Origin of the sequence: Paenibacillus sp. 2TAB23 (genome assembly GCF_052115165.1) — a bacterium.
Classification (GTDB): Bacteria; Bacillota; Bacilli; order Paenibacillales; family Paenibacillaceae; genus Pristimantibacillus.
In genome coordinates, this window is the sequence record NZ_JBFRGD010000006.1 from 1 (window position 1) to 57,671 (window position 57,671).

General features: G+C 46.9%; 51 protein-coding genes and 1 riboswitch (1 of these 52 running past the window's edge). Of the genes, 8 read left to right on the plus strand and 43 right to left on the minus strand.

Annotation, left to right across the window (positions count from 1 at the left end; translation table 11 throughout):
- The first annotated feature begins 539 nt into the window (after positions 1-539).
- Both AB4Z29_RS10935 and AB4Z29_RS10940 read left to right on the plus strand, forming a co-directional pair.
- A complete protein-coding gene (locus AB4Z29_RS10935; RefSeq protein WP_441943087.1) occupies positions 540-875 on the plus strand; it encodes a DUF1801 domain-containing protein in 336 nt (111 codons plus the stop codon).
- A gap of 141 nt (positions 876-1,016) precedes the next feature.
- Positions 1,017-1,517 carry an SRPBCC family protein gene (locus AB4Z29_RS10940; protein WP_441943088.1) on the plus strand — a complete coding sequence of 167 codons (501 nt, stop codon included), beginning with the start codon at positions 1,017-1,019 and terminating at the stop codon, positions 1,515-1,517.
- Between the two features lie 162 nt (positions 1,518-1,679).
- On the opposite strand, the gene AB4Z29_RS10945 is transcribed toward AB4Z29_RS10940, so the two are convergent.
- From AB4Z29_RS10945 to AB4Z29_RS11005, 13 genes are all read right to left on the minus strand, one after another.
- Complete coding sequence (locus AB4Z29_RS10945; protein WP_441943089.1) at positions 1,680-2,063, minus strand: hypothetical protein; 384 nt, start codon at positions 2,061-2,063, stop codon at positions 1,680-1,682.
- A 22-nt stretch (positions 2,064-2,085) separates the two neighbouring features.
- Entirely contained in the window at positions 2,086-2,853 is a 768-nt protein-coding gene (locus AB4Z29_RS10950) for an ABC transporter permease (protein WP_441943090.1), read from the minus strand.
- Complete coding sequence (locus tag AB4Z29_RS10955) at positions 2,854-3,612, minus strand: ABC transporter ATP-binding protein (RefSeq protein WP_441943091.1); 759 nt, start codon at positions 3,610-3,612, stop codon at positions 2,854-2,856.
- A 15-nt stretch (positions 3,613-3,627) separates the two neighbouring features.
- Complete coding sequence (locus tag AB4Z29_RS10960) at positions 3,628-3,978, minus strand: DUF1048 domain-containing protein (RefSeq protein ID WP_441943092.1); 351 nt, start codon at positions 3,976-3,978, stop codon at positions 3,628-3,630.
- Positions 3,979-3,987: 9 nt separating this feature from the next.
- Entirely contained in the window at positions 3,988-4,335 is a 348-nt protein-coding gene (locus AB4Z29_RS10965; RefSeq protein ID WP_441943290.1) for a DUF1048 domain-containing protein, read from the minus strand.
- Positions 4,335-4,658, minus strand: a complete 324-nt coding sequence (locus AB4Z29_RS10970) for a PadR family transcriptional regulator (protein WP_441943291.1) — start codon at positions 4,656-4,658, stop codon at positions 4,335-4,337. The genes AB4Z29_RS10965 and AB4Z29_RS10970 overlap by 1 nt, the downstream gene beginning before the upstream one ends.
- Before the next feature lie 698 nt (positions 4,659-5,356).
- The gene (locus AB4Z29_RS10975) at positions 5,357-5,800 is read right to left on the minus strand and encodes a cell wall hydrolase (RefSeq protein WP_441943093.1); all 444 of its coding nucleotides are present in this window, start codon (positions 5,798-5,800) and stop codon (positions 5,357-5,359) included.
- 316 nt (positions 5,801-6,116) lie between these two features.
- Positions 6,117-6,773 carry a DUF4085 family protein gene (locus tag AB4Z29_RS10980; RefSeq protein ID WP_441943094.1) on the minus strand — a complete coding sequence of 219 codons (657 nt, stop codon included), beginning with the start codon at positions 6,771-6,773 and terminating at the stop codon, positions 6,117-6,119.
- Between the two features lie 156 nt (positions 6,774-6,929).
- A complete protein-coding gene (locus AB4Z29_RS10985) occupies positions 6,930-7,088 on the minus strand; it encodes a GrpB family protein (protein WP_441943095.1) in 159 nt (52 codons plus the stop codon).
- A 173-nt stretch (positions 7,089-7,261) separates the two neighbouring features.
- Positions 7,262-7,819, minus strand: a complete 558-nt coding sequence (locus AB4Z29_RS10990; RefSeq protein ID WP_441943096.1) for a hypothetical protein — start codon at positions 7,817-7,819, stop codon at positions 7,262-7,264.
- A 196-nt stretch (positions 7,820-8,015) separates the two neighbouring features.
- A complete protein-coding gene (locus AB4Z29_RS10995; RefSeq protein WP_441943097.1) occupies positions 8,016-8,864 on the minus strand; it encodes a bifunctional 5,10-methylenetetrahydrofolate dehydrogenase/5,10-methenyltetrahydrofolate cyclohydrolase in 849 nt (282 codons plus the stop codon).
- Positions 8,865-8,919: 55 nt separating this feature from the next.
- Positions 8,920-8,998, minus strand: a riboswitch (ZMP/ZTP riboswitch).
- 163 nt (positions 8,999-9,161) lie between these two features.
- On the minus strand, positions 9,162-10,100 hold the full coding sequence (locus AB4Z29_RS11000; protein WP_441943098.1) for a VanZ family protein: 939 nt from the start codon (positions 10,098-10,100) through the stop codon (positions 9,162-9,164).
- A 182-nt stretch (positions 10,101-10,282) separates the two neighbouring features.
- A complete protein-coding gene (locus tag AB4Z29_RS11005; protein WP_441943099.1) occupies positions 10,283-10,873 on the minus strand; it encodes a TetR/AcrR family transcriptional regulator in 591 nt (196 codons plus the stop codon).
- Between the two features lie 161 nt (positions 10,874-11,034).
- Here AB4Z29_RS11005 and AB4Z29_RS11010 point away from each other — a divergent pair, with 161 nt between their 5' ends.
- Entirely contained in the window at positions 11,035-11,949 is a 915-nt protein-coding gene (locus AB4Z29_RS11010) for a ketopantoate reductase family protein (RefSeq protein ID WP_441943100.1), read from the plus strand.
- A gap of 503 nt (positions 11,950-12,452) precedes the next feature.
- On the opposite strand, the gene AB4Z29_RS11015 is transcribed toward AB4Z29_RS11010, so the two are convergent.
- Positions 12,453-13,289 carry a phytanoyl-CoA dioxygenase family protein gene (locus AB4Z29_RS11015; protein ID WP_441943101.1) on the minus strand — a complete coding sequence of 279 codons (837 nt, stop codon included), beginning with the start codon at positions 13,287-13,289 and terminating at the stop codon, positions 12,453-12,455.
- A gap of 129 nt (positions 13,290-13,418) precedes the next feature.
- Here AB4Z29_RS11015 and AB4Z29_RS11020 point away from each other — a divergent pair, with 129 nt between their 5' ends.
- On the plus strand, positions 13,419-14,330 hold the full coding sequence (locus tag AB4Z29_RS11020) for an AraC family transcriptional regulator (RefSeq protein WP_441943102.1): 912 nt from the start codon (positions 13,419-13,421) through the stop codon (positions 14,328-14,330).
- Positions 14,331-14,563: 233 nt separating this feature from the next.
- On the opposite strand, the gene AB4Z29_RS11025 is transcribed toward AB4Z29_RS11020, so the two are convergent.
- The 23 genes from AB4Z29_RS11025 to AB4Z29_RS11135 all read right to left on the minus strand — a co-directional run bounded on the left by AB4Z29_RS11025 (position 14,564) and on the right by AB4Z29_RS11135 (position 47,989).
- A complete protein-coding gene (locus AB4Z29_RS11025; RefSeq protein ID WP_441943103.1) occupies positions 14,564-15,367 on the minus strand; it encodes an ABC transporter ATP-binding protein in 804 nt (267 codons plus the stop codon).
- The gene (locus AB4Z29_RS11030; protein WP_441943104.1) at positions 15,367-16,398 is read right to left on the minus strand and encodes a FecCD family ABC transporter permease; all 1,032 of its coding nucleotides are present in this window, start codon (positions 16,396-16,398) and stop codon (positions 15,367-15,369) included. The genes AB4Z29_RS11025 and AB4Z29_RS11030 overlap by 1 nt, the downstream gene beginning before the upstream one ends.
- Positions 16,395-17,435 carry a FecCD family ABC transporter permease gene (locus AB4Z29_RS11035; protein WP_441943105.1) on the minus strand — a complete coding sequence of 347 codons (1,041 nt, stop codon included), beginning with the start codon at positions 17,433-17,435 and terminating at the stop codon, positions 16,395-16,397. Before AB4Z29_RS11035 ends, AB4Z29_RS11030 begins: the two co-directional genes overlap by 4 nt.
- Positions 17,428-18,504 carry an iron-siderophore ABC transporter substrate-binding protein gene (locus tag AB4Z29_RS11040; RefSeq protein ID WP_441943106.1) on the minus strand — a complete coding sequence of 359 codons (1,077 nt, stop codon included), beginning with the start codon at positions 18,502-18,504 and terminating at the stop codon, positions 17,428-17,430. The genes AB4Z29_RS11035 and AB4Z29_RS11040 overlap by 8 nt, the downstream gene beginning before the upstream one ends.
- Positions 18,505-18,819: 315 nt before the next feature.
- The gene (locus AB4Z29_RS11045) at positions 18,820-19,650 is read right to left on the minus strand and encodes a carbohydrate ABC transporter permease (protein ID WP_441943107.1); all 831 of its coding nucleotides are present in this window, start codon (positions 19,648-19,650) and stop codon (positions 18,820-18,822) included.
- A complete protein-coding gene (locus AB4Z29_RS11050; RefSeq protein ID WP_441943108.1) occupies positions 19,647-20,513 on the minus strand; it encodes a carbohydrate ABC transporter permease in 867 nt (288 codons plus the stop codon). Before AB4Z29_RS11050 ends, AB4Z29_RS11045 begins: the two co-directional genes overlap by 4 nt.
- 84 nt (positions 20,514-20,597) lie before the next feature.
- Positions 20,598-21,956, minus strand: a complete 1,359-nt coding sequence (locus AB4Z29_RS11055; RefSeq protein WP_441943109.1) for an ABC transporter substrate-binding protein — start codon at positions 21,954-21,956, stop codon at positions 20,598-20,600.
- 150 nt (positions 21,957-22,106) lie between these two features.
- Positions 22,107-23,615 (minus strand): response regulator, encoded by a 1,509-nt coding sequence (locus tag AB4Z29_RS11060; RefSeq protein ID WP_441943110.1) that lies wholly within the window; start codon positions 23,613-23,615, stop codon positions 22,107-22,109.
- Positions 23,608-25,377 carry a histidine kinase gene (locus AB4Z29_RS11065; protein WP_441943111.1) on the minus strand — a complete coding sequence of 590 codons (1,770 nt, stop codon included), beginning with the start codon at positions 25,375-25,377 and terminating at the stop codon, positions 23,608-23,610. Before AB4Z29_RS11065 ends, AB4Z29_RS11060 begins: the two co-directional genes overlap by 8 nt.
- Before the next feature lie 328 nt (positions 25,378-25,705).
- Positions 25,706-26,746 (minus strand): S-layer homology domain-containing protein, encoded by a 1,041-nt coding sequence (locus AB4Z29_RS11070; protein ID WP_441943112.1) that lies wholly within the window; start codon positions 26,744-26,746, stop codon positions 25,706-25,708.
- Complete coding sequence (locus tag AB4Z29_RS11075; RefSeq protein ID WP_441943113.1) at positions 26,743-31,869, minus strand: glycosyl hydrolase; 5,127 nt, start codon at positions 31,867-31,869, stop codon at positions 26,743-26,745. Before AB4Z29_RS11075 ends, AB4Z29_RS11070 begins: the two co-directional genes overlap by 4 nt.
- Before the next feature lie 347 nt (positions 31,870-32,216).
- Complete coding sequence (locus AB4Z29_RS11080; protein ID WP_441943114.1) at positions 32,217-33,485, minus strand: NAD(P)/FAD-dependent oxidoreductase; 1,269 nt, start codon at positions 33,483-33,485, stop codon at positions 32,217-32,219.
- Positions 33,486-33,570: 85 nt separating this feature from the next.
- Positions 33,571-36,231 carry a LuxR C-terminal-related transcriptional regulator gene (locus tag AB4Z29_RS11085; protein ID WP_441943115.1) on the minus strand — a complete coding sequence of 887 codons (2,661 nt, stop codon included), beginning with the start codon at positions 36,229-36,231 and terminating at the stop codon, positions 33,571-33,573.
- Between the two features lie 72 nt (positions 36,232-36,303).
- On the minus strand, positions 36,304-37,197 hold the full coding sequence (locus AB4Z29_RS11090) for a nicotianamine synthase family protein (protein ID WP_441943116.1): 894 nt from the start codon (positions 37,195-37,197) through the stop codon (positions 36,304-36,306).
- Positions 37,198-37,406: 209 nt separating this feature from the next.
- Positions 37,407-38,486, minus strand: a complete 1,080-nt coding sequence (locus tag AB4Z29_RS11095; protein ID WP_441943117.1) for a glycoside hydrolase family 172 protein — start codon at positions 38,484-38,486, stop codon at positions 37,407-37,409.
- Positions 38,487-39,127: 641 nt separating this feature from the next.
- Entirely contained in the window at positions 39,128-39,631 is a 504-nt protein-coding gene (locus AB4Z29_RS11100) for an MgtC/SapB family protein (RefSeq protein ID WP_441943118.1), read from the minus strand.
- A gap of 13 nt (positions 39,632-39,644) precedes the next feature.
- On the minus strand, positions 39,645-40,697 hold the full coding sequence (locus tag AB4Z29_RS11105) for a LacI family DNA-binding transcriptional regulator (RefSeq protein WP_441943119.1): 1,053 nt from the start codon (positions 40,695-40,697) through the stop codon (positions 39,645-39,647).
- Between the two features lie 57 nt (positions 40,698-40,754).
- Entirely contained in the window at positions 40,755-41,792 is a 1,038-nt protein-coding gene (locus AB4Z29_RS11110; protein WP_441943120.1) for an ABC transporter ATP-binding protein, read from the minus strand.
- Positions 41,789-42,832, minus strand: coding sequence for an ABC transporter ATP-binding protein (locus tag AB4Z29_RS11115; protein WP_441943121.1), 1,044 nt, complete (start codon positions 42,830-42,832; stop codon positions 41,789-41,791). Before AB4Z29_RS11115 ends, AB4Z29_RS11110 begins: the two co-directional genes overlap by 4 nt.
- A gap of 32 nt (positions 42,833-42,864) precedes the next feature.
- Positions 42,865-44,010, minus strand: coding sequence for an ABC transporter permease (locus AB4Z29_RS11120; RefSeq protein ID WP_441943122.1), 1,146 nt, complete (start codon positions 44,008-44,010; stop codon positions 42,865-42,867).
- A gap of 4 nt (positions 44,011-44,014) precedes the next feature.
- A complete protein-coding gene (locus AB4Z29_RS11125; RefSeq protein WP_441943123.1) occupies positions 44,015-45,013 on the minus strand; it encodes an ABC transporter permease in 999 nt (332 codons plus the stop codon).
- A 93-nt stretch (positions 45,014-45,106) separates the two neighbouring features.
- Entirely contained in the window at positions 45,107-47,074 is a 1,968-nt protein-coding gene (locus AB4Z29_RS11130) for an ABC transporter substrate-binding protein (protein ID WP_441943124.1), read from the minus strand.
- 387 nt (positions 47,075-47,461) lie between these two features.
- A complete protein-coding gene (locus AB4Z29_RS11135) occupies positions 47,462-47,989 on the minus strand; it encodes an HAD family hydrolase (protein WP_441943125.1) in 528 nt (175 codons plus the stop codon).
- A 293-nt stretch (positions 47,990-48,282) separates the two neighbouring features.
- On the opposite strand from AB4Z29_RS11135, the gene AB4Z29_RS11140 reads away from it, so the two are divergent.
- A complete protein-coding gene (locus tag AB4Z29_RS11140) occupies positions 48,283-48,951 on the plus strand; it encodes a hypothetical protein (protein WP_441943126.1) in 669 nt (222 codons plus the stop codon).
- Between the two features lie 126 nt (positions 48,952-49,077).
- Here the strand turns inward: AB4Z29_RS11140 and AB4Z29_RS11145 are convergent, their stop codons facing one another.
- The 5 genes from AB4Z29_RS11145 to AB4Z29_RS11165 form a co-directional block, all read right to left on the minus strand.
- On the minus strand, positions 49,078-51,192 hold the full coding sequence (locus AB4Z29_RS11145; RefSeq protein WP_441943127.1) for a DUF5054 domain-containing protein: 2,115 nt from the start codon (positions 51,190-51,192) through the stop codon (positions 49,078-49,080).
- Positions 51,193-51,589: 397 nt separating this feature from the next.
- Positions 51,590-52,651: a metallophosphoesterase family protein gene (locus tag AB4Z29_RS11150; protein ID WP_441943128.1), complete on the minus strand. Its 1,062-nt coding sequence runs from the start codon at positions 52,649-52,651 to the stop codon at positions 51,590-51,592.
- A gap of 17 nt (positions 52,652-52,668) precedes the next feature.
- Positions 52,669-53,418, minus strand: a complete 750-nt coding sequence (locus AB4Z29_RS11155) for a glycerophosphodiester phosphodiesterase (protein WP_441943129.1) — start codon at positions 53,416-53,418, stop codon at positions 52,669-52,671.
- 369 nt (positions 53,419-53,787) lie between these two features.
- Positions 53,788-53,973, minus strand: a complete 186-nt coding sequence (locus AB4Z29_RS11160) for a hypothetical protein (protein WP_441943130.1) — start codon at positions 53,971-53,973, stop codon at positions 53,788-53,790.
- 103 nt (positions 53,974-54,076) lie between these two features.
- Positions 54,077-55,129 (minus strand): glycoside hydrolase family 88/105 protein, encoded by a 1,053-nt coding sequence (locus AB4Z29_RS11165; protein ID WP_441943131.1) that lies wholly within the window; start codon positions 55,127-55,129, stop codon positions 54,077-54,079.
- Between the two features lie 134 nt (positions 55,130-55,263).
- Here AB4Z29_RS11165 and AB4Z29_RS11170 point away from each other — a divergent pair, with 134 nt between their 5' ends.
- The 3 genes from AB4Z29_RS11170 to AB4Z29_RS11180 all read left to right on the plus strand — a co-directional run bounded on the left by AB4Z29_RS11170 (position 55,264) and on the right by AB4Z29_RS11180 (position 57,205).
- Positions 55,264-56,103 carry an AraC family transcriptional regulator gene (locus AB4Z29_RS11170; protein ID WP_441943132.1) on the plus strand — a complete coding sequence of 280 codons (840 nt, stop codon included), beginning with the start codon at positions 55,264-55,266 and terminating at the stop codon, positions 56,101-56,103.
- A 183-nt stretch (positions 56,104-56,286) separates the two neighbouring features.
- Entirely contained in the window at positions 56,287-56,649 is a 363-nt protein-coding gene (locus AB4Z29_RS11175) for a hypothetical protein (protein WP_441943133.1), read from the plus strand.
- 70 nt (positions 56,650-56,719) lie between these two features.
- A complete protein-coding gene (locus tag AB4Z29_RS11180) occupies positions 56,720-57,205 on the plus strand; it encodes a nitroreductase family protein (RefSeq protein ID WP_441943134.1) in 486 nt (161 codons plus the stop codon).
- A gap of 67 nt (positions 57,206-57,272) precedes the next feature.
- On the opposite strand, the gene AB4Z29_RS11185 is transcribed toward AB4Z29_RS11180, so the two are convergent.
- Positions 57,273-57,671, minus strand: partial view of an aldo/keto reductase gene (locus AB4Z29_RS11185; protein WP_441943135.1) — the end only. It continues 588 nt past the right edge of the window; only the last 399 of its 987 coding nucleotides appear in the window; its start codon lies off the right edge, out of view; the stop codon is at positions 57,273-57,275.

Consider the following 57,671-nt stretch of genomic DNA (forward strand, 5'->3'; position numbering starts at 1 on the left):
CCCCCCCTAGGTTATACAGCATACTACGCATTCGAATGTTCTTCCGATCGCCATTGCTCGGGGATTCCTCTGATTCAACGAGCTATGGTAGGAATCCCCTCACAAAAGCGAACGCTGACGCTTCTCCAGAATCATTCGAATTGCTCCGCCTCCCTTTAACCTTTCTTTTCAATACAACAAAACACAAATAATAAAAAGCCTATCCTTATTAAAATAGAGGTACCAGCTAACCATTTTAAATAAAGAGAGGCTTCTTATCTACAAACACGGTGCTGGAAGTCAGCAGAAAATAAAAATGTTCCCCTGTTATTCCCGTGCACTTTTACGTTACCAAAGTCTAACACGTCGTTTCTCATCTTGTCTTTCACCCCTCACCATCAGATTGAAATCCTTCGAATAAGCGAACAAGTGAGAAGTCATATCGGACCAAGAAATTTGCATGCACGATTCCCTCTAAAATATGCATTGACAGGAATATTCTTCTACGGGTATATTGTGTATATGAGTAAAAAATATTCCAACTGGAGGGAAATGAAAGAATGAATCAGGAAGTTACAGCCTATATTGAAAATTTGCCGAAATGGCAGTCCGACATCAGCTCCACACTACGCAATCTAGTTCATGAGACAATACCGGCGGCAGAAGAACGAATTCAGTATAAGAAGCCACATTTTCTGAAAAATGGACATTATGCTGCCGTTATTTCGCCTTCTAAAGATGCGATTGCATTTATGATTATGAATGCAAACGGCATAGAATTTCCAAAAACATTCGATGGTCCGGCCGAACGAAAGTGGATCAAATTACGGGAAGGCGATTCTGCGGATCTTCCAATGTTGTCGGAGCTTCTGAAACAAGCTTCCGACACGCTGTAAAAGCCATAATCGGGAGGGAACTATGAATACGACAACCTTGAACGCACTTGAGGAACCCACCCGATTGAAGATCGTTGATCTTTTAGGTAACGATCCCCAGCAGAAATCAAAGACAATACTTAGATCTAAGGAGGAGTAAGAATGAGCAGCCCAAAGGGAGTTTTTCTGAAACGTGAATTTAACGCTCCGCGCGAGCTAGTGTACAAAGTGTGGACCGAGCCTGATCACTTCGGCAACTGGTGGGGCCCCCAGGGATTCACCCTTGAAGTCGTTAAGATGGAAGTGCGCCCAGGTGGAATGTTTTTCGGATGTCAGAAGTCGCCGGACGGACAGCATGTCATGTGGGGCAAGTTTGTTTACCAAGAGGTTCAGCCGCCTGAGAAGCTGATATGGGTTCAATCTTTTTCTGACGAAAATGGCAATACCATCCGCGCTCCGTTTAACCCGCTATGGCCTCTTGAAATATTGAACATCCTGACGCTTGAAGAAGTTGAAGGTAAAACGATCCTGACGCTTGAAGGCGGACCACTAAATGCATCCGATGAGGAACAGGCCGCATACGATGCGATGGCTCCGATGGCCGCACAAGGTATGGAAGGAACGTTCGTGCAGCTGGCCAATTATCTGACCACACAATTATAAAAAATGATATGATCTAAACTCTCCGCGTGCCAATCATGGTACGCGTTTTTTTTGCGAGACTGCTATTCTGCTCGCGATAGCTTAACGACATAGGGAGCAACTGCCGATGTAACTGCTCCATGGTGCGTTGAACTAACATTTTCCGTTCGTTCAACAAGTGTTTCAGTTCTCACGTCTACATTGTGCACTGATTTCTTTTCCAGAAATACCTTTTTGGATGATAACCTTATTTATTTTCACACCATTTTCTGGAGTGTCAGTTAACGTAATATGAATTCTATCATAAGGTACTTCACCATGATGTGAACCATAATTTAACGCACTTGCATGTACGACATGTCTTCTTGTATCGCCATTTTCCCTTTCGATTTTATCTATTTTTGGACACATGATAAAGTCTGAGTAAGTTTTGTCGAGAAAGGAAAAATATCTGGTAAATAAATTGATGTGTTTATCCATTTGACATTCTATGTTGCAACTAACCTGCCTATATAGCTTAATAAAAAATAGAGCAACTGCCGGTTCGCAAGCTGCTCCTTGTTTCATTTAGCTATAATACCTGCATTTTTCAAGCTTTCTTTTTATATACCTTCATTGCAAAGAAATAGGCTACGATCAAAATCCCGACGCACCACGCAAGAGCGACCCATATATCATTGCCCACGGGCTGTTCCGACAGTAAGGCACGGATGGCGTTCACGATCGAGGTCACCGGCTGGTTTTCGGCAAAGACGCGAACGATCGACGGCATCGACTCGGTCGGCACAAACGCCGAACTGATAAAAGGCAGGAAAATTAGTGGATAGGAAAACGCGCTTGCTCCTTCCATCGTTTTTGCGGACAGTCCGGAAATCGCCGCTACCCAAGTTAAGGCCAGCGTAAACAACATGAGTATACCGGCTACAGCAAGCCATGGCAGTATTCCCGCGGACGAACGAAAACCCATAACGAGCGCTACGAGAATGATAACGATCACCGAAATGGCATTGGACACCAGAGAGGTCAGCACATGCCCCCAGAGCAAGGAGGAACGTGAAATCGGCATGGTGTGAAACCGCTCGAATATGCCCCGCTGCTTATCCATAAACAGGCGGTAAGCCGTATAGGCTATTCCGCTTGCGATCGCCATAAGCAGAATCCCTGGCAACAGGTAATTCACATAGTTATCCGTTCCGGTTTGAATGGCACCGCCTAACACATAAACGAACAGCAGCATCATCGCAATCGGAGTGATGCAGACCGTGACGATGGTGTCCATACTTCGAAAAATATGGCGCATGGAACGTCCAAGCATAACGCTAATATCGGTGAAGAAATGTTTCTTTGCCGTCTCCATTTAATTTGCCTCCTTTTTGCCGACGATGGAGAGGAATATCTCTTCTAATGTCGGTTGTTTCTCAACATACTCCACCTTTGCGGATGGGAACAGCTTTTTTAGATCCGAGAGCGTGCCGCTGGCAATAATTCTACCCTCATGCAGAATGGCAATTCGGTCGGCAAGCTGTTCAGCCTCCTCCAAATACTGCGTGGTTAGGAGTATCGTCGTGCCGCCGTCCGACAGCTCCTTGACAATCTTCCAAACCTCAATGCGCGCCTCGGGGTCAAGCCCAGTAGTCGGCTCGTCGAGGAAAATGATCTGCGGTTTTCCTACAAGGCTCAAGGCGATGTCAAGCCTGCGGCGCATACCACCCGAATAAGTAGACGCCCTGCGGTCAGCAGCGTCTGTCAAGCCAAAACGCTTAAGCAAGTCTTCCGCAACCTGACTCGGATTTTTGAGGTATCTTAGCTTTGCAATCATGATCAGATTTTCCCTTCCGGTCAAAATTTCGTCTACGGCGGCAAATTGCCCGGTCAGACTGATCGCTTGCCGCACATGGTCGGGCTTTGACGCAACATCGAATCCGTTGACTGTTGCGGTGCCGCCGTCTTGTTTGAGCAGCGTGGTGAGGATTTTGACAACGGTTGTTTTGCCTGCTCCGTTGGAGCCTAGCAGGGCGAAGATACTGCCCTTTTCCACCTCAAAATTCACACCCTTCAACACTTGAAGCTGTTTGTAGGACTTTTGCAGTCCTTTTACTTTAATTGCTTTTTCCATCCCGATATCCCCCTTTTACTTTTTTTTATCCGTAACCTTTTTCTGGGCCTTGTTAGCTTTAAGATCAACAGATTCTTGATAGATGTCAGCGTAAGTTTTTGAATCTTTGATTAGATCATCGCAGAAAGCCGCTACGTCACTGCCCGTCACTTCGAGCACGCCTTTCCCCAAGGCCGCGCCCTCTTCAAAAAGATCGATAATCCCTGAGAGTAAACCCGTCCCGTTGGTTAGCTCAACAGGGCCGACCTTAAAGAGGTATTTTTGAATCTCACTATAAACAATCTGAAAATCTTGCRGGAGCGCCTTGACACGCGCCACATGCGCACGCCACTCTTTTTTGCCTTCGATGATATCTCGTATTCTCATTTTGTCCTCCTATTTACCTAATTTTTTTGCGATATTATTGTTGAGTTGCTTGCGCCACTTGTCGCGATAAGACTTTGCCCCTTCTTCACCAGCCAGCGCTGAACAGAAGCCTTTGATATCGTCTCCCAAAACCTCTTGGACACGTTGACCATCTGCTGCTGTTTCTTCGAGCAGGCCAAGTACACCGTCAAGAATTGGCATGAGGTTGCGACCGGAGAAATCTGAATACGACCAAAGATTAGTATTAATCTTTTCCCATGCCACTTGATAATCAGTCGGCAGCTTTTTGGCTCGCGACTCAAAGTTTTTCATTTCTTTAGTCATGTCACTGCCAGTGATTTTTTCCCAAAAATTCATCATTTGTTCTCCTTTAACTCATTAATTTTTGATGATACGAACTCCCATTTTTCCCAAAACTTCCGTAGTTCCTTGCGCCCCGCGTCGTTGATCGAGAAAAACTTTCGCGGTGGTCCCATGTCGGAGGGCTTCTTGGTAATCTCCACCAACTTGTTTTTTTCAAGTCGGATCAGTATGGTGTACACCGTTCCCTCCACTACATCTGTGAAGCCGAGAGCGTTCAGCCGCCGCGTGATATCGTATCCGTAGGTTTCTTTGCGGCTTATAATTTCAAGGACACAGCCCTCAAGCGCCCCTTTGAGCATTTCCGTGAGGTTTTCCAGCACAATCACTCCTTGCTATTCTGTATGACTGGTATGAAGTGTTACTGACTACTGCTATAAAGTAACACGTAGTAGTTTTTTTGTCAATAGGTTTTGCTTTGACTTTTTCAACTATTCTACCTGATCCAATTATGAGATCAACCAGTTCTTTCGGATTGATCCTTTTTTCATTTGCATGAAGGATAAAGATAGCATGGTCAAACGTAGCTGAACGTGGGATTCGATCCACAACAAAATAGCATTTCGTCCAACATAAAGAGTATCACTGGCATAACCTTTCAATAATACCGCAGTAAACTGCTCTTAGATTATTGAACTATCGGTTCCCGTCAGTTCAATACTTCCTTTGTTATACTCTTTCCTCCTTCACTACGAACCAAAATCCAACCGTCGTCACTACGATTGTAAACCCAATATGTATCTGATTTCGGTTTTTGAAATCGTATAGTAAACCCTTCAGAAAAGAATCTTGACTACATTATTTTCCCAAAGTCAAAATGATTACTTACGTATTCTGTTCTTCTTTCTCCGTATCCTTCCCTTTTGCATAATGAAAAAATAGAGCAGTTGCCGATGCAACTACTCCATTTTGCGTTGACTTGTTTTTGACATTAACGAATGACATAAACTTGATCTGATAATAAATAAAGCCGCAATTCAGGTTAAGAGATCCTAATGAGCTCTTTTCGTTTATTAAATTAAAACGTATTGTATACATTTTCACATTCTTTCGCGGTCGGTTCATAAAAACAGTGCTTCTTCCATCGGCCTACGAACGGCTGATTATACCAAGTTGGCGGACATGGTCCGGGATTTTCGAACGATCCTGGACGGAAATACCATAGAGAGAATTTTGCTGGCCAATTCCGCTCCCCATTCACAGCCCGCTGCGCCAGACGGCGTTCCCTCTCTCTTGCGTTTTGATAATACATACTATGTTGCAACGCTTCGAACGCATGCGGCTGGTTGATCATTTGGGGAATTGTGCGGATATCTTTAAAATCGGAGCAATTCCCTCTTATTCGGTTAATGCCAACATTTCCAACAAGGAGCATGCCCATTTCACCTTCGGTCTCGGCTTCAGCTCGAAGCAACCTTGCCAACATATCAATATCCTGTTTCCTGGCTTTTACTACTGCCATTGGCTCACCTCTTTAGATTTCTAGACTCATCATATTGTAGGTGAAGCGGATGTGTTACTCTGACCTTGTATAGAAGCAAAACAAATATGAAACAATAATGCTCAAACACTCCAAAAATCTTTTTCCATCTTTATGAAGCTCTGCAAATCCTGATGCCAACATATATATTGCTAAAAACAACTTCAAAAATGGCATCATTTCAAACTTCTTAGACAGCAGGCTATAACTTGAAAGTCCGATAACGATTTTCGCTAAAATGATTCTTCTTTTCTTTATCATGTATTGAACTAACGTTCGAAGATAGTTGAACCATGAATTACGATATAATCTCGATACTAACGTTTTCCGCTGAGATGGTGAATTCCATTAATGGCCCATCTAATAACACATGAAGCTCAAAACCGGTTTCTGTAAGGTATACTTCATCATAAAGCCAGCAGCTACCTGCGCTTATTTTTGTAGGTTTAATATTCTCTACTCCCGTAAACGTTAGCCTGACATCCGTTAAATAATGATAGCCGCCTCTGCAATTCAAAGTCATGATGAACGTGTCCTTCGAAGGGATCTCAATCAAAGTTACTTGGGCATCATGTAATGACTTTTCAATCAATTGTATAACATATTCAGGTAGTGAGCCTTTTATGGAGTCGTAGTATTTACGGTACGTAACCCCGATTGCTTTCGTTCGCTCATCATACTCCATTTTCCATCGGTCAGCCATTTTTCTAAGTTCATCTGAAGGAAATTGTGAGTTAATCGTTCCGTCTTGTATATAGGAATGAAAGAATTCCGGAAGATATTTCAGCAAGTCTTCTTTCTTATCCTCCAAGTTGCACCTGCAAATTTCTTCGAAGTTCAAATTCTCCGATACATACCAAGCAATGTCGTCTTCCCAATCTTTCTTCGTTTCTGGGAAAATTAAATATCCTCTTATCTGCATTTCTTCGTACAACTCTTTAGTGAAATATTTCATTTTTTCCTCCTAATCTCAATTTTGCCGACAAATTGCATTAACCAAAAAACGATAAATCTTTTATAAACCAAGCGTCTGTGACATTATGCTCTCCTCCCATTAGGCCTATTCAATCTATGTTTGCTTCTAATGGGAGGTTTTAATCGTTTGATTGCACTAGCGCAGCGCTTTTCTTTCAAGCACTTTAACAAACGCATCTTTACCGTACATATAAGCTTTTATGTCCCTATGGAACTGTTTAGCAAAGCTCTCTTTTAAATCTCCATAGCGATTTGCTTCATCGGCATTCTTTCGAAGGTAATTCCTTACCGCCAAATGGCGAGTAATAACGCATCCCCAAAAATATACTTTGATTTTTGAGATTCCTCACTAAACTTCTGTTTCCGATTATCTTTGTATTCTGTAACCACAACGTTCATCTAATTAACCTCCTCAGGGAATTACTCTTTGAGGGTGGTTTAGAAGTATTCTCGAACAATTTGCGGATCTTAACAGTAAACTATCTCTTCTCGGTCAACTGTACGCTCGTATCGTATCCAGCTCATCTCTTCGATACCGAGCAACTCCTTAAACCTCTCTACAGCGGCGAACTCCTCATCATCAAACGCTAGATTACCAGCTAGGAGTTCTTCAATAGATTTTATCTGCTCTTCCTTCAGTCCAAATACCCTAAAAGCCTCGGGACGAGGATTTTGTTTCATATATCCATCCAAAACTGAGGACTCCACTTCCTCATATTCCTCCATTAATTCTTCGACCTCACGATCCATTAACTCGTAAAATACCTGAAGGTTCGAAATGACCTCTCCTTTATGGAAGATTTCAAACCCCCAGCCATGATCCTCCAAGTTGGTAAAGTATAAGATCGGACAATGTGCTGATAATGTCTTAAGTTGCTGCGATGCCACAAATTCCCCGTCTTCTGATGTAAAGAACGCAATCCATTCCTCGCTCAACTTAAGCGTTGGCGTACCTGTAGACAGGTTCTCGACAAGCTTTGGTTTATCAACTGTTCGAATAATATTGCCGTATGTAAATTCACTCATTGCTTGCACCTCTCTCTAAATAATTCAATAACAACATGTTTCCTAAAGGAATACTTCATTAATTCGGGAGGCTCTTGTAAGATTCCTTTAATAACGTAATCTGTCCGTTAGCGTAATGCAAGAATGGAGCAGTTGCCAATGCAACTGCTCCACGGTGCTTTGAGCTAACGTTTTCCGTTAGTTGAACGATATGTTGCTAATTTAATGTTAATTTTTCAGAGGCTTCGACTGTGTGTTTGAGCAATGTTGCTATTGTTACTGGACCGACCCCTGCTGGCACAGGAGTAATCGCCGATGCATTTGTTATACAAGATTCATAGTCAACATCCCCGATGTTACCTACGTTGTAACCAGCATCTAATACAATTGCACCTGGCTTAATCCAGTCACCATGAACAAATTTCGGCTTACCAACCGCCGCTACTACAATATCGCCTAAACGAACCATTTCTTCTAAATTAGTTGTTTTGGAATGACACATCGTTACAGTTGCATTTCTATTTAAAAGCATTAAGGATACAGGTTTTCCAAGGATTGGGCTTCTCCCAATGACAACAGCGTGCTTGCCTTCAATAGAAATTTTGTAATAGTCTAAAATAGCAACAATTGCTGCTGGCGTACAGGAAGGAAAGTCGGCTAAGCCAAAGGCGTTTTGAGCAAATCCAAGTGTTGTTACTCCATCTACATCCTTTTCAATTCTTATTGCTTCAAATGCTGCTCTTTCGTCAATATGTTCTGGTACAGGGTGTTGCAACAATATTCCATGAACATTTGGATCAGCATTAAGTTTGTTTATAGCTTCAATTAATTCATCCGTCGAAGTATTCTTTGGAAGAACAACACGAATAGATTCAATACCGAGTCGCTTGCATGCATTTCCTTTCATACGTACATAGGTAGCTGATGACGGGTCGTCACCGACTAAAATGGTCGCTAAACAGGGTACAATACCTTTTTCAGATAAACGATTGATTCTGCCCAACAATGATTCCTTAATGCTAGCCGCAACAAGATTACCATCCAATATTATTTTTGCTGTTGTCATCTTATCAACCCTTTCTAGTTGGATTAAAGCATAAAGAGGTAAGGGGATTTCCCCTTACCTCTGCCCAGGCGTACGGCTATTTATCCATGTGCTCCCTCATGGTTACCCATGCTCCGCCAGTCACACATAGTCAAGTTATGACTCAATTATATCAACTATATACAAATATTTCATTAATTAATTAGTTATTGAGCACATCTGCCCGTTAGCGTAATGAAGCAGCCGATCATTGTGGTCGGCTGCTTCCGTGTTTTTATTGAACTATCGTTCTCCATTAATTAAATCGTATGTATGGGCTCAATTCCAAAAAAATATCATCTTCCTATACCCGACATCCCATATTTTTTCGTTCCCCTCAATGGTTATCGTGAACTCACTCTCCGCCTCGATAGGAATCTCAAACATCGCCGGAAACAGTTCCGGATAAAGGCGTTGATCCTCTCCAGAGCTGGTCAATACCTCGCGTCCATTGACGGAAACACGGATTCTGCCATCATAATTCATTTGTTCAGGTATCCCATAATTTAAGGAGAAAATAATCTCCTCTTTATTCGTATAAGTGAACGTTTTTAAATTTCCACTTTCGACCTCATACATATTATAGCGGGGGTTTACGTCTTGATCGCTTAATTTAAAGCTATTCGGTTTTATTCCGGTTGATAAGTTTCCAGAGTTGTCCATCAATTCGTTTATCGCTAAAAATGGTCCTTCTTCTTTAGTTAACGCTTTATCCACAATCCCACACAATCCCCATACCCCTACGAAAAGAAGCACAGAGGAAATGGCTGCTATTATAATATTGCTCCAACCATGTTTTGAACGAAAACCCAAATTATACGCTCCAAAACCGACTGCTGCACCTAATGAGTTTAGAATGGCGTCGTTAACATCGAAGCTGCCGAGAAACGTAAGTGCCTGTACGGTTTCCAGTACAATAATTGACAAAAAGAACAATCTAATGAATCGAACAAAAGTGATCCGATATAATAATGGAATCAATATTCCAAAAGGGATAAAGGCTATGATGTTCCCAATCCCTACAAAATCCATGAGGATAGGATGTAGAAGATCAGATATAGTTGGCAACCTAAAGAAACTGTCAGGTAAAAAGATAAAGGTGTAGCCAGCGGTTTGCCCTGCGGCACCTGTTCTATCGAAAGCGAGAAACATAAAATAAAGAATTAAAGCGGTGTATAGTATGGTTATGGTAAAAAAAATCTTACGTTGCTTTGTCATGGTTAACTCCTTTGTCGGGGGGTGCTTCCTGAAAAACTGAACTTGCTGCCTCAACCTATTTTACTATAATCACTAGTAACCTGCCCGTTCGTATTTTTAGGTCACCGACCTTATTCGATTCTAGATAACTAAACAAAAGCTCTATAAAAATGGCAGCGGATTTTCTATTCCACTGCCATTTTTTATTGCGATGAGTCGTTGGGATACAGCTTAAGACCGTTCATAACATAGGGACGAACAATGTTTAAAAGCAAATCGGTCCGATCAATTTTCCCAACTGTTAACCAATGAAGTGTTGCACCATAAATTGCTGAGCCTGTCATGGCTGCAATGATCTCTGTATGGTAACGGTCTGCTCTATAGAAGTTACCCCCTTTCAATAAAATACTTAGGATCGTCTGCTGCAGCATTTTCTTTATTTTTTCATCTACAATCGTAGCCATCGATTTGGAATCCATTCTGCATATCTGATAAAAATCTATGATGTAGAGGTGTGTGAGCAAGATCAGTTGATCACATATTTCATCTGTAAGTTCAAGTGCATCCATCACTTCGTTTGGAATCATCTCGCGAAAAGCCTGTTCTGTGATCTCTTCCAGCAAAGCATACTTATCTTCGTAATGGGCATAGAAGGTAGCTCGGTTAATGGTAGCCCTCTGTGCGATATCGTTTATGGTTATTGAATCAAATCCTTTACTCCGTAGCAATTCTCTGAATGCTTCCCTTATTAACTGCCGTGTACGCAAAACCCTTGGATCTTGCTGATTTACCATATCTTTGCCCCCAGATTAAACATCAATTATCAGAATGTGTTGCCTATGCAACTTTCCAGATAATCTGCCGGTTGAATTCATACGAATGCGGTACTAATATCATATCTAACAGCTGTTGCTTAAGCAATCTGTGATAATTAACCTGAAAGGAAGGATCATCAGTGAACACAAAAAAACAAATTAGACTTTTAATCATTGGCGCGGGTGTGATTGGTAGTGTATATGCGCTCCGATTTGCACAGTACGGACTGGACGTCACTATACTGGCACGAGGAAAGAGACTGGATACGCTGAAAAGGAACGGACTAGTATACAACCATAATGGAACCATAAAAAAAATATCGATAAACACGATCGAAAAGCTCGATAACGACGACATTTATGATTTCATTTTCGTTCCTGTACGATATGATCAGGCCGAATCTGCCCTGTCTACAATTAAAAATAATAAGAGCGAAACCATTGTCACCTTGACTAACACCATCGAATACGACAGCTGGCTTGAAATCGTGGGAGAGCGGTTACTTCCAGGATTCCCGGGTGCAGGTGGAGATATCAAAGAAGGTATTCTGTACGCACAATTCGGTTCCGAGAAACATCAAGGAACCATTTTCGGTGAAATTAATGGACTGAGAACTGAAAGAGTAAAGGAGCTTGCCAAACTATTCGAATTGGTAGATTTGCATTATGAAATACAAAATGACATTCAAGCATTCCATGTTTCGCATGCTGCGTTGGCTATTGTAAACAAGCATTTCTATACAAAAGACGGTATGGTGGATATAGAGACAGCAAGAAGTGAAAGCGTGCTAAGGAAGATAGCCGTAGATATTAAACAAAATATTCGTCTTGTAGAACAATACGGAATTCCAGTAACCCCACCCGAAACGAAGACGCTTGGAGATTTGCCTGACAGCGACATCATTACATGGTACCGACAGATGCTAAGCAATGACTTTATAATTGATGTAAAACTTGGGGATCATGCCGTCAGCCAAAAAACCGAAATTATGTTATTGGATGAGGTGTTTCAAAAAAAGTTTGAAACTGACATCACAATATACCCCTCATCTTAATTTACATTGAGCTAAACCCAATTTATTATATTGTTTTTCTTCAATAAAAACGGCAGCGGATCTCTGATCTGCTGCCGCTTTATTGTTGTAAACTAATGTTCCTCGTTAGCTTAATGAAGCATGGTCAGCCTAAACTTTATTTTCTCCGTCTATATAAGTCGAATAAAGAATGAGCTGTGCGGGCGGAGAGAATAAAGTCGTTCTGGTGAAATGCAATTTTCGCTTTTGCAGACCAAATGGTAACTATATATGAAGTTAACGAATCAGAACCATTTGGCTGCAACCGTGATTGGAAGAATGACTTTGTTCACGCAGCGTTAACGGCATACTCATGTTTAGTTCATCTTATATAGAACTTGTTTTCTTCTGACAGTGAAATCCTTTTGATATGCGAGCTGCTTCTTCAGCGGACCCCACTCCCCCTTTGGAACATCCCTATTCCTTATTTCGTACATGTTAGGGGACTGGCTGACTTTGCCTGGATAAAGCTATTGGGACAGCACCTATCTCTCAAATAGAATCGGAAAGTAGTCGTTCGCAAACGCCTGGCCATCATTGGGCCGAGGCCCAAGCAATCGAATGTTGTCATGTCGTTGTATTCCGGCTCTATAGCTGGTGCCGCCTTTCATCACATGAGCTACAATGGACAATCGCGGATCATTCGTACGATTAGGCCCGGAACCGTGAAAGGTAAGGCCGTGATGGAAGCTTGCTTGGCCTGCCTTCAGAATACATGGCTCCTCTATCCAATCATGTCCTCCCGAATACTTCTCCTTCAACTCCTCCATGTTCTGGTTAAAGAAAGAGTTGCTGTCAGGAATCAGACCCCACTTATGAGAGCCGACAATCGTCATCATTCCACCGTTCGTCAAATCTGTGTCCTGAAGCGCGATCCATACCGTAATCATGTCTTGTGAATCCGAGCATTGCCAGTACCCATAGTCCTGATGCCAGCCTACGTTGCCGGCCCCGGAAAGTTTGTCGCCAATGCCCGGTTTGTAGATGACTTGATCATGCCACAGCCTTATTTCATCCGATTCCAGCAAATCTGCGGACAACTCACCGATAAAAGGATCAGTTACGACCTTTCTCACCTCGTCGTTAATCCACCAGCCATTATCTAATTTCCGCAGCGCGTCTGGATTATCGCTGAGACGAAAACCATTCATCGGTATGCCGTCCCCATCGTAATCACCTGACCAAATTCGCTCATGCGCCTCCCGCAATCTTTCGATCTGCTCATCATCAATTAGCTTTGGGCTAATCCAATAACCGTCTCGGTTAAAATGCTCTTTATCCTTCTGCGTAATCCGATACTGTCGTTCTGTTTTGAATGTCATCGACAAATCCTCCTTTTTTGTAGTTGTCATCATCTTAACCGAAGAATGCGCAGTTTGACGTTCAAGTCATCACGAAGTAGGATTAGAAACATAGATGATAATAGAAACAAACGAGAGGACAATGAATAGATGAAACCCCATGAAGAAGCAACTACAATGCTTGCTCATGAAACTGGGCAAGTCTCTCAATCCCAGCATGCACGTTGGACTTTTAATATTGAAAAAGAGCCGATTATTCACGGTGTATCAGAGCTAGTCATGCTCGGAAGCGATGATTTGCGTAAAGCATCGCCTCTCTTTGAGCATGATCACCCTGGCTGCTATGAATTCGTCCTCATTGAACGGGGAAAGGCGAGATGGGAGCTCGACAGCTGCATCTATGAAACCCATGCGGGCGACTTATTTCATACCCGCCCAGGGGAGAAGCACCGGGGAGGCTTTAATGTCATTGAGCCATGCAAATTTTGGTGGTTAATTGTTAAAGCTCCGCTTATCCGAGATTGGCTAAGTCTGCCACTTGAGGAAATTAGGCAATTAGATCAAGCCATGTTGCAATTGTCACGTGTGAAGAACATTGGTTTAACGCCCATTGAGACTTTCAAAAAATTAAAGACCGCTCTGATGAGTGATTCTCCGCTCAAAAGCACGTTTGTTCGCAGCGCCATTCTCGAGCTGATCATTGCCTTTATTCAGCCAAGCGGCGGCACCTCCGCAATCGCTGCAGATTTGCTTAGCCAATATAGCAAGCTAATTGATAAGATGACGAAAGAACCGGAGTGGCGCCCCACCGTTGATGAATTGGCTGCGTTTGCTGGAGTCAGCGTATCGCATTTCTATCGGACCTTTCAGGATTATACGGGGGAGCCGCCTATCACTTTTGTCGAGCGTCTTCGTATTAGATCCGCCTGCCGCCAGCTTAAGGAATCCCAAGATAAGATAACGGACATTTCTTATCGGTTAGGTTATCAATCCAGCCAGCATTTCGCGACCGTCTTCAAGCGCTTCATGGGCGTAACGCCTTCCGAATGGCGTTGTACTTGAACGTTGACCCACAAGAAAGACCACATAAAAAAATGCCCTCTTGCGGGTCAACGTTCACTCAGCGCATGTGCAAAGCTGCGATCAAAGGTTCCTATAACACTATTATTTTTTATTTTCCTATTATGCAAAACGCCCCAATACCGAATTGGTATTGAGGCGTTTTGTATAAACTAAACGAGCGACTAAAGTACTCTTTGGAAGACAATGATCTGATACTTCTTCAAAAAAGCGTGCTAGACATTAACGTGATAACGTCCTTTCGGCACGACCATGGGCGAACCTGATACTGGGTCATCTATGACGGTGCAGTCCAGCCCGAAAATGTCCTTCACAAGGGTACTTGTCACGACCTCGGACGGCGTTCCTTCAGCGACAAGCCTGCCTTCATGCAGAGCGACAATATGGTCAGCATATCGCGCAGACAAGTTAATGTCATGGAGCACCATGACGATCGTGGTACCGTGTTTGCGGTTCAAGTCGGTGAGCAGATCCAAAATTTCAACCTGATATGTAATATCCAGAAAGGTTGTAGGCTCATCTAGAAATAGAATATCCGTCTCTTGCGCCAGTGCCATGGCAATCCAAACACGCTGCCTTTGGCCGCCTGACAGCTCATCGATATTGTGATTAGCGAATTCAGTGATCTTCATTGTCTCCATCGCCTCAGCTACTGCCGCATAATCCTTGTTCGTCCAGTTGCCGAACAAGGATTGGTGAGGAAACCTTCCTCGTCCAACCAAATCCGTCACGGTAATGCCTTCAGGAACAATGGGAGATTGAGGGAGTAATCCGACAACTCGTGCCAATTGCTTGGGCGAGATCTTGTTTAACGGCTTGCCGTCGAGCGTGATGGTGCCCGATGCGGGCTTGATCAGTCTAGCCAGCGTCTTAAGAAGCGTGGACTTGCCGCACCCGTTGGAGCCGATTATGACGCTTATTTGATGGCTGGGAATGACGATATCAACGCCGTGGATGACGGTTTTGTTCTCATAGCCTGCTACGATCCGTTCGGCTTGGAAGTGATGTGTCGGCTTCATTATAATTCTCCCTTCCTATTCATTCGAATTAACAAGAAGATGAGATACGGCGCTCCGAGCAATCCGGTAATGACGCCAACAGGAAATCTGTACGGGAAAGCGAATTGTCCGATGAGATCCGCCGCCAGCACCAAATTAATACCCACTAGCCCCGCTGGAATGATGTTCGATAAACCGATTCCGACTAACCGAATCGCAATTGGCCCCGCTAAGAATGACACAAAGGCGATTGGCCCCGTTGTGGCGGTTGCGATAGCAATCATGCAGACAGAGCTCACAATCAGTACGATTCGGGTCTTGTCCGTATTTACGCCTAGGGAAGTAGCTGCTTGCTCTCCGAGCTCCAATAGGCTCAGCTGCCTGCCAAGTACGATAATGATAGGCGTGCAGATCACTACGATTATCATTAGTGGTGGCAATCTATCCATCTGTGCGCCATTAAGGCTGCCCGTGAGCCAGCGGATCGCCGCGGGAAGATCTTGTTCCGCGCTGACCAGCATCAAATAGGAGATAACGGAATCGATCATGGCTTGTATGCCGATTCCGACCAGAATGAGCCTGCCTATTGAGAATGACCTGCCTCTGGACAATAGATAGATCAAGATGACTGTGGAGAGTCCCCCAATGATGGATGCGATGGAAATAACGGCTCCGCTAGCTTGCAGAATAATGATGCAAAAAACAGCCGCCACACTGGAGCCTGACGTAATGCCGATCACGTTAGGATTAGCAAGGGGGTTACGCAGCATGGTCTGGAACGTGTACCCGGCAATGCCGAAAGCGAATCCGGCGAACAGTCCCGCAAGCATTCTCGGCAGACGGATCGTATTGACTGCGAAGGATACGCCCTTGAGCTGCTCGCCTGATAATGCCCGAATAACGTCTTGCACAGGATAGATGGTATTGCCAAGCAACAGCATGGTACAGCACAGTATACATGCCAGAACCGCCAGTAAGCTGGTCACGAGTATCCATCGGCGGCGCCTATGCTGCCGGCCTGCCTTTATTCGTTTAATAGTAGAATTGGTCATAATGAACGCACTTTCGATCTCATAGCGACTATGATTAGTATTGGTGCTCCGATAAACGCCGTAACTACACCAACCTCAAGCTCTCCGGGACTGCCGATCAGTCTGCCGCCTACATCCGCTATGGTCAGAATGATTGCTCCTGCAATAGCCGACATGGGGATGACAAACCGTAGGTCGGGTCCAAGGATAAGACGAATGACATGAGTGGATAATAGCCCGATAAATCCAATTGGCCCTGCCAGCGCAGTCGTCGCTCCGCATAACAGCACGCCTGCAAGCGCTGCGATAAAACGCAATTTCCCCGTCCGAACGCCTAACCCGGTCGCTGTATCATCACCCAGCGCCAGCGCATTCAGTGCCGGAGCCACGAGAAATCCGATCAAGAGCCCGACGAGTAAGAAAGGGACGAACGTACCGATTCCGCTCCAGCTAGCTGAACCGACACTGCCAACTTGCCAGAATCGAAATTGATCCATGACGTAAGAGCGTGGAATCATAATGGCAGTAATGAGAGATGCAAGGGCTGCGCTCGTGGCTGCTCCTGCCAGAACAAGCTTAATGGGCGTGGCACCGCCACGCCCCATTGAGCCGATTCCGAACACGAATACAGCAGTAATCGCAGAGCCGGCCAAAGCTAGCCATATATATTGATTCGCAGTACTTATGTTCCAGAATGCGATGCCGCATACCACGAACAATGATGCTCCCATATTGACACCTAGTATGCTAGGATCTGCTATGGGATTCCGAGTGACCGACTGCATTAGCGCTCCGGATACGCCTAACGCTGCTCCGCAGAGTAAGCTGAATACGGTGCGGGAAATCCGTTTGCGAACGATGTTGGCCGTGTAAGAGTCCACGTCCTGACGGAATAATCCGTCCATCAGTTCGTGAAATCTTAAAGGCCGGGAACCGAAAGCCAGCGAAGCGCATACACATAAGGCTAGCAAAACCAGGCAAAGAACCATCACTAAAACGAAACGATTGGGGACATGCGATATCAGCCTGCCCGTATTCGCACCCGATGATTTACTCATTGAGTTTGTCGATTGCTCCGCCGATTAGTGCTAGGTATTCATCAAGGGTAAAAGCAATGGAGAGCGGGTTTGGGTTCCCGGAAGCAGCCAGTGGCGTGCCGTTGCCGATGAACACGACAGAACCTCTTTGAATCGCCGGGATTTTGCCTAGCAGAGAATCTGCCTTCACCGCTTCATACAAGCTCTCGTCGCCATAGCCAATAATGATATCAGCATCGTTCAGTGCTTCGGCATTCTCGGCGCTCAATTGCAAGGAATAGCTGGTTGGATCCGTGATCTGGCTCGTGATGCTCTCCGGATATTCCATACCCAGCTCGATTAAGAATGCGCCGCGCGGGTCAGCAGGCGTATACAAGTGCAGCTTCGACATATCTGTTGCTGAGAAGTTAACCCAAACGACTTTTTTGCCTTGCATTTGAGGATATTTGGCAGCTCCTTCTTTCACAAGAGCTTCCGTATCCTTGATGAGCTGTTCGCCTTCCGCCTTCATGCCCATACCTTCAGCCGAGAAGAGAACTTGCTCGCGCCATGTGGCTGCCCAAGGCTTCGATTGGTAAGCAACGACCGGAGCGATTTGGCTAAGCGTGTCGTAATCTTCCTGCGTGATACCGGAATAAGCGGCAAGAATAACATCCGGATTTGCGTCTGAGATTGCTTCAAAGTCCAAGCCGTCCGTATCTTGGAAAATATTCGGCTCGGCCTCGTTAAGCTCCTTAAGCTTCGCTGCCGTCCATGGAAGAAGCCCGCTGTCGTCTTGAACACCATAGTTCGCTGCCGAGAATCCGACAGGAACAACACCTAGCGCGAGAGCAACGTCATGGTTCGCCCATTGGATGGTGACTACTCGTTCCGGCTTGCTCTCGATAACCGTTTCGCCCAGCGCATGTTTAATTACGATGGGATATTGCGTATCGTCTTGAGAGGCTGGTGCCTCAGTAGTTGGCGCTTCGGCGCTTGCTGTCGGAGACGGAGTAGAATTATTGGACTGGCTGGAGCAGCCAACCAACGCAATGACTAGAATAATTGCAACAAGCAATGTTTGTAATGAGTACTTACTTTTGGTTTTCATGAACATACCTACCTTATCCTGAGTTGTGTTTTCCGTCGATAATGATTATCAACATCAATCACTATAATATTTATCTATCCTATTGTCAACGTAGAAACGATCAAATCTCGTATGGCAAGCAGTCATCTCCTTAGCCTAATCTGTTGTACAGGTTTCCTATATGCCAGAATCTACCCGCAGCTAATGGGCTGTCCTAAGTCTCACTTTGACTCTCTGAACCTACCTGCTAAAAAAACTCCTCCAACTGACGCCGACGCGCCTATTGGAGGAGTTTTTTGCGATTGAACGCCCATTCACAAAAGATTTCGTATTTAATTAGCCTTTGACAGAGCCCGCCGTCATCCCGGCTACAATTTTCTTATTGAAAAAAATAAACAAGAGCAGCGGCGGAATGGTGATGATCAGAATATTCGTAAACAACAAATTCCATTGCGATACGAACTGGCTAGTGAAATTATAGAGCGTTAATTGCACCGTTGCGTTTTTTGATCCAGGGAAGAAATAAAGCGGATTCGTAAAATCATTAAAAATAGCAACCGATGATGTGACAATTACCGTAGCAGTGACTGGCTTAAGCAGCGGGAAAATCATTTGAAAAAACAAACGATAGCCGCCAGCCCCGTCTATGATTGCCGCTTCGTCAATCTCTCTTGGGATACCCGACATAAACCCTCTATAAAGCAATACGCCAAAAGAGAAACCTAGAGCAACCTCAACGAATACGATGCCGGCAAGCGTTTTGTATAATGCGATACCATCCAAAACCCAGATCGTTGGAACGATTGCAGGGGGAATGATCAGTCCGGCAAGAATGAAAAAGCTGATCCAAGGCGTCGCTTTATCCCTTCTGCGCTGCAGCACGAACCCTGTCATCGCACAGACCACAACTAATATTACAATCGATAACACGGTAAGAAGCGTACTATTATAGAATGCACGCATCAGCATATAATCCCGGGCAGAGATGACTTGCGATACATTATCCCAAATATGATTGACGGAAGGCCACGAAAGATTCAGAAGCGAGGCCTCCTTGGCATCCTTCATCGCATTGACAATGATGAAATAGAAGGGGACCCAGAAGATTGCGACTGATAAAATAACGGCGGCCGCTTCAACGCTGAAGCTTCGAAATCTCCGGTTCATAGGTCAACCTCTTTTCGATTTAAAAATGAAGTCAGCGGATATACCAATATGGTTACAACTAGAAATAAGATAACGTTGCCTGCTGTGGCTAGTCCGTAAAAACCGCCTTGATATTGCTTGTAGATGACCGACGCAAGCACATCCGTAGTGAAGCCTGGACCGCCTTTGGTCATCGCCCAGATCAGATCAAACGACCGCAAGCCGCCTATGAATGCCAATATGATGACAGAATTAGTAGCCGGACGGCTAAGCGGGACGATAATATGCCAGAATTTATTAAAAGCGTTGCCTCCATCGATTTGCAGCGCCTCGTAATACTCCTCCGGAATAGACATAATGCCTGCAATATAGATGACCGTTGCGAAGCCTACGCCCTTCCAAACATCCACAAATGCTACCGACAATAACGCCCAGCGCGTATCGCCAAGCCAATCGGGCCCGTTGATGCCAACTGTGCTTAAAGCCGTGTTAATCAGACCCTCTGACGGATGCATCATCATGCTGAATGTAATCCCTATAGCAATCGTACTAACCAGAGTGGGGAAAAAAACAACAGATCGAAGATACGATTTCACTTTCATTTTCGTGGTCAAAAAAACACCGAGCAAGAGTCCCAATGTGACTTTTAGAACACAGGTCACCACCGCATAAACAAAGGTATTCTTAAAGCCAATCGTCAAGGATGGCTCCTCGAAAAAGGTAACAAAATTATCAAAACCGATAAATTCATAATCTAGTAATGTCCATCTCGTCATGCTGAAGAAGAATGACATTATGGTAGGCAGCAAAAAAATAATAAAATAGATGATGGCTCCGGGCAAAAGAAAGGTATATGAATAATTCCTTTTCCACACCTTGTTCATTATGTCTCCTCCTGTTCCTTCCAGTAAATCGGCCCTGTATCATTCACAGGGCCGAATTTGTACAATTATAAAGGAATATTAACGTTACCAGCCTTCAAGTCCAAGCTGCTGTGCTTGCTTCTCAACATCCTTGTCATAGAGCTCCGCGCCTTCTTTGGCTGGTCTAAACCCTGCCCCAACCTCTGTTGTAATTTGCGGCAAGCTTGGTCCTTTAATCGGGGAAACAAATTCTAGAGCTGGAGCCGTTTTGTTATTGTCGAAGTATGGCAGCATATCCTTTACGACTTGTGCCACATTATCTGGAATGGTCGCATTTTTGATTAAATACGGGCCAGTAGGTTTTGATGCCTTCGCCCATTCAACCATACCCTCCGGGGATGCGATAAACTCAACCAGCATCTTCGCTTCTTCCAAGTGCTCGGAGTTTTTATAAATATAAGTTCCCCCGGGCATCCAAATCGTCAAGCCGTTCTCGTCCGCTTTGTCGCCAGGCTGTGCAAAGAAGCCGATATCATCAATGGCATCTGGATAGTTCTGTTCGAATACAGGAACAGCGAATGTCAGCATTGGGTAATGCGCCCCTTTGCCTTCCGCCAGCATCTTAACGCCGGCATCATATGTTGTAGCTTTAAAGTCTTTATTCATATAGCCTTTATCAAACACCTCCTGCAGCTTCTCGAATCCTCTCAAAGCAGCTGGCGTGTTTGCGAATTTTGATTTATTGGCTGTGTAATCGTCTGCGAATGTCGGTGATTGCGCTTGCACGTTATAGTAATCAGCAAGCAGAATCAACTGGCTGGTCCAATCATCCTTGTACGTTCCTATGACTGGCGTGATTCCTGCAGCTTTAATTGTTTCACTGTTTGCCATCAGCTCCGCCCATGTTGTGGGAACGGAAAGACCAAGGTCTGCATACACTTTTTTGTTGTAAAACCAACCTCCGCCCATGGCTGCGCCTGCCGGTGCCCCAAAAATTTTACCATTGGACGACACGGTAGTCTTGAATGAATCAAGCACATTGGCCATGAAAGGCTCATTCGTCAGATCAACTAAATTCTGCTCCGGGTTTAATGCCTGCATGAGCGAGCCGGAATTATAGATGAACACATCGTTCATATCGCCTGTGGACAGTCTTGTTTTTACGAAGCTATCGCCTTCCCCACCGCTTGGGCGTGTCTCATGCTCTACGGTTATGTTAGGATATTTCACTTGGAATGCTTCAATGATTGCTTTTGCCGTATCAACGGCGTCCTGCGTGTTATCTGTGAGAAGCGAGATCGTCACTTTCTTGTCTATGGCTTCATTGGTAGCGCTTGAAGCGTTCTCGTTTGCTGTTGCAGCCGTATTATTGATATCCGTATTCGATTTACCGCATGCGGCCAGCATACTTAAACATAAGACGATGCATGAGAGCATAGCGAGCATTTTTCTTGTTTTCGGCATTTTATTAATCCCCCTGAACATTCATTATGATTGGAGCTGAAGGGCCCGGTCCCCCTGTGCTTTCATTATAAACCGGTAGCGGACACTACTTGCACTGCTTCATTTTATAGTTTCGCGTCCGTTTTTTTTGGATTTCGCGAAAAGAGGGAATCACGGATGATTCCCTTGATTCCCTCTTTCCTCTTTATATTGTCCTGGCGTTAGACCAGTAGACTTTTTGAACACCTCTGAAAAATGCCTATACGTATGATAACCGACCTTATCGCTCACTTCGTTCACTTTCATTCCTCGTAAGAGCCATGTTTTAGCTTTCTCCATCCGGCAACGAGTCAGAAATTTAATATAAGATTCTCCGACTACGTCTTTGAATAGCACACTTAAGTAAGTCGCATTCAATCCTACATAGTCAGCTACCTCTTGCAGAGACAAATCTCTATGCAGATTCTGTTCAATAAAAACGCGAGCCTGATTTACTGTCGAATGTTTTGTTTTCTCGCGTGATTCAATCGAAAGATCAGCAATGGTATGCATTTGATCGCGAAACCATTGCAAGACCTGGCCTCTCACAGCCGCGTGCTGAATTTCCAAATGAGGCATGTAACGGCTTTGAAATTCATCAGCTTTATGGTTCAAGCCCGATTCTTTTGCTGCTTGCAATGCCCTATAAATAAACTTCAGCATTTCTCTTTCCACAATCTCGGGGTCTGGTTTTTCTAGCTGCACCCAACGAATGAATTGCTCAATCTGTTCCATAATTCCAGCCTTATTGCCGGCCCTTATGCTCAGGATCATTGACTCCTCCCACTCCAAGATCCCTTTGGGTACCGTCATCGTCACTCCGAGCTCATCGAACCGTACGATGCCCGTTGTATCAAGCAGAGTTGCCGATCGTAGAGCACGAATGGCTTCCTTGTAGCTGTCAGCTGCTTTCCCTGGTGCCTTGTATGTGCTCCCGATTCCCATAGACGTATGCGTTTGGTCGAATTCATATTCAAGCTTATCCCAGATTTGCCCCGCTGGAGCTCCAAAATGGAATACTACGATCAGCTTTTCTTGTCCATATCGAATGTTGATGGCATCATAATCTTCATGCTTCGACAGCATGAAATGGCCGGAATACGCAATAACGGTCACACCGGTCACTTTCTTTGCATCCTCGCCGTAAAAATCCGCCCACTTAGGCATGGCTTCATCCCCGATAAGCAGCAAATCCAGAATCGATTTTTCAAGCAGCTCAAGCTGGGTGTCATCCCATCTTCGTTTAATCGCAAGCGTTTGCTGCCGTTCGGTAAATTTTTCTTGCACCTTTCGAATCGCTTTCTCAATGCTTGCGATTGTAATCGGTTTATCCAAATAATCAGCAACGCCTAATTGTATGGCACGCCGGACATACTCAAATTCATTAAATCCGCTGAATACGATGCAATAGGTTTCCGGAGCTTCTCTCATCACTGCTTCAATTAACTCAAGGCCGTTCATGCCTGGCATACGGATATCGGTCAAAATAATGTCAGGCCGAACCTTGCGAAACAGCTCAAGCGCTGAAAGACCGTCGCTTGCCGTTCCATTCAGCTCAATCCCGAATAGAGACCAGTTAATCATGGTCTGCAGGCCTTGCAGGACAATATATTCATCATCAAATACAACCGCCTTAAGCATGTACGGGTCCCCCCTCTTTGCGTGGCTTGAATCGGAGCTCGATTCTCGTACCTGCGCCTATCTCACTGGTTATTCCGATTGAGCTTGATGGCCCGTAATACAGCCGCAATCGCTCCTTGACATTAGAGAGTCCATAACCCTGCTCCGTCCTGCCCATATCGGCAATCCCGACGCCGTCATCCTCCACGACGAACAAAATAAACTCGCCTTCAATTCGTCCCGTCAACTGGATTTTACCGCTTCCTACCTTCGGCTCTAATCCATGATAGATAGCGTTTTCAACTAAAGGCTGCAATAATAGCTTCAATATATCCATGCCCATAATCGCGTCTTCGATGTTCTCCACATACACAAACCGATCTTTGTAACGTATATTTTGGATCGTCATGTAGTGCTGGATGTGCATTAATTCTTTGTACACAGAGATTGCTTCTTGGCCTTTGTTCAGGCTCAGCTTGAAGCTTTCGGATAAGGAGACAGCCATCTGCGCGACATCGTGATTCTTTTGAATCGTAGCCATCCAATAGATAGAATCAAGTGTATTATAAAGGAAATGGGGTTTAATTTGCGCCTGCAGCGCGCGCAGCTCCGCATCCCGCTCTTTCAGCTCAGAGAGCAATAGCTTCTCGTTAAGCTCCTCATTCACCGACGCCATGCGTTTAAAAGATTCCCCGATTGCGCCAACTTCGTCATGCTCGAAGGTTTCATCGAAATCTCTAATTCCTTTCGTCCATTTCACCATCATTTTTTTGACCTGCAGCAAAGGTTTTGTGATGCTGCCTGAAATAATAAACGAAATGACAAGCGCTACAAATGAAATAATGGAAGCGATAATTGCCGTTGCCCAGCCGATTTTTGTGGACTCCCTCAGTAAATCCCGCAAGGCTACGACATGGATAAAGATCCAGCCTGTCGTCTCATTTTTGTATTTCACACTAAGAAAGCCTTGCTCTTGAAGTCTGCCGTAAGTAGCAGCTAAGTTATCATTAATGATGTGCTGCATAATGCGTGATTCTTGCGGGTATATGAGCTGTACTTGGGAGTTTGAAGAATCTATAGCCAAAAACTCACCGTTGCTGTTGCTTCCCGTAAATATCGTATCAAAAATAGATTTGGAAATATTAATGATTAATAATCCGATCGGCTTGCCGTCAATAGTGTCCGAATCACGATATAGCTTTGCGGTTGAGAACGTTTTGGACCGATCGCCTAATACATTATGGCCAAAGAAAACGATTGCGCCTTGTCGCTGCAGTGTGGACTTATACCAATTTGCTTCAGTGATCGGCTCCTGCATATCCACGCCTTCATAGATGCCCGTATCGTCGGAGCGCCCCAAACAATAGGCTTCGAAATGCAGATCGAACACGCATATGGAATCAACATACCTGGAGTCTAGAAAATTGTTGTTAATCATTTTTTGGAGCTCGTCTACCGTACGGTCTTTGATTAGGCTTTTTTCTTCTGCCGTTGCGGATATACTCGTCCGCAGGTCGTCCCTAATCCTTTCATTTAGAACGACGGAACGATTTAAGTTAATCACGTTGCGAAACATTAAATCCGCAACCTCGCTGGACGTTCTCAGATGGTCCTTCGTTACCTGTTTGTTCGTTTCCAATAAAGCGTCCTTTGATACGTTAAATGAAATATATCCAACCAGTGCCAACGGTGGGACCGATAACACGATGAGCGCAACAAGAAAGCGACTTCTAATTTTTCGAAAACGGAATTTACGTATCCACTCGAAGAGCCACTTCTTCATCCAATCCCGCCTCTAAATAGTCTGCAATCTAATTATCCATCCATATTACTTCACTCCTTCTACGATGCACAATAGAAGTTTCACCTGAAAGGCGCCGACCTAAATAATCCGGACATGATTCCAAAAAAAACGTACATGTAACCGTCCGATTTAGTCTTTGTTTAGCTTACAACATACAAATAACAAGAAAGCCATCCCTTTCGGATGGCTTTCTTCTTACATATCCATTTGTGGGCGATAAGATGATTTCAACATTTCTCATCCCATAGACGTGTTATTGCTGCGTTAGCTGCAACAATAATTGGGCTACCTACCTGTTCAAGCAGCTTTACAATGTAGAGCTCTTCTGCATAAATGAGAGAATCAAAGCAACCGTCTCCGCTCTGGATGCATGGTGGAGCGGGTCAAACTGACGGCCTCCCTTCCCAACGACAAGCCCCGCTTCAGCCGCGGCCTTAATCGTTCCCTGTGCATAAGCTGGAATGGCGCCTGCATCCACGAAATCTCGGGTTGTAAGCCCGGTAGTCTTCGGCTCCAGCCCGAAAGCCCGGGCAAGCATCATAACCGCTTCAGTCCGCGTCAGGTTCCGATCGCCTCTGAAATTACCATCCTCATAACCAGTCACTATACCCGCAGCGTAAGCGGACTTAACCGCCGGCTTCGCCCAGTCCGGAACTTGGTTAAAGTCAGCTGGCAGCCGCTGATCTTCGCTATTGCTTGGAAGCTTCAAAGACCTAGCGAGCATAACGACGAATTCGGATCGCGTTATTTGCCGATTGGGACGAAATGAGCCATCGGCATAGCCGGATACAAAGCCGAGTTCGACAGCCTTTCGGATCGCAGTTTCAGCCCAGTGACCGGTTATATCGTTCAACGTGGGCTGTCCGATATTTACGGCAATCCTGGTTTTAGGCTTCAGTATGATGACGTTCAAATCCGATTGAACGAGCTTTACATCGTCGAGAGAGATGGACGCCTGACCTCCACTAATGGCTTGGAAACGTATGCTCAGCAACGTTTTTTTGCCGTTCTCGCCAGCTGCCTCTCCTATCTTCGTATGCGCGAATCGCAGCTGACCGGTTGCCGGCGCCTTCGGATTGACACTGAAGCCAGCCAGCTCGGATTTTGTCTCTAGAACGGCAAGACGATTAGCATCATAAGTCAGCCCTATTTCAAAAGCATATACATCCTGAAGATCCATGCCCTCGATTACAACCTGGAACGTTTGGTTGACTCCTCGGCCTCCTTCCACCTGTAGATGGAAGGACGGCTCAGCTGCAGCGCTGGCAATAGCAACAGGCAGCGTCATTGCAGAAAGCATTCCTGCCAATACGAGGAGGCTTGAAATGATAGTCCGAAGTTGATTCATGCGTGCAACCACTCGCTTATGATCATTTTGGCGACTGCCGCTAGAACTTGAATATCAATCTCGCCTTTATTAAACAGATCTGCCGCTTGGACAACCTGCCAATCGGGATCCGATGAACGCACACCGTAATACTTGGCGATGATGGACAGATCATTAATCGTGATGCGAGCAGCCCCTCGCACAAGCGAAACAAGCGTTCCAGCAAAGTTCTGAACGGATGCTTGAAGTCCGTTCACTTCCGCATCTACTTGCGACTGGCTGGCGTAAGGGTTGTTGCGAACGATTTGTGCATGTTGAACCGCTTGCTCCAAGGCTGCTATCGAAGCAGCTGGATATTGACCGATTTTGTCTCCGGGCTTTGCGGCACTGAGACTAAGCTTCGCTTTATCGATTGCTTCGTCTAAAGCGGTTTTGTCCGTTATGACCGGAACGCTTGGATTCACCGAACTCATGAACGCCTGGGTAGCCTCGTTTAGCTTGCTCAGCGCGTCCGCCACCTCTATCTCCGTGGATCCCGCATTTACTTTGACAGATACAGCCTCATTAATAATCACGAACAGCTTGGATTTCGAGCCGATCGGATATTGTCCGGCCTGGCTGCCTTCCACAGCTGCGTCAAGCCTGCTTTGCGCCTCGTCAATTGCAGCCGCCAAAGCCGCTTTATCTGCTATCACAATCGGAAGAACAAGCCTAGAATCAGCAGCGTTTGTTGACAACCCCTCATAGGACAAAACAACATCAGAGAGAGTCAATTGCGTCTCGCCTGCCGAAGCTGTGGTCGCTATTTGCAGATGAAGCGATAATAAATCCCCCCTATTGCCTGTATAACCTCCGTTATCTCGGCTAGCTAAAATGAAAAGAATCTGGCCAGCTTCTTCTTTAACGGCCGTTCCCAAAACCATGAAGTGTTCCGCTGACGGCTGGATAGCGCTTTCCGCAAGAGACAATGAGCCGTCCTCATTCGTAACCGTGTCGAAGCTCAGTGCGGCCGGATCGTATTGCATAACCATCTGCATGGTCGTGAAACGGGTCGGCATTTCGTTAATCCCCAATGCGATTGTCAGCGTTTGGCCAGGATAAACGTAATCGGGACCGCTTATGGTCGAGTCCGGTTTTATGTCAGCTTGACCGCTGATCGACACGATCAGCTCCCCTGTAATGCCCGAACCGTCTTTAGCAGCAGCGACAACCATCACCTGTCCGTCCTTATGGGCAGCAAGCATTCCATCCTCTGAAATCGAGGCCGTCTCAGTCTCCTCGCCTTCCAAGTTAAAAACATGCCACTCGACTGCTTTCTCGTCTGCTTGAGCAGGCCATATTGCAGCTGACATTTGGAGCGTACCATTCTTGACAGCGATAGCCGCCGATTGCCCTTCCCCGTTAACGGAGATAGACTGAACGAGCTGTTTGACCGGACCAAATACGTTGAGCTCATTAATTGACCATCTCCAGAATCCATCATGAGACGTCTGCGTTATTTTGACATATCTGGCCGTTTGAGGCGACCAAGACTGCTTCAGCACCTGCGAGCCTCCTGCTCCTTCGGCAGCTTTCGACCAATTTATTCCGTCTAGAGACAGCTGTATAAGGAATCCTCTAGCGTAGTCGTAAGGCGCGCCTGCTCCAGCATCAAGCTCCAAACCGCTGACGAGCTGCGCATCGCCCAAATCCAATAAAAACCATTCTCCTCCAGTCTGTCCAGCTTCCGTTGACCATTGCCTGCCTGTATCTCCGTCAAAAACGAATTGGGGCAGTGTTCCGAAGGCCGTGGAGGAAGCTGAAGCGCTCCAGCCTGTTCGAACCAGCTTCTCATCCCTCTCTGGATCCGGCACGCTGAATGGATTTTTGAACGCATGCCCGATTGGCGTTAGGGAGTCTTCCATGTCATACAACGTCGTGTAGGCACAGCCTTGATCATGGGCGCAGTTGTCGCCGAACCATGCATAGCGTTCGACAAACGGCAGCCCTTCAAGCATTGGAACAAGCTCCTTTAGGAATTTCACAGCCAATGCTTCTGAGGGTGTTTGGTAAGTCGTCCCAAATGGAATAGCTCCGATTTCGGTAATCCAAATCGGTTTTTCGTATTCGTTGTAAAGGGCCTCGAGCGTACTCTTCAGCTTCGAAACGGCATTCGGGTCTGTGAAATCAGGATAAAAGTGAAGCGTGATAAAGTCGACGGGGTAATGTCTGTCCTCGATCTGCTCCATAAACTGCTTTAGCCAGTCTTTGCCCGCTGCATAGGAATTGTCATACGTATAGGCAACCGCGGGACTGCCCAGTCTAAGTCCCGTCTCCATTAAGCGCGGCCAGTCTTTAATCGTATCGATGACGCTTGTATTCGACTGCTGTACCAATTCTGGCTCGTTGTAGCCAAGCAAGCTGTCGTATCTGCCTTCTGCCTTCCCTTCCTTCAACTTATCAATCGTCTCATCCGTTACGGCACCCGGTCCCCACAGCATGGGAACGTAGTCCATCGCTAATGCGTCCCCCGTATAATCGATGGACCAATTGTATGCCCAGCCTATTCCTAGGTCCGATAGCTTGGAAGGTTCAGCTGATAGGTATTTGATCGCAGCTGCTCCTTTTTTATTGGCAATCGGCTGCGGCAGCTGCTCGCCTTCAGAGACAGTAATCGATGCCTGAGCTGTTTTTTCTCCATCAATCGTTTTAACTGTAATGATAGCGCTTCCTACATTTAGCGCGGTAACCTTCCCTGTAAGGTCAACAGTGGCCACGAATGGGTCGCTCGAACTCCAGCTAACGGATTTATTCGTCGCTTCCGCAGGAGTCACAACTGCCGTCAGCCAAGCCGACTGCCGCTGCTTCAGATTCAACGTCCCTGGCGTGATCGCAACCTTGCTCACTGCTGCAGCAGGCTGTTTGACAGAAACATTTAATTCGTTCAATGACCACCAATTCGAAGCAGCCGTCCCCGTCTGAACGATGCGCAAATATCTAGCAGCCTGTTTCTCAAAGGTTGCTGCGGAAGCAGCCGAACCTGTCCCTGCAGCTACCTCAGTCCAGCTTGTTCCATCGTTAGAAATCAGCACCTGGTAGCTGCGTGCATAATCGCCTCCGGATTCCATTCTGACGGTATCGAAAGCTTCTGTCTTCCCCATATCGACTTGAAACCACTGGCTGCCTGACGGATTCTGCGCTTCTTGATTCGCCCAGCGCGAGCTTGCGTTTCCGTCTATCGCGTTGGCAGGCGCAGCGTCTGAGCCTGTCGCCTTATATGCTGAAGCCGTCCACCCTGACCGGTCAAGCACCACCTCGACCTCGCCAGCTTCCTTGCCGCCGTATTCCGAAACGGTTTGCCGGACACTGCTTAGCGTAGCCGCGGAGCCCGTCTGGTTAATGACATGGGTGATTTCACCGTTTCCGGCCAGGAATATGGAAGTCGCGTGATGAATGTTCACGCCTGGCACATCAGGCACCTCGATTGCGCTATGTGCTTTCACGTTGGCGTCCCTAAAATAAGAATATACGCCTAGCCCCCATGCCTCGTGGGTTTTAACCGAGTCTGCCACCTTGTAGGAGGCGTATCCATTCACAGTTCCCCCCTTACTCATCCAGGATGCCTGATCGGGAACCTCATACGGAATTTCGGACTGATAGAAGTACAATCTGCCGCCTTCACCGTTCCAGATCGTCTGGTATTCATTGTGGTGCTCATTGAACAATCCGTAAATGGTGACGTTATCGCCGTTGACGATTAATCCATTCAACGAATCATTTGTCGCCCAGCCGCCGGCGCTGGCGCCATGATCCGCGCGCCATATCCAAAAGTGATCGCCGATGACATGATTGCTGTTGATTTCGAGATTATTATCCGTCGTCCCCGCATGTGCACCTCCTACGCGGAAGAACAGATCATGAAGCGAAGACGGATTGCTCGAATGATCCAGCTCGCTCCCATTCGGCCCAACTTCAAGCAGAACGGGAGAAACCTTTTCGCCGGCATCGAATAGAAGGCTTGCGATGATGATGCCGGCGGCGTCCGCAGTCGTCATTACCTTCTGTCCATTATCCGGAATCAATGTCGCAAAGCCGAGACCCATCACTACTGTATCAGGCTTCGTGACGTGAATCGTGTCCGACAGATGATAGATTCCAGGCGTGAACAGCACATGCTTCCCTTGCTCCAGCGCTTCATTAATGGTTGCCGCGCTCGCGCTTTCCGGCATGGCAATGTAGAACTGCTCAATCGGAATAGATTTGCCAGGCGTCGGACCGTTCAACCAGCTTATGCCCTTGGCATCCTTCTGCAGCGACGGAACAAATACTTGATAGTTTCCGGCGTTATCGATATAAAGATATGGTTTTTCCCTGATTAGCGGGGATTTTTCAACCACCGTATAGGGAGAAGCAGGGAATTCCCCCGATGGAGGCTGCTGATCGCCTACGAATACCATATTCCATACGCCATTAGACCAGCTGCCGTACTGGTTGTTTCTTGAAAACCATTGCTGCTGGGAAGCTGGGACGATTCCTCCATCCACTTTTGTATCGGCCAGAAATCCGCCGCTAGCATATCCTGCGTTCCACGACGAGTCGAAATCAAACAATTCCAGCTGACCCTTAACATGCACGCGCCGCATGGGAGCAGCTTGTGCGACCGCCCATTGCGCGGATGAGCCAGTTGGCGGAGTCACGCTGAAGTTTTCGGCTGAACGCCAGAAATTGATAAGCGCGTTCCCATTATTCCAATCCGCATTCGTGTTCACGGACCCCCGAATATCAACGTCATCGGGATTTTGCCCCAGACCCGATACTTGCGTATAGAAGCCTACCTTTACATTTACCTGGTCATAGATTCCCGGTTTGAATAAAATAGCATGCCTCTCTGCGCTAAATTCTCCTCTCTCTTGCGCCGTGAATATTGAGTCAGCCACGTTTTGGATTTCAGCTTGTGACATGGAAGGATCCATAATACGAACATTAGGCCCAAATGGATGATTCGCGGTCAAGCTGGTAGAATCAATCGCATTTGCTGGCGCTGCGGCCGCATACGCTGAATTCCGTGCTGGGAGTACAGCGGTAAGAGAGAGAATAAGCAAGAACGATAAAACCAAGTGAATCGCCCTTCGACTTGACATCAACCGATATAAATGATGTAACATGGTTATGCCTCCTTATGAATGATGTTAGTTATAAACGTTGAACTCATGAATGTGAAAAGTAGCTTAATGCCATGCTGCGTTACATTGCCCCCCCAATTGAAATGGATCATGCATTTATAATGTATACGTTTTCATTTTATGGGACAATTGCTTCATTCTTTTGATTGATGTGCTTATTTTTTGGGTTATCCTTCTCTACTGCCTTCCAAAATACATAGAAAATAAATAAAGGAGAATGCTGCCGATCACAAGTGACGGCTGCATTTCTCCTTATTCCGTGCATGCTATTTCATAATCTCCATCATATATTGCAGATTTATATTGGATAATCGCCTCCTGGCTATAGCCTACTCATCGGTTCTTTGTACATTAAATCCTTCCTGAACAGTGGAATTGGACATGATTTCACCAAGCAATCTCCCCAGCTCGCCTGGATCGCTCGCATGATTATACATGCCGAGAAAGGCGCCCGTAGCTTGCGGGTACGTCGCAATCAGGTGATTAACTGCTTGCTGCTCCGGTGTATACGGTACATTGCGAGTCATTTCGCAGGCTAATTGAAACAGAGGCTCAAACTTGTTCGATAGCTCGCTTTCATATTGCGACGCCATCTTTTCCCACAGGACGTCCGCTAACCCATGTTTGTCCAGAATCCCCTTCAGCAGACGGGCGCTATACATGGCATCATGCATGCCCTGCCCGATCGCAGGATCCTTGAAAGAATGAGCATCGCCAATCAACGCCCACCCTTTGCCCATCGCTTCATGCCAATCGTTGTCGTACCCCAGAAGACCACGGATCGGACCAACCGCTTCTGCTTCTTGAAGTCTCGAGGCAAAGGATGATTCTCCTAAGCCGGATTGTATGATCTCCCGAAAGCCTGTCTCTGCATTTACTCTCATTCGGCTCATCAATTCCGCATTAGCGAGCGGAAACATAAGTCCGACAACATGAAGATTGTCGCTCGTCGGGAATACGATTGCAATTAGTTCCCCCAATTTATAAAATTCGGAGCGAGGCTCATCCTCCTGATCGAAACCTTTGAAGTAACCAACATAAGAAGCAAATTCGGTCGGAACAGCGGTCAAGCATTTGCTGCCAGCCAATGACCGAATCGTTGACCTTCTGCCATCCGCCCCAACAACAAGCTTCGCTGTAAACTTCACGGTTTCTCCGCCGGATTGTATCCCTTCTACTCCTTTAACAATATCTTCTTCACGCACTAGTCCGGTCACCCGAAAATGCTGAAGAGCATGGACGCGTTCCAGCGAACAAGCATGCTCAAACAAAATGTGATCCAGATGGGTCCTGCGAATGCAGAGGCACTCGTATTCTCCATTCACCTCAGGAAATTCACCTTCAATGATTGCATCTTCTAATTGTACATAAGCGCGCTTATAAGTCGGTGTTCCCGTGGAGAGCAGCTTCTCCAATACGCCCATCTCTCTCAACATCGCCAGTGAATTATTAAATAAATTATGGGTGGACAGCACGTCACTTGGAAAAGTTCCTTTATCGACAAGCAGCACATCATAACCGGCTCGTCCCAGCTCATAGGCAAGCGTCGCACCTGCTATTCGAGCGCCGACAATAATAACATCGTAGTCCGTTCTCATCGTTTTTTCCTTCTCTCTTTCGTGATACCCCCATATTACCTCATCAGGAAGATGGGCAGCGTCTATCGAAAGATATAGAAGAAGGTTATAACTTTCCTAGCAGTCCGCTGTTTTCCGCAATTCGAATCGCCTGTACACGGCCCTGCGCCTGAAGCTTGCTATATACCCGGTGAAGATGAAGCTTCACGGTACCTTCTGTCAAAAAAAGCTCAGCTGCAATAGCCTTATTCGATAATCCTTGCGCCATAAGAATGAATACCTCCGTCTCTCTTGCAGTCAAGACGTCTATGTTGCTCTGCACAGGGTTTGATAAAACCTGACTATTCCCCGTTACGATATTTTCCGAGTGATGGCCTAACAATTGGATAAATGAAAGCTCCTTCTCGGACCACAAAGAAGAGTGGGATGAAGCCGCCTTGTACTTGCCTAGACGCTCCATAACGGCAGGTCCTATATCTAAGAATGACCGTATGTTGCCATGCTGACAGCCAACTCGTATTGCCGAAAGCAGCAGGCGTCTGCTCTCGATAGAATCGTTCCTGTTCGCATGTATTTCGCTAAGCAAGAGAAGCCCTTGGAGCTCGCTTAAGCCATTTCCACGTAATTGTGCGATTGAAAGTGCATCAATTGCACTTTGGCAGGCCTCTTCCCACTCGCCTACTCCCATTAAAATCTGGATATAGATGAAATCTTCATCGTTCGGGAATAAGTCATCTTGAGAGCTTGTCCGTTCCGCAGCTTTTCGCTCATGCTCATCCACCCACTCGCGTGCAGGTATCGAATTCCCTAATTGCAGCTGGCAGATTACGGTGCTGGCCACAAGCTTGCTGTACCAAGCTGACGTATGCTGATGATGGCTGCGCAAATGACTCATTGCCTCCTCCATGACATCTAACGCTTCGAGGCTTCGTCGTTCTGCGATCAGAATATGGGATAACAGAATGATGGATGGAACGTAAGAACCGATCGTACCGAATTTCCGGCCAAGCCTGATTCCTTCTTCTGCATAGCTTCGAGCGAGGGGCAGGTGGTTGCGCAAATAACAAACCTCTCCCATTGCGATCTGCTGGTAGGAGGTATAAGCGCTCTCATGCAAACCGTTCTTTTCAATAAATTCGCCATATGCGCGGTGGTAGCTCTCAGCATATTCAATCCGGCCATTAAAACCAAAGTTCCCGCGAATAAACGGAACAGTTCCCTCATTAAGCTCTAATCCTAGACTAAGCAGAAGCGGTGTTTCAGGATCAGGCAAGTCTTCTCTTCCCCCATATTCTTGAATAAGCGCAAGAGCATGATCGAAGTTGCCGCTCAACACGGAATGAAAGTTTTCAATAATTCGGACCTCTTCTCGCATACGGAAGAAGCCCGAAGCCTGTGGATCAGCTTTCATGCCCGCAAGCGCTGTATTCAGCTTTCTGAGCAGCACCTCTGCCCTATCTGTATGTCCTTCCATCAGATCAATCCAGAGCAAGAGCAGCAGATTGCCTGTTTCGTTAAGCGTAGGTACAGACAATTGATCAAGCCAACGGCGTAGCAACACCGTCTCTCTAACCTTCAACCAAATATGGGCATGCTGCTGCATCCAGGCTGCTGCCCTGCGCTCGTCGCCAGCAGATAGTGCATGCTCAATGGCTTCCTCTAAGTAGCCGTGGCTCTTGTACCATTCAGCGGCACGACTATGAAGCAGCGCCATTCCTGCTTGTTCCTCATTCCTCAGCTTGACGCGCAAAAAATCCGCAAACAGATGATGATACCGGTACCACTCCCGTTCATCATCAAGTGGAATGAGAAACAATCCTCTGCGCACGAGTTCTTGAATGCTATCGCCTGCATCAGGCTCATTTATAACTGCGCTGCACAAAGATGGACATAATCGATCAAGAATCGAGGTTTTGAGCATGAATCGCTTGGTTTCTTCTGAAATATGATGAAATACCTCTTCCATTAAATAGTCGGCGACATGGCGATTGCGTCCAGTCAGAGGCTTAATAACGCCGCTAATTTGTCCAACTGAATAGGATAGCGCTGACAACTGCAGCATGGCAGCCCATCCTTCCGTATAATGAACCAGATGACGAAGGGTCTTGCTATCTGGCGAAGCTCCCGTCTGTTTGTACCAATAAGAATCTATTTCAGAGTCAGTGAACCGCAGATCGGACAAGCTTAGTTCATTCAGCCTTCCATTTGCCCTCAATGCGCCTAACGGGATCGGAATTTCATGCCGGCTGATTAGTATAAGGTGAACCGACGATGGCAATTTGCCCAACCAGTCATAGAGCGAATCATGTATCGTATCCGTAGCAATCATATGGTAATCATCGAGGACAAGCATGAGAGGCTCCTCCTGCTGCGATGATTCTATTAACGCATGCAGCAGTTGTGCCGATAGCCTTTGGGCGGATTCGAAACCGCCAAGGCCCGATTCCCCAGTCAGCTTTATATGGAGTGCCTGTTCCACCGATCCACGCAAATAACGCCAGAATCGCAGAGGGTCATTTTCTTTGGAATCAAGAGATACCCAGCCATTTTTTAGCCCAGCTTGCCGAATCCAGCTGCTTACAAGCGTCGACTTACCGAATCCAGGTGGGGCGACGACCGTTGTCAGACGAGCACTTAACGTTCGTTCAAGCAGTTGATTGAGCCTGCTGCGCGTCAAATGTGATGGCGTACTTTCAGGCAAATAGAGCTTCGTTTTCAGCAGTTCCTCCACCTGATAAAGCTCTGTCGCTCTATTGGAATCATTCATACTCCTTCACCTTTTCTTATTTTTTCCATTTATTGATATATTCACGGAATGACTATCATATTCCTCCCTGAATTACCCCATCCCGATAGGATTAATATTGCGATCCATAAAAAGAGTGGAATTAATGACTAAATGGCCATCTGGATTAGTTCTTCCCAGAATCCTCCATCCCTGCTTATGCAGCTGAAATTCATCAATCGCTTCATACATAATTTGTCTCATCCCCTCAGCCGTACGAACAGCCACCAGCGGATTAGAGGCTGTTCGAGTAATTTGATCAAGCACCGCTCGTTTATTTCTTACGAGGCTAGCTACAAAAATCCGGCTATACGAACTGTAATCGAACTCGGCTCCGTTCTCCATAATGACACTTACTTTATTCCTTACGCCCATTTTTTCGAGAAAAGAGCTGGATGCATCATAAGCCGCAGGGTCGATATCTAAACAAATGACCTCCACATCATGGAATAGATGGATAATAATTGGACTTAACGGCATCGGCCCGCTGCCAACAAACACAATCGGCGAATTTCCCGTCTGACCGCCTTCCCGGATCAACTGCCTTAGCATAGACAGCTCCTCGCTAACCAAGGCCAAATATATGGACCAATAAGGCAACCGTGTGACAATATCCATAATGGAATCTCCCGCTCTGCAAAGCGATTGAGAGTCAGCCAGCTCTACTTGAAACTCGGCAATTGACAATTTATCCTGCAGCGATCGCTGGTTGAGAACCATATATTCATGGCTTAGAACCGCCTTCACCTCCTCGGGCGAGTAATAGACGCGCAAGTGCTGTGAAAGGCGCCCAATCATGCTCGTCACCCGTTGATTGGCAGGAGAGAGATCCTCTTCCATTTGAAGAAGTTCGTTTAGTTCGCGAATAAACGCTATAAAGTCATCCACGTTTTGCATGCTAGGGGTACTGCCTATTTGTAAAGTATCAGCGATAGGAAACATATCCATTTGCCTACTTCCTCCTTCATTCAACATCCTCGTTCTCTCTTCGAATATATTCGTTTGGTCATTGATCTAGACGAGTCCTGTGACAGGATATCCAGCGAATGATGTTGAGCCAACAAATAGGAAATGCCCACACTGAAAGGTTATACAAGACAATGAAACAGCCGAACACAACAATCGCCCCGCTTCCATGTAAGGAAACGGGGCGATTATTAAATGATTTCGAGCTCATCAATGCCCGGCATGGCCGGATGTGCCGAATGAGGCTCCAGCTGGTACCAGTACGCAACGGATGCAATATCATCCTGAAGCGGTAAATACCGGCCGTGGGAGCGCCAGCCAAGCGCTTGTACCGTTACCTTCAGATCCTCATTGAAACGTATCGGATCCATGACATGGAACCGGTACATCCCGAAGCGTTGATTGGCTTTGTACAGCCCATCGGGCTTAATCGCTTGATGCATGCCAAGAAACGCGGTCGAATACGTCACATATTGTCCGTTCATATCCCAGTTCCAAGCGCCACCGAAATAATCCTCCGTACCTGTTCCGCAGATGGTTGGGTATTCCTTGTCGCCGTCCATGAAAAACTTCAGTTCTCCCTCGCCCCACCAGTTATTGCTGTTTACTTGCCAAGCAAGGTATGTGCCAACATAATGTCCTTTCCCCTTGATGCCGTCAACGATGGTATGAACATCCTTGTACGGAACCGGATTGCTGCGGCGCCACTGTGCGTGGAAATACGCCATGTCGTCGGGCACCTCCGTCAGCGTGTAATTGATTTGGTAATAGAGCTGCGTCGGTTCATGTGAAATATTATCCATGACAATGCGCGCTTTTTTGCGGAACGGCATTTCCCAATAGCTATTGAAGCCGCCTGCTGGATTCACGGCGATCGGAAGTGCGTTTACGAGCGCCCGCTCGCCCCAGCCGTTGCAGAAGAAGTCGCCAACCGGCACGTATACGGAAGGATCCGTTTCATCATCCCAATATATTTTGAAAATAAGAGAGCGAACCGCTTGATCCGAACAGGTCAGCCAAATGTTCTGGATCACGCCTGGACCGTCCATTTCTGCCATTGTAAATTCAGTATTCCCTTCTATTTTTACGGACGGAGAAACCTTCCAGCCCACGCCCAAATCACGAGCTGCAGGAGCACCAGTTCCTTCGGTAGCCATAGCTCCTTTCCCTTTCTCGCCCGTGAAGTTTTCAGGCGAAATCGATCGCGTCAGCGCATTCGATACACGCGCTAAATTGCCAAGCCCCATTCCTAATCCGTTAAATTGATTCATTTTTTTCCTCCTGGCTTGTTTGTTTTTAACACCGGGCATTCACTTGTATTCTCTATTTAGACAACCATGTAAGCGTAACCATAAGTTCAGTTGGATCGTTATATTTCCGTTGGAAGAGCGAACAGCATTTTCTTCGGCATCACCTTCCTTTATGAGCAGGAGTCGCGACATTAACATTAACTTTAAAGTTAACCAAAAAAGAGTTTGCGATTCGATTCATTAAAAATATCCACTTTTCTATGATAAATGATATTGTTATCAGAATGGAAGCCTCTATTAGACTCATATTTTGAATGCTCAGGTTAATGATTGCAATCAAGCATTCTTTCTAGCTCTTTCTGTCTTTGGCAAAAAAAACGCAAAATAGCGCCACCGATGTAATGTCAGTGACGCTATCCGATATTCCATGTTCTTTTAAAAATGAGGAAGCGGTTGTTCTTTCATTCTAAAAGCCCAATTCAGATCAACATACATGATATGTTTTATTAACCCATAAGCGAAAGTTTACGTAACAGCTCCGCGCTTTGAACCGTTTAATATGGAAATCCCGATTACAAAAATGGCGCTCCATGCGCGTATTTTGTAATCGGGATTCATCGGTTCCAAGTAGAACCTTATAACCATTTAATTGAAGCTCCTCTTTATGCAGACAAATCGATATCGTCTTTGGAATGAAGCCGGTCATGCTCTTTCTTCTCGATCCAACCGCCTACACGAATAAAGAAAAAAGCGGTAGCGATCGTGAAAATAACGATACCGTAGAAACCTGCCCCGATGCCGATGCCAACCCCGCCAGCGAATAAAATCATCGCCGCTGAAGTCAGCCCCTTCACTTCGAAGCCTGTTTTCATAATGAGTCCCGCACCTAGAAAACCAAGACCGGAAACGATTTGGGCGGTCAAGCGCATCGGGTCCATCATCGTTCGTTCATGCATATGGCCGTATCTCGCCACGCTCTCAATCGACACGATCGTGATGAGTGCAGATGCGACCGTCACGAACGTATACGTCTTCACGCCCGCAGGCTTGTTCTTGTGCGTACGGTCGAACCCAATCAGCAGCCCTAGGATGGCGCTAATTAGTATGCGGAAATACATTTCAAACTGGGTAAAAAAATCAACAATAAATAAAATAAACTGTGTCATTAACCCGCCTCATTTACTTAGAAACACTCTCGTTTCCACCGATAACCGGCGAACAAGAGCTTCGTTCAATTATTTTGCTGCTTACCGTAACATGGTCCGGATAATCGCCTTCAAGCACGCCGAGCTTATGCATCAGCTGTTTGACCGCCTGCGACCCAAGCTCCGATGGCTGAAGATCCATGCCCGTTAAGGATGGTGTAACTTGGTGCATCATCGACAAATCACCGCAGATGACGAATAGAGAAATATCCTCGGGTACGCTTAAGCCTAGTTCATTGATCGCATTCAAAACACTGAATGCCGTGCGGTCATCATCGGCGATGATAGCCGTAACCTTCTCCTTGCGTTCACCTAGCATGCGGAGGGTCTCATCATAGCCGTAAGTCATGTATTCATCGGAGTGAATGTCTGGCTTATAATGTACCATATGCGGCTGCAGCTCAATCTGATGCTTCTGCATTGCTAGTTCAAACGCTTTTGTTCGCTCAATGGATACCGTCATCTGTTTTCCTGCATTAAGGAACATGAGATTACGATGTCCGAAGCCGGTCAAATAGTCGCAAATATCCAAAATAATCGTGTTGTTATCGTTGTTTACCGTTGTCGCTTCATGCAGGCCGTCGTTGATGATTTGGCCAACCGTGACGAACGGCACCTGATTTTGATGCAGCAGATTGATCCGTTCATCCTGTTCCGTCGGTCCAAGGACGATAGCGCCGTCGATCGGATAGCTTGCTAGCGACGGCGTTTTGACCTCCTCGATCGGAATCATGTCCAATAGGACCCGATAGCCATAGATGGAAGCCTCCAGCACGACGCCATTAATAAATTGGTTATGAAAGACGCTGAAGAAAAAATTTCCGTGTGGTATCGTAAGCCCGATCGCCATCGTTTTTTTGGTGACAAGGCTCCTCGCGATATGGTTTGGAACGTAATTCAATTCCCTGGATACCCGAAGCACCTTTTCAGTAACCGTTTTGCTGGTGCGTCTTTTCTGGCTGAACACATTGGAAACCGTACCTTTTGAGACGCCCGCGAGTCGAGCGACATCATCGATTTTTGCCATTTTTGCCTGAACATCCTCTCACAGCATGCTAAACCTCGTCCCCACAAGCCGTCAGAGTCAAGCCTCGTTTGCAAGCTCGTTGTGAACGCCCTTCAGCTTCAATTCCTCCGCGTAATGACAAGCTGTGAAATGATTATAGCCTACTTCACGCAGCTCGGGAACTTCTTTCACACATTTTTCAGTACGATATGCGCATCTTGGATGGAAATGGCAGCCGCTTGGCGGATTAGCCGGATTCGGGACTTCTCCCTCCAATATGATCCGATTCTTCTTCAGCTCCGGGTCGGGCTGCGGAACGGCTGACATCAGCGCTTCCGTATAAGGATGCCTCGGCTGGCCGAACAGCGATTCGCTGGTGGCTAGCTCTACGATTCTGCCTAAATGCATGACGGCTACCCGGTCGGATATGTTCTGCACGATGGAAAGATCATGCGAGATGAAAATGTACGTAATGCGGAACTGCTCCTGCAGATCCTTGAGCAGATTAATGATTTGCGCTTGAATAGACACGTCCAAGGCGGAAACCGCCTCATCGCATACGATTAGCCTAGGCTGCGTAATAAGCGCTCTTGCGATGGCAATCCGCTGCCTTTGTCCGCCGGAGAACGCATGCGGATAACGTCTTAAATAGCTCACGTTCAAGCCCGTTTTCTCCGCGATTAACGTTACCTTCTCTTCAACCTCCGCTTTGCTCAGCTTGAAATTAGCGATAAGCGGCTCGGATATGATATCGAATACGCTCATTCGCGGACTAAGCGAGGAATAAGGATCTTGGAAAATCATTTGGATTTCTCTTCTATAGGTTTTCGAGCCCTTTCCCTTCAGCTTCAAAAAATCGATTTGCTGCCCGTCCTCCGTATGGTAGATGACTTGGCCAGAGGAGGCGTCCATTCCCCTTACGATGCAGCGGCCAAGCGTAGTCTTGCCGCAGCCGGATTCTCCGACTATGCTAAGCGTCTCTCCTTCGATCAGCTCGAATGAGATCTGATTAAGCACTTGCACAGAGGCTGGCTTTCGAAAAAGCGCCGTTTTGGATTTCACTTGAAAATCCTTATTCATATCGACGACATCTAAAATAGGCTTAGGCTTGGTCATTGCGCTGCTCCTTCTTGACGGTCCGAGTACAGGAAGCATCGGACGGAATGCTGGTCTGTAATCCGGGTTTTCGGCACGGCTTTGCTATTGCAAACGCCTTCAATCCGCTCGCTGCAGCGGTCATAGAACCCGCACATCGGCGGCATATTGATCGGAATCGGAACCGATCCTTCAATGGAATCCAGCCGCTTGGTCTTGTCGCCGCCAAGTCGCGGCATCGACTTCAGCAGCCCTTTCGTATAAGGGTGCTTCGCATTGGCGAAAATTTCTTTTACGGGTGCCTGTTCGACGATTTTCCCCAAATACATGACGGCAACCTCGTCGCACATTTGAGCGATTATGCCCAGATCATGCGTGACGAGCAGAATCGCCATGCCGAACTCGGATTGCAGCTTTTTCATCAGCTCCAGCACCTGTGCCTGTATCGTTACGTCAAGCGCTGTCGTCGGCTCGTCGGCGATCAGAATTTCCGGGTTGCACGATAAGGCCATCGAGATCATCGCCCGCTGGCGCATCCCGCCTGAGAACTCATGCGGATATTGATCGAATCGCTTTTCTTGATCGGATATGCCTACTTTTGCGAGCATTTCCAGCGCGATTTTTTTCGCTTCTTTTTTGTTATTTGTGCGATGGATTCTTATTGCTTCCATCAGCTGGTTCCCGATTGTGTACATCGGCGAGAACGCGGTCATCGGCTCTTGGAAGATCATAGCGATCTTTCGGCCGCGAATCGAACGGATTTGCTTGCCGTTTGGATGAAGCGACAGCAGGTTCAGCCGATTGAGCGAAGCTTCCGACTCCGAATGGTATACGATGTCCCCGGTCGTTTCGCATTCTTTCGGGTTAATACTAATAATCGCGCGGCTCGTAAGGCTTTTCCCGCAGCCAGATTCTCCGACGAGGCCTAAGGTTTTGCCTTTATGAATCTCGAAATCGACCCCGTCTACCGCGTTCATAATCCCATTGTCCATCTTGATTTGAATATTAAGGTTTTGTACGGACAATAAAGGTTGCCCGGTCTGAGCAGCTTGAGCCGTCATGCTATCCCCTCGCTTGCCTTTTATTTAATCGCTTATTTTTTGTAGGGATCTGCGGCATCGCGCAATCCGTCACCAAGGAAATTGTAGGTTAACACCGTTAGAATGACGATTCCCAGCGGAAATAGCTTCCAAGGGTACAATGCGACATTTTCGATCTTCTGAGCTTCTTGCAGCAATACGCCCCAGCTCGTTGCCGGAGAACGGATACCGAGTCCGAGAAAGCTCATGGCCGTTTCTGCCAGGATCATGCCGGGAATGGCAAGAGTCGTCGCCACCACCAGATAGCTGATAAAGCCGGGAAGCAAATGCTTGACGATAATTTTCGTACTGCCAACGCCTGCAATTTTCGCAGCGATAACGTAATCCTCGTTTTTAAGCGAGATAAACTTGCCCCTGACTACCCTTGCCAGATCCGTCCAGCCAATAAAGGCAAAGATAATGACAATGTACAAATACATGGTAACGACAGGTATTCGCGGCGGTATGGCGGCGGATAAAGCCATCCATAGCGGAAGCGTAGGAAAGGATCGAATAATTTCAATCACCCGTTGGATAATTGAATCGAGCCAGCCGCCGAAATAGCCGGAAATGCCGCCGATGATCAAGCCAATCACCAAGCTGATGCCTACGCCAACGAGCGGGATGCTAAGCGAGATTTGGCTTCCTAGAATAATACGGGAAAATAAATCCCTTCCCATGCCGTCCGTGCCTAGCAGGAATACGCGTCCCGGCTCTTTTACACCTAATAAATGGGTCGATGTTTTGAATAATCCTAGAAACTTATATTCCTCTCCCTTGACGAAAAACTGCAGGGAATGCCGCTTTTCCGTATCCGACACAAATATTTTCCGCATCGTTTCCGGGTCGCGCGTCGATTTCAGCTCATAAACGAATGGCTTGATATGAAATTTGCCATCCGCATCTATAAATTTAAAGCCCATCGGAGGCACATTCACATATTTGCTGTCATAGCTTTGCAGACCATACGGTGCGATGAATTGCGCAAACAACGCAACCGTATAAAGTAGAGCCAATATAAACAAGCTGATTTGCGCTAATTTATGCTTTTTAAATCTGAGATACATGAGTCGCCATTGCGAGCTGTAATTGGCATCTGTGTTTTTCTTGGGACGAAGGGTTTCCGGCTTTTGCCTTTTGAACGAAGGTATTGTTTTCATCGTATTAATTACCCCTGAATTCTGTACGAATTTTTGGATCCAGCCATGCGAGTAAAATATCCGAGATTAACGTTCCGAGTACAGTGAGCAGCGCCATGAACAGCAGCCACGAGCCTGCCAGGTACATATCCTGGCCGAGCAAGGCATTGTACATGACCGGCCCTTGAATCGGTAGATTCAACACGATTGCCGTAATGGTGGAGCCCGTAAAAATCGAGGACAACGACCAGCCAATTGTACTTACAATCGGGTTTAATGCGGCGCGTGTCGGATATTTGAGCAAAATCCTTGTTTCGGACAAGCCTTTCGCTCTCGCCGTCACCACGTTTGGCTTGTTCAACTCATCCAGCATTTGTCCCCTCATAACCCGGATCAGGTCAGCAGTGCTCGCCAGTCCGATTACGATGACAGGGATGACCAAATGCTTCATTAAATCGACCGCTTTATCCATCGACCATGGCGCATTCACGTACTCATTCGAGAATAGGCCAAGCAGCGGATCGCCAAACCAGGTGTAGGATAAAAACATTAAAATGATGGCTAACAAAAAGTTAGGCGTGGCCATTCCGATAAAGCTGATGCCGGAGAAAAAATAATCACCCGCCGAATACTGCTTGACTGCCGTATAGATCCCGATCGGAATCGCGACCACATACTGAAAGACCATCGTGACGATCGAAACGACTAACGTCAAACCCATGTATTGCTTCACGACTGCCAGCACCGGCTTGTTGTAGTTGAACGAGAAGCCGAAGTCTCCGTGCAGTACGATTTTTTTCACCCATACCAAATACTGTTCGTATACCGGACGGTCCAAGCCTAGATTCGATCTCATTTCATCCATTTCCACCTGCGTCATCACGTCGCCGGCAGCCGACATTTTTGCGGAATAACTGGAAACATAATCGCCTGGCGGAAGCTGAATGATGTAAAACACGACAAAGGAAATAAACATCACAACGGGTATGACCAACAGAATTCGCCTTATTATATATTGAAGCATCTCATATCCGTCCCTCTCCGCTACAAGCTGAATCTTAGTACGGCAAAGGCAGGGAAGCAGCTTCCCCGCCTTTGCCGCTGACATTGCTGCAACTTATTGTTTAATGAAGAATTGCGATGGATGTCCTTGGCCGAGTGACCGGTATTCGTCTGCCCATACCATATCGGTAGGAATATTGTGAATGTTGTTTGATGCGGCAATTAATGTCGGTGTAGGGCCAGCATAGCCGATAACCCATTGATTTTTCATATGCAGCTTAATAATCTCATTGCTGTATTGATCGATTTCCTCTTGCGTTTTGCTCGCTTTGATTTTTTCCCAATTTTCAAGTATCAAGGCAATGTCGCCTTCCGGTTTCACGCCTTCTTTCCCGCCTGATTGCGTATACAAGCCGTAATGGCCGAACCATGGTGTGATAACGCGAAGCGGTACGATAGCATCCGGACGGAATGCCACGTTAGCAACTGAAATGTTTTCGGTCGTGATCGGAATTTGGTTGGCGTATTTCATATCGAAATGCGTACCGCCATCCACAACCTTCAGGTTCGTTTTCAAGCCCATATCCTCAAAATACTTTTTCAACAGCTCCAGGAATGCAGCCGTATCTGTACTGGATTCTATAACGGTCAACGTCAGTTCGGAGCCATCTGCATTCAGTCGGAAATTGTCCTTATCGCGTTTAGTCAGACCAAGCTCATCCAAAATCTGGTTTGCACGCTCTGGATTGAATTCCGTCCATTGATCTTTCCAGCCCTCCTGATAGCCCATTACGCCTTCCGGTACGGATGCTTGAATCGGCTCGCCTAATCCATTCGTTACGATCTCAGAAATTTCAACGCGGTTAACCCCAATGGATAATGCTTCTCTGAAGCGAATATCCTGGAACAGCTTCCGAAGATTCGGATCCGGCGTCGTTTGGTTTAACTGAATGCCTGCGCTGCTCCATGCCGGCTGCGTCCAAGGTATAATGCGGTAGTCGCCTTTTTTCTCGTTTTCCTTCAGAACCGTGAAGTCATTGGCGCCAAATACAACTAAGTTGTAATCGCCGGCCAATGTTCCGAGCACTTTCTGACTCGGGTCTTGGATTTTGGTCGCCACTAAGCGATCGATATATGGAAGCTGCTTGCCCTCGGAATCCGTCTTCCAGAAGTAAGGGTTGCGCTCCATGACGAACTGATCGCTGTTCGGATCCGTTGTCGGCATCCATGCCCTTAGCGTCGGAATTTCCTTGTGCAGCCAATCATAGTAGCCCGTTTCGACTAGGAATACTTTCGGATCCTCGTAGCCCCATGATTTCGTAATCTCCAGCGTTTTTGCATCGCCAACGAATTCGGGAAGAATCGTTTCGTGGAAATGCTTAGGCGCGAAAAACCACTTGTTATCGATGGCCACACGCTCCAAAAATTGAACGCTTGGATATTTGTGCGTAACGGTGAACGTATAGTCATCGACCTTTTTCACTTCTGCCAAGGCTCTGTCTCCGCTTACCGGATCCACCGAGTAATAAGCGTCATATATTTTTTTGCCGAACGTTTCTTTTTTCAGCATGTGCTCCCAGTAGAAGATGACGTCTTCCACTGTGAATGGCACACCGTCCGACCACTTCATGCCTTCTCTAAGGTGGATCGTAAATTCAGTCGAATCCGCATTCACTTCATAGCTTTTGGCTACGTTTGGCTCCACTTTATTGCCTTCTTTGTTGAAACGGAAGAGCGCCTCCTCCGTCGGCTGGCCTACTCCCCATTTATCGGAGGGACCATTCCAAGGCATCTTCCACTCGCCTCCGTATTGGCCGATTTCGTCAACTACCTCTTCGATTTTGATGTCCGCCGCTACAGGCATACGATCTTCGAGCTTCGGCAATTTGCCGTCTTTGACGAGTGCGGCGAACGCCGGAGCTTCCTTTGCTCCCGCTTGCGCGTTGTCTACTGGCGCTACCGTTTCCGTTGGCTTGTCTTTCGTTTCGTTCGTAGCTTTCGGACCTGAATTGTTGTTTGTGCACCCTGCAGCAATAATCGCGATCATAACGAATAAGATCAACATCATTTTGCTTCGTTTCAAATTAACCCCTCCAAAAATTGATTAGTCATTTTTGAATCTTTGCAACCGCTCTGTTTCTAGTGATAGAGTTAAACCGGTTTAAAAGGGGAATTTGCCGTATCCCTGTTAAGTATGCTGAACATTTCATGGTGATTAAACCGGTTTAATAAAGCGTTTAAAATGTAAGCGCTTAATGTAAACGCTTTAGTTGTATGATACATTGGATAATTTATGTAAGCAAGGGGTAATATTAAGAAATTGTAAATTTTTTTTGATAGCTTGTTTCCGCCAATGCCACATGAAGAACTTCCCCCACTCGCCAACCAGAGATAGAGAAATAGCCCTTCAGGCAGCCTGAAGGGCTTAATGTTTTTCAATTAGAATTAGGGCGATACTTCGCTGAGCGGACTAGGAAAGCTCAGCGTTCAGCCGCTCGATTAGCTCCACCAGCTCAAGCGGTTCGCGTACTGTGTAGCTTGGACGCTCCGACTCATCAGCAGGCAAGTGCGGGTAACGCGTCGTCCAGCTTTGGAAGATGCTCGTAATGCCTAGCGCATTGGCGCCCTTCATATCGCGGCTCAAATTGTTGCCGATCATGACGATGCGCGGGTAATCCGCCTCCGACAAATCCAAGGCGCCGACGGCCGCTTTGAACATACGGGGACTCGGTTTGCTTGCTTTCACCGTTTCGGAGTAAATCATAGTCGTAAAATAATCATAGAGCCCGTGCTGCTTGAATACGTTTTTGAATGATTGTGCATCGCCATCTGCGACCAAGGCAAGCGTATAGCCTTTGTCGTGCAACGTTTTGACCATGATGTCTGCGCCCGGTATTACCTCTGCGCGCAGGACGATTCCCTCTTCGTCCCTTACTTCCGTTGACTCATCGATAATGGTGTCGCCGCTGTCCAAAAATACGATTAGTTTTTTCTCCATTTGTCAACAACCTTCCCCCATATTAATTTGCCTGTGAGCTCGTCGATTCTGTGACGATCAGCTCCGGCTGCATGACGACCCATTGCTTGATCTCGTCCGTATTCTCTACGGTACGGCTCAGCAAATGGAAGGGCAGCTTAACCGTTTAGTCCATCTGCTAGTTAAGCGCTGCTCATATTAACGCTTTCAAAATAACCAAAAATAATCATATAATGATAGGTGAAGCGCTTAATCTATATATTACATAGATGCACAGCGCAAATCAATCCTAATTTAAGGAGGCCTTTTCCAACATGTCTAATTCCGTTCTACAGTCGTACTGGGATACGGTGCTCAAGGTTTCGCCCATTCTATACTTGGATCGTCTTGAGCCGTTTTTGCCCATTCGCGTGGGCGTTACTATATTCGAGGCCCCGGCAACATCCCCCTCATTCGAGCGCTTCATCCAGTTCGATACAACACGCATTCGTACCGTTATTGAATATGCGATCTATTGGGATTACGACATCCAGCATATTTACGATTTGGAGCATGTGTGGGTCTACATCGATCACGAAGGGGCAATTGCCTCCTGCGAAGCCAGCTTCCATGGCCGATATTTCCTTAGCCTGCTTCCGGATCGCAGCAATTTATCGGATGAAAAGCGCGTCAAGCTATTCGTTCAACCTGGAAAACATGCAATGATCCCCATACAGGATGTTTTCCGCCTGCTTCCTAATGTAGATAGCTGCTGCCAATCTGAAGCCGGCATTGACGGGGTACTGGAGCCTGCCATGTTCAGCGGTCAGTTCAAAATAGGCGAAGACATCGATCAACGTGCCGAAAAACATTTGCGTGAATTTAGCTTCCAGCCTGCCTTTGAATACATTCCCTTTGAATGGGCTTCGGACGCATTCGTTCCGTGGACAGAGCTGACCCAGGAAATCCCGATTCGGATGCGAGCATTGCTCGCCGAGCTTTAACCCTGCTTAAAGAGGAGTATAGAGCCCGATAAAAAAGATACACCCCTGCCATAGACATTGGAAAAACTGCGAGGTTGTTCCTTTATCATTCAAAGGGGTGTATTTTTTTGCTGGTTCAACCAAAGCTTATTTCCGATTCGAAGTCAGCCTTAGCTGGAACCGGAATTTCGCATCATCTCCATACCACATTGGAAAATTGGTTCCCCAAATATTGTTATGCAGATTGAAATGCCATCCCGTATCCAGTGAAACAAAGGAATTGTCGAATTGGAGCAGTCTTTTTTGGCCTGGAGCGACAAGTGCGGAGTCAAGCGGTAAAATCGCAGCTGATCCATCCGTACCTTCATAGGCCACACCGTTATGCAACGCATGCAGGTTGCGGTTGCCGTCCTTGACGACCCGTAATGGCGAAATCGCGTATCCAAGCTTGTCCATTGTCCATAGGTTAGGATTATCCAGCTTCAGTGCGCAGCCGAACCAGCTTGCTTCTGGCAGTCGGTTCGCGTCTTTGTCGAACCACTGCAAACAAACGTCGATTTCCCCTGTCTTATGAAACGCATATTCAAGCTCCAGCTCTTTCGGCGCACCGTATCGTTCATAGGCCTGCTCAGGCATACGAAGCCGAAGCGTGTAGCGTTCTACAGCTTCACCGCCGCGCCACCTCATATCGATTACATGTGGATGGAATACCTGGTTGCTTGGAAGCGGTCTTACGAATTCAAAGCCTGGCTTGCTGAAATCAGCATCCGCCCATGGATGCGTTACCGGTAAGTTCTGCATATAAGTGCGGAAATAACGTCCATAATCGTCCGTACCGAAATTCTCGTACGCATAAGCGCCAAACGGATGATTCTCGTCTACCCATTCCTTGCCGTTGCTGTCCGTTAAACGGATCAACGCTCCGTTCTCGCCGAACGCCAGTTCATAGCCTCCGCTGGAATACGTCTGGCGAATGTTGCGCTGCTCCAATCCCGATACATCCGTCTTCGAAGGAATTAACTGCTCCATTGCACGCAATGCTTCCTGCTGCTTGTCCTTCTCCAGATAAGCGACAGCCTGATCGACATACTGCCGCTGCTCCTTCCAAGAGCTCTCGATCATCGAATAGGACCGTATACTTTGCTCCGCTGAGAACAGATCGCTGGAATGCCGGTCGAACTCATCCATGGCAAACGCGCCGATATAACCGAATTTCGCAGGCATGTCTTCAAGGTTCACGACGTCTGTGATCCGAGCCTCGTTGAAATCCGTTTTCGAGTAGTTTCGGAAATCGGGAAGCCATTTCTTTACGTCCAGCCCCCATGTATGCTCGGCAACCAGCATGAGCGCCTTGCTCATCTCTTTGTATTCCGGATCAGTTACCTTCATCCGTCCCTGTGCCAGCCATTTCTTGCGCAGGCGGAGCAGCTCCCGGTAACGGGCAAGCTTCAACGGATCCGTACCAGCGCCGTGAATCCATGTATCGCCCAGCTCTTCCCGAACGACCGGCAAGTTCCCGCTTACCGCAAGCAGACGCTCAGCGAATGCATCCATCGTCGAAGCGACGACATCAGCGCCAGGATACGCCTGGCGGAACTGCTCGAACTGCTCGCGAATCTCTTCTGTGCTAGGAGGACCGCAATTGTCGCCCGTATGCGCGAATACGAGTACTTCATCCATCTCGTCCAGCTCCAGCGCTTCGCCATATGTACCTGCATAGTTGACGATGATTTCCGAGCCATCATCCGCCTGCCATCGGAACAGCCGGGGCACATCGGGCCGCTTCGAAGCCGGATTGACGCCTAAGTGAAGGTAGCGCAAGCCAGCCTGCTGCATATGGGGAACCATGCCAAGCGTATGCCCAGGCACATCGGTCATTTTGGCGGCAATCGTCGTTTTGCCGAAACGCGCGTCCAGCTCTTGGCTTAGCGATATCCCAAAGTCCAAAAGCTCGGGATCCATAAGCTCCGTATGCGTCGTAAAAGGCAATCCATGCCAAGCGATATGCCCTTTGGCAATCGCGTTCTCCATGCGTTTTATTCCCTCAAGGGAAGCCGCTTCGAGATAATGGTGGATGAGCCACGAGCCCGTGGTCCATACAAAACGTTCGCTTCCGCCTGCCGATTCCAGCTTTTCTGACAGCTCGATGGCTTTCGGAATGTATTCCTCCATGTACTGCTTAATGACATGCTCAGCCAAATGCGTGAAACCGATATCCAGATGCGTTTTAAAAATGACATGTACTTTCTTGATCTTTCCCATGTTGTTTATCTACCTCCAATGTTCTTAATCTCTTAGCCTAGAACGAAGCCGATTCATTTATTAAACCGGTTTAAAATTTGGCCATGATCGCGCCCCGTTGAAGTGGAAAGCTTGGTCATGGGCGGCTCTTGGACGTCAGACAATCATAAAAATCACATAGAACAATGCCTCTTCCTACATCGTAGGATAAGCTTGTTTCCACAAATAAACAAGATCCCTGCCAAAAAAAAGTGCTCTCAAGTTGGCTGAACGAACCCAATATCCATCATCCGTGTTATACGAATCGGTCAGCCAGTGTGCTCTTTGCTGCCTATTGCAAAGCAACTAACATCTCCCATACGAAGCGCCTTCATAGCGGAGCTCCGAAATCGGGAACGCTGCCATTCACATGCTATATTCAATAGACTATCGTGCGATGCTGGCCCGCTCCTACCCTGTAAGCTTTTATGATAGACTGCGCAAAGTCGACGGTCATGATGTCAAAAGCAGTCTCTGATACAGTGCCTTCCTTGCGTTCAGGGGATTCAGCGAACTCTTTATGCGTACATGCGTTTAACGATGAAATTATTGGAATCTCATCCCTATACACGATTTGGTCATGATGGACATGTCCGAACAAGCAGCCTATCACCGTTCCCGTGCCTTGTTCAGTGAAATCGGCAGCTACTTGATAACGGAAATCCCCTTCCCCGTCTTTCGAGATGTAGCATCCTCCTTCACGAAAAGCTTTTATGATCCCCCAAAGCGCACTGCCGTTGCGCACCGAATGATCAGCTCCGAATATACCGTCCTGTGTAATGGCAATATGTGACGCGAGCAGAACTCGCCAGCCAGACTTTCCCTTTAGTGCAAGCGCTTCGTCCGCKAGCCAATTCATTTGGCTATTGGAAAACGCATAATCCCATTGTCCAAAATACGTTAATGTTCCTTTATCCGTAAGTGTGTAAGGAATATCCGTACAATCCAGCACGATCACTCTCGTTTTTTTATCGGGGAAGTCCAAATAATAATATAAACTGGATGGATGATTGCGATTAAATTTGGCCAGCTCCTGAACCGGTGCGAGCGTAATCTCGCGAGATTCAACCGGGTACACGACATTTGCCGCGCTTCCGCCGCGAAGCTCATAGTCGTAGATCGAGTTATCGTCATGATTCCCTTTCACCATAAGGAGCGGGGCATCCGAGGCTGCCAGCGCATCAACGATTTCCTTCTGGGCAGCAACAACCTCGGACTTCGGACCATTGATGCTGATATCGCCTCCGCATAGAATAAAGTCGAGTGACAGCAGGCTCGCTGCTTGCTGAATCATAGTCGCTGAGCGCAGCATATTGCCGCCTTTCCGATGATGCAGATCGGTAATAAAAACAAAATTCAACGTATCACCTGTCTGGCAGGTTGATACTTCTTGGACGGCTTTGCCTACGAAATTCGAGTAGATCTCCTCGATGTCTCCCATTTCTCTTGTCCCCTTCATCATTTATTGACATATGACTTGAGCCCCATCGCCAAGTCAACGCGGCGGGTCGTAATGGAGCGAACACCGCTCGCGGCCAAAGCCGCTATCTGGTCCGAATCGTCGACCGTCCACGCATAGATCAACAGTCCGCAGTCACTCGCTGAGGCGAGCAGCTCTTCCTGAACGTGCCGGTGCTGGATGTTGATTCCGAAGCAGGCTGCCGCCATCGCGGCATCCATTGTCCGCTTTACCGCCTCGGAATACGCCAGGGCATCGAACAAATCAGCGTCGGCATTAAGAAGTCTCGGAAGCCAAGGTGCCTCGGCTTTCGCCAGAAGCGCCCGGTTCGCGCCGCAGCCGCTTAGGAAAGCTCGCTCTTCCAGTCCGAATTTCCGCACGGCAGCCGCCGCAGGAGCGATGGCTTCATCTACTTTGATATCCAAATTCACCTGGCAGCCAGCGCCACGAACGATGGCAAGCAGCTCGTCTAGTGCTGCGAGGCGTATCGTCTTACTGTTTCTGGGATGCGCCGGAATAATTTCCAGATGGCGAAGCTCGTCGTAGGTTGATGATGAGATGCCAATCCGATTGCCATCCTTCAGCGATACAAATTCGTCATGGAACAGCACAGGAACACCGTCCAGCGTAACTCGGATATCATCCTCGACGATGTCGGCTCCAAGTGCGATTCCAGCTAGGGCGGAGCCAGCCGAATTGTCCGGCTCGCCCATGCAGCCGGTATGTGCCGTAATCAAAGGAAATGTCATGACTCATTCACTCCTCTCTTTCATTTGCTGCTTAACAGCAGATGCAACTTCAGCTTGGCACTAAGGTCTGTTTCTCTGCATGATTGGGTTAGAAAAACATCACCTTGTTTGGTAAAGAAGAGTGCCGAAGCCCACGCTGCCATACAGGAGTGATGTCGTCATCATCATAGAACAAACGTACTCGATTGATCAACTGCCAACCGAAATTTACAACTTCTTATCAAGATGTATACGACGATTAAATCCCATTAACCGATAATTAGTCATGATGTGGTTCTTGCTGGCTATTCGATAATCTAGAGTCAAAAAAAAGACCGTTCATGTCGGTTTTCACCACATTAAACGGTCTATCGCTACAGGATATTCTCTTTACTTCACAACGACCCGCACTCGGCATAAATTCGGCACCTGCGTATAGAAATCACCACTTCCGCTATTTCGGTTCGATGAGGCGCGCAATACGACAAAATACGTGCCGGGCTTGGAGAAAGCGTATGTCCCTTCAACCACAGCTTGCGATCCCTCTTCGTTCAAATGGCGTATATCCGCTTTCACCGGGAAGTCAGCCTTGCCTTCAATATCCCATTCCGCGGCAACGATTTGTCAATAGCATCGGTTTTGACCGGCTTCATCCTTTATTGCGTGAGCAGTTCGATCTTCAAGCCTTGTCCGACTCTTTTTTAATGTCTTCGATAGCCGCGGCCAAAAACGCTAGAGCAAGCCCCTGCCCCCAGCCCTGCGCCCATTTCCGGTCAATGCCAAGGTAACCGGCGATGTCGTTCATAACGGCGGTGCCGCCTGATACGTTCCTTACGCGGCCATTATCCGCGATGTTCGCGAGTACGCCGTCAAGCGCCTTCTGGACGTGCTTCCCATGCAGCGGGTTTCCTTGCGTGATCATTGCCGCCGCGATGCCCGCCGTAGCCGACACTTCACCATACGCTTCCGGATAATCAAGCACGGTGCCCCAGAGCCCGTCTTCCTTTTGCAGCTTTTTAATCGCAGCCAGCTGATCGCGCAATGAACTCCATATATGCATCATCGGAGGATATAGATAAGCTTCCGGCAAAATGTTGGCGGCTCTGGACATCGTATAGGCCGCCCATGCGTTGGCTCGCGCCCAATACATGCCGGACATGTGATCCTGCTTGATATGGTTGTAGCCGTGATACCACAACCCGTCGTTCTCGTCCTGCAAGTAATTAATATGCCAGAAGAATTGATGCAATGCGTCCTCTACGAGATGTTTTTTGTCAAACATGATGCCCGCCCGAAGCATGAAATACGCCGCCATGAATAACGTATCCGCCCAGCACTGCTCAGGGAAATCGTTTTTGGCCGACACCGTATGCTGGAGCACCCGGTCGCCGAATCGCAATGCTTTATTTTCCAGATAATCGATTTTGCTGAAAATAAGCTCCGCATACCGCTCGTCCTTCGTCTGCTCGTACAAAGTGAGCAGCATATGTCCCATCGCACATGTATTGACTGTCCATACCGGAAGTCCAGCCTCGATGTATTCGTCCACCCAAGCGATCATTCGATCCAAATAAGCTTGTTCTCCCGTCACTTCATATGCCCTACTGACACCATAGTAGGCGACTCCACCCGGCCAGTCCCACGTCAGGTCCATGCCGAACGTATACTCCGCCACGCGTCCGACGATTTGCTTCAAGTCGCTTTCTTTTGCGTTCATTTTCAACTTGATCATCCCTTCTTATTCGATTCATATGATTAATTGTTTTGTATGATAAAACCGCAGTATACTTATTCATTGTAAACCTTAATTTTATGCGGTCCCATATAAAAATACAGAAATTGCATATAAGAATATGGAGGTTTCTCATGAAAAAACGTATCGTTCCGCCGTCCCCTGCGGAATTGCTGCCGCTGCAGCTCGAATCGATTGGGGTCAGCCCCAAACAAGAGATGATGGACCGCCCGAATGGCTACCCCTATTTTCACTGGCTTCAAACGCTGGCAGGCGAAGGCGAGCTATCGGCGAATGGACGAATCTGGAAGATGACGGAGCACTCAGGGGTGCTGCTATCTACGGGAACACCTCATCGTTACGAAGCAAAAAACGGCTTTTGGCATACCGGATTTATAACGTTTCACGGGAGCATGGCAGCAAGCTTCGTCCAATCGTTCGGTTGGAAAATAGCGGAGCGTTTCCAGTGGGAAGCCGGCAATGACCGAATCTCGAAATTATTGGCAGACATGCTAGCTACCGCCGAGTCTGGAGGGGACCCGTCGGGATGGCAATTTTCATCGGATTTGTACCGTTTCCTAACACTGCTTCGAACCGATGCCCGAACGGATAACCGGCCATCCATATCGAAGCGGCTGGAGCGGATTCAAATTTTGCTGGACTGGCTTGAAGCTGAGTTTGCCGATCCCGGAATCGGCTTAGCCGAGATGGCAGCCTTGCTCGATATCGGCGAGAGGCAGCTGAACGAGAAGTTTCGGGAGCTGTTTGGCCTGACGGCCTACGCGTACTTGATTCAGCTGAGGATCCGGAAAGCGAAGGAATGGCTTCCATCACATCCTGACTGGACGATACGCCGAATTGGCGAAGCGGTCGGGTTCCGCGATGCGAGCCATTTCGTGGCGACGTTTCGCCGCAAGGAAGGCTTGACGCCGGAAACGTATCGTAGGCTGTATGGTACGGAGACGACTTCATGACTCCAATGCGTAAAAGTAGCTACACTTGGCCAGATCATGAATGACTATTGACACTGATGTATTCATTGGTATACATTTGTATACGTTAACACTAAGAAATGAACAGATTGAAATGAACAGATCGAAATAAACAAATCTCTTTAAAAAATGCATTCACGTTCGAAAACAGGAGGTTTTACTCTCATGAAACTTGATGAACGTCACGATCATAGGAAACACGGAAGACATCACGATGGACATGGCGGCAATGGACATAAGCATGCGGGAGCTCAGACATTTCGCCGCGGGCGGGCGCTTGAGTTTTTGCAGAGGTTGGACGTGAAGCGCACAACATTAATCCAACAGCTAGAACAGCCTGAATTGAAAGCTATCCATCAGGTTATAGCTGGAGAATTAAAAGCAATTGAAATGGTCCGGAACGAGTTTATTGATCTATTTGGCCTTCATGATGAGAACATAATCGTCGGAAACGAATGCGATGAGAACCAGTCATCTGCTGCTCCACTTCAAGGTGAATCGGATGCAGAAAACGGAGAAAGCGAATAAATCTCTACTAGGCGCTAATTTGCAGGATACTATTTTAAAAAAACACGAAACCACAAGGAGGTTCTTTAAGATGGATATTATAGAAATCATCTCTTCTCGCCGCAACATAAAAAACTTCAAATCTGATCCAGTGAATGCAGAACAAATGAATAAATGGCTGCAAGCTGCTACAATGGCTCCTAATCATAAACTGACCGAGCCATGGGAAGTGTATTGGGTCGGTGAGGAGACAAGAGCACAGCTCAATCACAAAACCAATTTCTTCAATGCCCCTATCGTTATTGTCGTAATCTCTAAGCATGGTGCTAACGAATTGGAAACAAAAGAAAATGCGCTTGCCACAGCTTGCTTCGTGCAAAACTTCAACTTAGCCGCATGGGCAGAAGGAGTGGGGACATTCTGGTCTTCCATGGCAATGGCTCCGAAAATGCGAGAAATTCTTGATGTGCCATCAAACTATGAGGTCATTGGGATATTTGGTGTAGGTTATCCAGAAGAAGTCAATGCGCCAAGAGATCGCATGGCCATTCAACAAAAAATGAAGTACCTTTCGTAAAATAAAACAGGAAGAACGCCCTTTGAAAATAAAGGGCGTTTTTGTTATTTTATATGCTGGACCATCATTACATCCGAAGAGCACCAACCACAGCATGAGGAACATACAGCTCTTCCAGAGAAGCAATTTCTTCTGGTGTCAACGTTATGGATAGAGATGCAACCGCATCTTCCAGATGGGACATTCTCGTAGCGCCGAAAATCGGAGCAGTTACCGGTTCTTTCTGCAATAACCAAGCAAGAGAAATTTGAGCGCGGGGAACACCACGTTTTTCTGCGATGACGGCAAGCCGTTCTACGATGGATCGGTCCATATGGGCAGCCGCTTCGTATTTGGATTTCTGGGCTAGATCCGTTTCGGAGCGATGTGTTGATTCCGTCCAATCACGCGCCAGTCTTCCCGATGCGAGCGGGCTGTAAGGAATGACGCTGATTTTCTCTTCCTTGCAAAGCGGCATCATCTCTCT

Coding starts and splice junctions, on each gene's coding strand:
- AB4Z29_RS11165 (WP_441943131.1), bottom strand. CDS start 55,129: ATGATCAAGTTGAAAATGAACGCAAAAGAAAGCGACTTGAAGCAAATC.
- AB4Z29_RS11000 (WP_441943098.1), bottom strand. CDS start 10,100: ATGACAAAGCAACGTAAGATTTTTTTTACCATAACCATACTATACACC.
- AB4Z29_RS10950 (WP_441943090.1), bottom strand. CDS start 2,853: ATGGAGACGGCAAAGAAACATTTCTTCACCGATATTAGCGTTATGCTT.
- AB4Z29_RS11030 (WP_441943104.1), bottom strand. CDS start 16,398: ATGACCAATTCTACTATTAAACGAATAAAGGCAGGCCGGCAGCATAGG.
- AB4Z29_RS10940 (WP_441943088.1), top strand. CDS start 1,017: ATGAGCAGCCCAAAGGGAGTTTTTCTGAAACGTGAATTTAACGCTCCG.
- AB4Z29_RS11090 (WP_441943116.1), bottom strand. CDS start 37,197: ATGGATATGTTTCCTATCGCTGATACTTTACAAATAGGCAGTACCCCT.
- AB4Z29_RS11065 (WP_441943111.1), bottom strand. CDS start 25,377: ATGAAGAAGTGGCTCTTCGAGTGGATACGTAAATTCCGTTTTCGAAAA.
- AB4Z29_RS10945 (WP_441943089.1), bottom strand. CDS start 2,063: ATGAAACAAGGAGCAGCTTGCGAACCGGCAGTTGCTCTATTTTTTATT.
- AB4Z29_RS11020 (WP_441943102.1), top strand. CDS start 13,419: ATGAAACCCCATGAAGAAGCAACTACAATGCTTGCTCATGAAACTGGG.
- AB4Z29_RS11175 (WP_441943133.1), top strand. CDS start 56,287: ATGAAACTTGATGAACGTCACGATCATAGGAAACACGGAAGACATCAC.
- AB4Z29_RS11135 (WP_441943125.1), bottom strand. CDS start 47,989: ATGGAGAAAAAACTAATCGTATTTTTGGACAGCGGCGACACCATTATC.
- AB4Z29_RS11050 (WP_441943108.1), bottom strand. CDS start 20,513: ATGAACAAGGTGTGGAAAAGGAATTATTCATATACCTTTCTTTTGCCC.
- AB4Z29_RS11170 (WP_441943132.1), top strand. CDS start 55,264: ATGAAAAAACGTATCGTTCCGCCGTCCCCTGCGGAATTGCTGCCGCTG.
- AB4Z29_RS11110 (WP_441943120.1), bottom strand. CDS start 41,792: ATGACCAAGCCTAAGCCTATTTTAGATGTCGTCGATATGAATAAGGAT.
- AB4Z29_RS11035 (WP_441943105.1), bottom strand. CDS start 17,435: ATGAGTAAATCATCGGGTGCGAATACGGGCAGGCTGATATCGCATGTC.
- AB4Z29_RS11040 (WP_441943106.1), bottom strand. CDS start 18,504: ATGAAAACCAAAAGTAAGTACTCATTACAAACATTGCTTGTTGCAATT.
- AB4Z29_RS11060 (WP_441943110.1), bottom strand. CDS start 23,615: ATGCTTAAGGCGGTTGTATTTGATGATGAATATATTGTCCTGCAAGGC.
- AB4Z29_RS10935 (WP_441943087.1), top strand. CDS start 540: ATGAATCAGGAAGTTACAGCCTATATTGAAAATTTGCCGAAATGGCAG.
- AB4Z29_RS11025 (WP_441943103.1), bottom strand. CDS start 15,367: ATGAAGCCGACACATCACTTCCAAGCCGAACGGATCGTAGCAGGCTAT.
- AB4Z29_RS11095 (WP_441943117.1), bottom strand. CDS start 38,486: ATGAATCAATTTAACGGATTAGGAATGGGGCTTGGCAATTTAGCGCGT.
- AB4Z29_RS10975 (WP_441943093.1), bottom strand. CDS start 5,800: ATGGCAGTAGTAAAAGCCAGGAAACAGGATATTGATATGTTGGCAAGG.
- AB4Z29_RS11155 (WP_441943129.1), bottom strand. CDS start 53,418: ATGACATTTCCTTTGATTACGGCACATACCGGCTGCATGGGCGAGCCG.
- AB4Z29_RS11140 (WP_441943126.1), top strand. CDS start 48,283: ATGTCTAATTCCGTTCTACAGTCGTACTGGGATACGGTGCTCAAGGTT.
- AB4Z29_RS10965 (WP_441943290.1), bottom strand. CDS start 4,335: ATGAATTTTTGGGAAAAAATCACTGGCAGTGACATGACTAAAGAAATG.
- AB4Z29_RS11045 (WP_441943107.1), bottom strand. CDS start 19,650: ATGAACCGGAGATTTCGAAGCTTCAGCGTTGAAGCGGCCGCCGTTATT.
- AB4Z29_RS11055 (WP_441943109.1), bottom strand. CDS start 21,956: ATGCCGAAAACAAGAAAAATGCTCGCTATGCTCTCATGCATCGTCTTA.
- AB4Z29_RS11115 (WP_441943121.1), bottom strand. CDS start 42,832: ATGACGGCTCAAGCTGCTCAGACCGGGCAACCTTTATTGTCCGTACAA.
- AB4Z29_RS11075 (WP_441943113.1), bottom strand. CDS start 31,869: ATGTTACATCATTTATATCGGTTGATGTCAAGTCGAAGGGCGATTCAC.
- AB4Z29_RS11125 (WP_441943123.1), bottom strand. CDS start 45,013: ATGCTTCAATATATAATAAGGCGAATTCTGTTGGTCATACCCGTTGTG.
- AB4Z29_RS11100 (WP_441943118.1), bottom strand. CDS start 39,631: ATGACACAGTTTATTTTATTTATTGTTGATTTTTTTACCCAGTTTGAA.
- AB4Z29_RS10990 (WP_441943096.1), bottom strand. CDS start 7,819: ATGAGTGAATTTACATACGGCAATATTATTCGAACAGTTGATAAACCA.
- AB4Z29_RS10980 (WP_441943094.1), bottom strand. CDS start 6,773: ATGAAATATTTCACTAAAGAGTTGTACGAAGAAATGCAGATAAGAGGA.
- AB4Z29_RS11005 (WP_441943099.1), bottom strand. CDS start 10,873: ATGGTAAATCAGCAAGATCCAAGGGTTTTGCGTACACGGCAGTTAATA.
- AB4Z29_RS11105 (WP_441943119.1), bottom strand. CDS start 40,697: ATGGCAAAAATCGATGATGTCGCTCGACTCGCGGGCGTCTCAAAAGGT.
- AB4Z29_RS11015 (WP_441943101.1), bottom strand. CDS start 13,289: ATGACATTCAAAACAGAACGACAGTATCGGATTACGCAGAAGGATAAA.
- AB4Z29_RS11080 (WP_441943114.1), bottom strand. CDS start 33,485: ATGAGAACGGACTACGATGTTATTATTGTCGGCGCTCGAATAGCAGGT.
- AB4Z29_RS11085 (WP_441943115.1), bottom strand. CDS start 36,231: ATGAATGATTCCAATAGAGCGACAGAGCTTTATCAGGTGGAGGAACTG.
- AB4Z29_RS11180 (WP_441943134.1), top strand. CDS start 56,720: ATGGATATTATAGAAATCATCTCTTCTCGCCGCAACATAAAAAACTTC.
- AB4Z29_RS11120 (WP_441943122.1), bottom strand. CDS start 44,010: ATGAAAACAATACCTTCGTTCAAAAGGCAAAAGCCGGAAACCCTTCGT.
- AB4Z29_RS10955 (WP_441943091.1), bottom strand. CDS start 3,612: ATGGAAAAAGCAATTAAAGTAAAAGGACTGCAAAAGTCCTACAAACAG.
- AB4Z29_RS11145 (WP_441943127.1), bottom strand. CDS start 51,192: ATGGGAAAGATCAAGAAAGTACATGTCATTTTTAAAACGCATCTGGAT.
- AB4Z29_RS11070 (WP_441943112.1), bottom strand. CDS start 26,746: ATGAATCAACTTCGGACTATCATTTCAAGCCTCCTCGTATTGGCAGGA.
- AB4Z29_RS10995 (WP_441943097.1), bottom strand. CDS start 8,864: ATGACAACAGCAAAAATAATATTGGATGGTAATCTTGTTGCGGCTAGC.